This window comes from Ideonella sp. (assembly GCF_044358605.1).
Lineage (GTDB): Bacteria > Pseudomonadota > Gammaproteobacteria > Burkholderiales > Burkholderiaceae_C > Ideonella.
In genome coordinates this window covers 1-56,944 of the sequence record NZ_JBIKNQ010000025.1, presented here as the reverse complement: position 1 = coordinate 56,944, position 56,944 = coordinate 1, and the positions used below count along the sequence as shown (strand labels likewise).

Sequence of the window (56,944 nt, the reverse complement as noted above, 5' to 3'; positions counted from 1 at the left end):
GGTTCATCAGGCGTACAGCCTCATTCGGAGGCACGCCAGCACCGACGCCGCCCACCAACATGGGCCACATCAGCAGGCCCCCAGAAACCAGGGCCACGGCCACGAGCGACCAGTTTTCAAGCAAGAAGGAAAGCATGGGAAGGTGTGTCAGAGCGGAGAAAGGGCGGATTATAGAATTCGGCCCGGCGCCAAGGACCTCGCTTGGCACATCCCCCCTCTTCCACCTGCGACCCTTGGGTCCGCGCTTCCACCATGTACAAGCTTGTTCTGATCCGTCACGGCGAATCCACCTGGAACCTTGAAAACCGCTTCACCGGCTGGACCGATGTCGAACTGACCGAGACCGGCGTCGCCCAAGCCAAAGCCGCTGGCGCCTTGCTCAAGGCTGAAGGCTATGAATTCGATGTGGCCTACACCTCCGTGTTGAAGCGCGCCATCTGGACGCTCTGGCACTGCCTGGACGCCATGGACCGCACCTGGTTGCCGGTGGTCAAGGACTGGCATCTGAACGAGCGCCACTATGGTGCCTTGCAGGGCTTGAATAAAGCCGACATGGCCAAGCAATACGGCGAAGAGCAAGTGCTGGTCTGGCGCCGCAGCTACGACACCCCGCCGCCCGCACTCGAGGCCAGCGACAGCCGCAGCGAGCGGCGCGACCCGCGCTACGCTGCCCTGAACCCCAACGATGTGCCGCTGACCGAGTGCCTGAAAGACACGGTCGCGCGGGTGATCCCCTTCTGGAACGAGACCCTGGCCCCAGCCATCCGCTCGGGCCAGCGTTTGGTGATTGCCGCTCACGGCAACTCGATCCGCGCCTTGGTGAAGTATCTGGACGACATTGGTGATGCCGACATCGTGGGCGTGAACATCCCCAACGGCATTCCCATGGTCTATGAGTTGGACGCCAACCTCAAGCCCATCAAGCGCTACTACCTGGGTGATGCGGAAGCGGCGGCCAAAGCGGCAGCGGCTGTCGCGAGCCAAGGCAAGGCCTAAGGCTTAAGCACGATCCAACACCGCCTGCATCTCTTGCTGCAGGTGGGCGGCCAAGGCGCGGCGGTCTGCATGCGCCGTGGCTTGGGCGGGCAGCACCACCACCTCTACGCTCAGTCCGCGCGCACTGAGCACGCGCCAGACACTGGCCAGCAAGGTGGTGTCGCCAATGAACTGAGCCGCCGTCGCAAAGCGTTCGGTGGGGCTGTAGAAGCGAAGCACGGCGGACTGGATGGGCGCCTCGACCGCAATCGCCGCTTGCAGCAAATTGGCATGTACAGGCAGCATTTGCGGGCCGGGGCCGGTCGTGCCTTCTGGGAAGACGGCCACCGTGCCGCCTTGCTGCAGGGTCTCGGCCACGTGGTGGACCACCCGCATCGCATCGCGCTTGCGCTCCCGCTCGATGAACACCGTGCCAATGCTGCGAGCCAACCAGCCCAGCAAGGGCCAGCGCAGCATGTCGGCCTTGGCCACAAAGCGAGCCTCGGGGCAGGCTGCATGCAAGGCCGGAATATCCAGCCACGAGACATGGTTGGCGATCAACAAGGTGCCATGCCCTCGGGGCTGCCCTTGCACACTAAAGCCCAAACCCGCCACCCGCAGCGTGCCGAGGCTCCAGGCCCGCACATAGTCGGCACGCTGTTGCGCTGACCAAGCCGGGAAGCGCCACGCCACCACCGCCATGCCGGTGAACAAATGCAGAGTGAGGCGCAGGATGCGCCACAGCACACGAGCCAAGTTCAGCACGTTGTCAGCCCTGCCTTGAAACGCTGTTGAAAGCCCAAAGCGCTCATGCGGCCTGATAAGCCACCGAGCCCGCCACCAAGGTGGTGCGGACCTTGCCCGGCAAGGCGGTGCCCGTGACGCTGAAGTCAAACGGCGTGTGCTTGCCCTGGCTGCGCAGGGCGGCCGGCGTGACCTGCCAAATGGCGGCAGGGTCGAACACGCAGACATCCGCCACGCCGCCTTCGGTCAGGCGACCGGCGCTGCTGGCCAGTGAACCCAGCGCGTCGCCCAGCACCCGAACGGGCTCGCAGGTGATGCGCGCCAAAGTCTGCGCCGTGCTCAGGCCCGCGTCTTGGCCCCACTTCAGCGTCATGCTCAACAGCAATTCCAAGCCGGTGGCGCCAGGCTCGGCCTCACCAAAGGGCAAAGTCTTGGCGTCTTCGTCCACCGGGGTGTGGTCTGACACCAGCGCATCCAGCGTGCCGTCGGCCAGGGCCGCCCGCAAGGCATCGCGATCAGCGGCTTGGCGCAGCGGTGGGGTCAGGCGCATGGCCGATTGGAAGAAGCCGATGTCCACATCCGTCAGGTGCAGCGAGTTGATGCTGACGTCAGCGGTGATGGGCAGGCCTTCGGCTTTGGCACGGCGCACCAGCGCCACCCCGGCGGCGCTGGACAGGCGGCAGAGATGAACCCGCGCGCCAGTGATGCGCACCAGCTCCAGAATCGTGTGCAAGGCAATCGTCTCCGCCGCCACCGGCACGCCGGAGAGCCCCAAGCGCGTGGCCACCGAGCCACTCGCCGCCACGCCCTTACCCAGCCACGCATCCTGAGGCCGCAGCCACACGGTGTAGCCATGCGTGGCCGCGTACTGCAGCGCGCGCATCAGCACCACGGTGTCGCGCACCGGGGCTTCGGCTTGAGAAAAGCCCACGCAGCCCGATTCGGTCAGCTCGGCCATCTCGGTCAGGGCTTCACCGGCCAAGCCCTTGGTCAGCGCGCCCAGGGGGAAGAGGCGACACAGGCTGAGCTTGCGGGCCCGGAACTTCAGCATGTCCACCAAGCCCGGCTCGTCCAGCGTCGGGTCGGTGTCGGGCGGGCACACCAAGCTGGTCACTCCACCGGCGGCTGCCGCATTGAGCTCGCTCTCCAACATGCCTTCATGCTCGTGGCCCGGCTCACGCAGGCGGGCGGACAGGTCCACCAAGCCCGGGGCCACCACGCAGCCGCTGGCGTCAATGGTTTGGCTAGGCTTGAAATCGGGCGAGACGCGGCCGATGCTGAGGATGCGCCCGGCGGCGATGGCCACATCGGCCACTTCGTCGCGACCGGTCGCCGGATCGACCACACGGCCGTTCTGGATCAGGATTTTCATGGTCTTGTTCGCTCAAGCTTCGTTGCCGGCAATGATGGACATCACCGCCATGCGCACGGCGATGCCAAACGTCACCTGCGGCAGGATCACGCTGTGGCCACCATCGGCCACGGCCGAGGCAATCTCCACACCCCGGTTGATGGGGCCGGGGTGCATGACGATGGCATCCGGCTTGGCCAGCGCCAACTTGTCGTCGGTCAGGCCGTAGGTTTTGAAGAACTCACCGGCCGAGGGCAGCATGGCGCCGCTCATGCGCTCGTTTTGCAAGCGCAGCATGATGATCACGTCGGCGTCTTTGATGCCTTCGCGCATGTCGTGGCAAACGCGCACGCCCATCTCGCGCAGATCGCCTGGCACCAGCGTCTTGGGTCCGACGGCGCGGATATCCGGCACGCCCAGCGTGGTCAGCGCATGGATGTCCGAGCGGGCCACGCGCGAGTGCACGATGTCGCCCACGATGGCCACGCTGAGCTGGCTGAAGTCCTTCTTGAAGTGCCGGATGGTATACATGTCCAGCAGCCCTTGGGTGGGGTGGGCATGGCGGCCGTCGCCCGCGTTCACCACATGGACATGCGGTGCGCAATGCTGGGCGATCAGATAAGGCGCGCCGCTCTCGGAGTGCCGCACGACAAACATATCGGCGTGCATGGCGCTCAGGTTGGCAATCGTGTCCAGCAGGCTCTCGCCCTTGGCGGCACTGCTCTTGGCAATGTCCAGGTTGATCACGTCGGCGCTCAGGCGCTTGGCGGCAATCTCAAAGGTGGTGCGGGTGCGGGTGCTGTTCTCGAAGAACAGGTTGAACACGCTTTTGCCGCGCAGCAGCGGCACCTTCTTGACCTCACGGTCATTCACCGACAGAAAGGTGCCAGCGGTGTCGAGGATGTGGGTCAGCACGGCCTTGGGCAGGCCCTCGATGGACAGCAGGTGAATCAGCTCGCCGTGGCTGTTGAGTTGGGGGTGTCGTCGGGAGAGCATGGGCTCAGTGCTCCTCGTTAAGGTTGAAAGTCAGCGCGCCACCCTCAGCGCGGCTCAGTGACAGGCGCTGAGCGGCCGGCAATACCACTCGGGCAGCGGCCAAGGCCGCGGCAATCGGCAGCTCTCGCCCACCACGGTCCACCAGCACCGCCAACTGCACGCTGGCGGGGCGGCCGTAGTCATACAGCTCATTGAGCACCGCGCGGATGGTGCGGCCCGTGAACAGCACATCGTCCACCAAGAGGATGTGAGCGCCCTCAATGGCAAAGGGCAAGTGCGTGGCGTCGGTGCCCGAGGCCAGCCCACGCGCGCCAAAGTCATCGCGGTGCAGGGTGCTGCTGATCACGCCGGGCGTGCCGGCCAGGCCCAGGTCCGCCTGCAGGCGCTCGGCCAGCCAGGCGCCACCCGACCACACGCCCACCAAGACAGTTTCAGGGGTCATCAGCGGCCGCACGCCGCGCAGCAACTCAGCATAGAGGGCTTCGGCGTCCAGGGTTAGGGTACTCATAGTCCAAGCTCTCGGAAAAATTGATCGAGGATCAGCACCGCCGAGGCGGCATCGGCATCTTTGGCCCCCGCAGCCAGCGCCTCGGTGGTGGTGTAGCGCTCATCCACCTCAAACACGGGCAAGCCAAAGCGGCCAGTCAACTGGTTGACGAAGCGGCGGGCGCGGCGGGTATTGTCGTGCTCGGCGCCATCCGGGTGAAAGGGCACACCCACCACCAAGGCATCGGGCTGCCATTCTTTGATCAGGCTGGCAATGGCGGCAAAACGCGCATCACCTTGGGTGGCGATGGTGCGCAAGGCTTGGCCCTGCGCCAAAAAGCGCGAGCCTTGGGCCACGCCCACCCGCAGAGTGCCAAAGTCAAAAGCCAAAAAGGAAGCGGCGGAAGCAGGCACGGGGCGCTTTACAGCGCTCATGCATGCCCCCGGGCGCTGCGCGCCGCCCCCCGAGGGGGCCACTCGCCCTTGAGGCGGCTCTGCGGGCTCATGCATGCCCCACTTCTTGCGAGAGCATGCGCGGGTCGAAGCCCAGCAGGCCCAGGGCGCGTTCGTAGCGTTGGGCGATCGGCGTGTCGAAGATCACCTCAGGGGTGGCTTCGACGGTCAACCAGCCATTGCGGCCGATTTCTTCTTCCAACTGGCCGGCGGACCAGCCGCTGTAGCCCAGGGTCACCAGAACGCGCTTGGGGCCATCGCCTTTGGAGATGGCTTCCAGCACGTCTTTGCTGGTGGTCATGGCCAAGCCACCGGGTACTTGGAGCGTGGACATGAAGGCCGCACCGTCATGAGCCGGGGCGTCATGCAGCACAAAGCCGCGCTCGGTCTGCACCGGGCCGCCGTAGAAGACGGGCTGACTGATTAAGTCTGGGCGCTCCAGCGACAGGTCCACCTTGTCGAACAAGCCTTCCAGCGTGATGTCGGTGGGCTTGTTGATGACCAAGCCCAATGCGCCTTTGTCGCTGTGCTCGCAGAGATAAACCACAGAGCCGCTGAACTGTTCATCGGCCATGCCGGGCATGGCGATCAGAAACTGATTGGTGAGATTGATACCGTCGCTGGACATGGGGCTATTCTAAAGGCTGACCTTCTGCGCCACACTCCCCACCATGTCTTCACCCACTGCTTCCCTGCTGTCTCACGCCTTGGTCTGGCTGCGGCGCGACTTGCGCCTGGAAGACAACGCCGCACTGTTTGCCGCGCTCAAGGCTGCGCGACAGGTGCACTGCTGCTTTGTGTTCGACACGGACATTCTGGCGCCGCTGCCCAAGGCCGACCGGCGTGTCGAGTTCATCCATGCCAGCGTGCTGGCTCTGGACGCCGAGTTGCGCAGCGTGGCTGAGGGCCATGGTACGGCCGAGGCGGGCCTGATCGTGCGCTACGGCTCGGCTGTGGACGAGATCGTGCGGCTGGCGACGGCTCTGGGTGTCCAAGCCGTTTATGCCAGCCACGACGCCGAGCCTGCCGCTTTGGCTCGCGACGCCAGGGTACGCGGTGCGCTGGCCGACAAAGGCATCGTGCTGCACACCGTCAAAGACCATGTGATCTTTGAGCGCGACGAAGTGCTGACGCTGAGCGGCAACCCTTACAGCGTCTTCACGCCTTACAAGAATGCCTGGCTGAAGAAGATCAGCCCGTTCTATCTTTCCGCTTGGCCGGTGGAGCGCTACTTGGAGCGCCTCGCAGCCCTGCCGCCCTCGCTGCGCCAGCCCGTGCCAACGCTGGCCGATCTGGGCTTCGAGCCTGCGGGCCTGGCCCAATTGCGCTTGGGGCTAGGGGCTTCGGGCGGTCACGCCATGCTGGCTGAGTTTCTGGAGCGTATCGACCACTACGGCCAGGGACGCGATTTTCCGGCCATCAAGGCGCCCAGCTACCTGGGCGTGCATCTGCGCTTTGGCACCGTCTCCATCCGCCGCTGCGCGCGTGAGGCCTGGCAACGCACCCAGGCCGGCTCGCGTGGGGCGGAGGTGTGGCTGTCGGAACTGATCTGGCGCGATTTCTATCACCAGATCCTGCACCATCACCCTCGCGTGGTGGGCCATGCCTTCAAGCCCGAGTACGACGCCATCAAGTGGGAGCATGGCAAGCTGGCCGACGCCCGCTTTGCATCCTGGTGCGAGGGCCGCACCGGCTACCCGTTGGTGGATGCGGGCATGCTGCAGTTGCGCAAGACGGGCTATATGCACAACCGGCTGCGCATGGTGACGGCCTGTTTTTTGGTCAAGGACCTGGGGCTAGATTGGCGCCGAGGTGAAGCCTGGTTTGCGCAGCACTTGAACGACTTCGATCTTGCGGCTAACAACGGTGGCTGGCAATGGGCGGCCTCGACCGGCTGTGATGCGCAACCCTATTTCCGCATCTTCAACCCCGTGTCGCAAAGCGAAAAGTTTGACCCGGAGGGCAAGTTCATCAAGCGCTACTTGCCCCAACTCGCCGCCCTGCCCGCCCCGGCCATCCACGCGCCTTGGCGCGCCAAACCGATGGAATTGGTGGAAGCCGGTGTGGTGCTGGGTCAGGATTACCCCGAACCCATCGTCGACCATGACGAGGCGCGCAAACAAACGCTGGAACGATTTGGGGTGGCTAAGGCCAAGACCTAAGGGGCCTGCAGGGCTCGCCCCGACCCAGCCCGAGGTTCAGAAGAACTCGACGTCGCTGTCGCGGTTGTCTTGGGCCACCAAGCCCTCGGACACCAAGGCCGAGTGGCTGCAGACCTGGTCGCGGCCATGATGCTTGGCATGGTAGACCGCCTTGTCCGCTCGCTCCACGGCTGAGCTCGGCGTGTCGCCGGGGCGCAAGTCGGTAAAGCCCACGCTGATGGTGACGTGGTTGACCTGCGGGAATTTGTACTCCCGCACGGCAATGCGGAAACGCTCCATGGCTGCATGGGCATCTTCCTCGGTGGGGCAGCGTAGCAGCACCACAAACTCCTCGCCACCGAAGCGGTAGAGACGGTCACTGTGGCGGAAGCAGCCGCGCATCACCCGCGACAGCAGCAGCAAGACTTCATCACCGATCAGATGGCCAAAGGTATCGTTGACCAGTTTGAAGTGGTCAATGTCCATCACACCCAGCCAATAGCGCACCGGCACTGCCATGCGACGCTCAGGGTCAGCAACGTCCACTTGTTGGGCCGCCTGCATGCCCAAAGCCACCATCTTGTAGAAGGTTTCGTCAAAGCTCTTGCGGTTGAGCAAGCCTGTCAGGGTGTCGCGTTCGCTGTAGTCCAGCAGCGCATGGACATTGCGATAAATGCGCAGTACCCCGTTGACCAGCCGAACCATGTCTTCGTGGAGTGGCTGTTGGGTATGTACCTCCACCACGCCCGATGCACCGGACTCTGCGGGCATCGCAAACAAGGTGATGCTGGGGCTTCCCGCAACACACACTGTATGGTTATTGAGCAGGCATTCCTGCCAAGCAGGCTGTTCACCCAGCGCAGGCAGCGAGCCATTGTCGAAGTAGGTGGTGTCGGCAGTGGCCGTCACATCCGTCGGCGCTAGCCGAGCCCGGGTTTGCCAACGCTCGTCACCCAATTCGCCCACCACTCGGTGGACAGCCACCAATTCCGGAGCCAGTAAGTCGCGCAGTGCCAGCGCCAAGCTGACATCCAAGGTGTCGCGGTCCCGCAGGCCGGTCAACTCGGCCAGTTGATCAATGATTTCGGGCATCTGCGCCAGACTCCGTCAAACCCTTCTCGCCGAGGCCGTGCGCGGCATCCACAAATCCACGCACCAAATTCAGCAGGGCCTGCTCATCATACGGCTTTCCGAGGTATTCGTTAGCGCCCAATGTCATGGCGAGGTCATGGTGCCGCTGAGCGATGCGCGAGGTGATCATCACCACCGGCAGGTCGCGCAAGCGAGCATCAGCGCGCAAATTGCGCAGCAGGTCAAACCCGTCCATGCGCGGCATTTCAATGTCACTGAGCACCACGGCGGGTTTTTCACTGCCCAGCAACTCCAAGGCTTCAAGACCATCTTTGGCCAGTTGCACGCGGTAACCCTCACGCTGTAGCAAGCGCTGGGTGACGCGACGCACCGTGAGCGAGTCGTCCACCACCATCACCAAGGTGGCCAGCGGCATGGCCATTTCGCGCCCTTCGGCCGCGGCGGCTTCCACCGTCATGGCATCAGACTGACGCATGCGATCCCGCGCCTGTGCGCCGTAAATCGCCGCCAAGGCCACCGGGTTGTAGATCAGCACGGTCTGGCCGTCAGGCAGCATGGACAAGCCGGAGAGGGCCGGCAAGCGCGCCAACTGCGGGCCCAAGTTCTTGACCACGACTTCCTGGTTGCCCAAGACTTGACCCACATGCAGGGCGACACGCTGGGAGGCGCTGCGCGCCACGACGATGGAGGCCGTCTTGCCCTCCAGGGCACCACGCCCGCCATGCTCCAGCAGCCCGCCCATCCAGAAGAAGGGCAAGGTGTCTTCGCCAATGCGCATCACGCCATCCCGATAAGCGGCTTCCACCTCTTGCACCGGCGTGCGCATCACCCGCTCGACCAGATTGGATGGCACCGCCACCACCAAGTCATCGCAATTCAGCACCACCACCTGGGTGACGGCCGTGGTCAGCGGCAGCACCAGTTGGAAGGCCGTACCACGGCCTGTCGCGCTGGCGGTGTCGATACGGCCGCCCAAAGAGGTGACCTCGGCGCGCACCACATCCATGCCCACACCGCGACCGGCCAACTCCGTCACCTCTTCGGAGGTGGTGAAGCCCGAGCGGAAGATCATGCCGGCCAATTCAGCCTCGGTCGGCTTGGCTTCGGCGGAGAGCACGCCGGTACGACGCGCACGCTCGGCGATCCGCACCAAGTCCAAACCGGCGCCGTCGTCTCGTACTTCGATTTGCACTTCATTGCCCACCTGGCGCAGGCGCAAGTCGATGGTGCCTACCGCGTCTTTGCCGGTGGCTTCACGCAGCGCGGTCGGCTCGATGCCGTGAACCACTGCATTGCGCAGCAGGTGCTCAAACGCGGGGGCCATGCGGTCCAGCACGCCGCGATCCACCTCAGTGGTGCCACCCGCCAAGTTCAGGCGCACCTGCTTGCCCGTTTCTTTGGCGGCCTGACGCACCACGCGGTAGAGGCGCTCGGAGAGCGTGTCGAACTCCACCATGCGCGCGCGCAGCAAGTCGTCTTGCAGGTCGCGCGCCAGACGCGCCTGTTGCGCCAACTGGTCTTCTGCCACCTGGATAGATTGCTGCAAAGTGCGCTGAACCGTGCCCACGTCGTTGACCGACTCGGCCAACATGCGGGTCAACTCTTGCACCCGCGTGAAGCGGTCCATTTCCAGCGGGTCAAAGGTCTGCTGAGCCGCGCGGGCGGCTTCCATGCGCGAGGCCATTTGGGTCTCGGCTTGGATCTCCAAATCTCGCAACTGGCGACGCAAGCGATCCAAGTTTTCAGTCAGCTCTTTGAGGCCCTGACGCATCTGGCCTAACTCGCTGTCAATGCGGGCTCGCGCTGCACTCACCTCACCCGCATGGCTCACCATGCGGTCCAGCAGCGGCACTCGGACGCGCACTGTCCCCACAGCCGCTGCAGGCTCTGCACGCTGGCCAGCCACAGGTTCGGGGCCGCGCAAGGCCTCTTCGCCCAAGAAGCGGCTCCAATCCGGCGCCGCCTGTGCGGTGGCCAGAACCGGTACGACCTCTGCTGCAGGCGCGGCTGCCGCCTGGGCAGGCTTGGTCGGTTCGTCAACAGCTGCGGCTGCCGGTTCGGCCGACGCAGGCGCAAGTGAAGGCACTGCTTGCACTGAAGGCGGCACCGGTGAAGGAGCGGGGCCAGCCGCGCGTGCTGACAAGGTCTGGAAATGCTCGTCCAGACGGTCTACACCCAGCGCAAGCGCCGAGAGCCCTTCTGCCGATGCGGGCAGGTGGGCCAGCACATGCTCAAAAGAGGACTCCAAGCGGTGCGCCAACTCACCCAAGGCCATGGCGCCCGCCAAGCGAGCCCCTCCCTTGAAGGTGTGCAAGGCGCGCATGGCGGCCAGAGGCGCAGCACGCTCTGCCGGAGCAGCCTCCCAGTGGCGCAACTCCTGCGCCAACACCGGCAGCAGTTCTTCACCTTCCTCGGCAAACACCGGCCACAGCACCGGATCTAGGTCGTCCTGCGACTCCAGAACATCACTCAGTGCGGCCAGGCCACCGGGCTCGGCATGGGCTGAGGTGGGATCCGGCTTGTGCGGCACCAATTCGGTCGGGTCGTCAGTGAGCGCGGCATAGCGCATCTCACCCAGCGCAATTGTCGGCACCACCGGTGCCGCTGCGGGCGCGGCCGCATGCGGCAGCTTGGCCTCATGCGCTTCATGCGCCTCCAAGCGCTGCAACAACTCGGGCGACGCAGCACGCAAAAAGCCTGCCGCAAACTGATGCAACAAGCGTCGGATTTCATCGCCGACGTCGACAAACAGTTGGGCTTCAGCTTCGCTGCCCCGCCCCCGCGTGCGGGAGCGCTGGAGCGCATGCTCCAAGCGTCGCGCCAAGGCCGACAAATCGCTGTAACCCACAGTGGCCGAGTTGCCCGCCAAGGAGTGCGCCAAGGCTTCCGAAGACTCTGGCACCGGCTGATGATGCTCCAAGGACCATTCAGCCAACTCGACGCCCAAGCGGCGAGACTGCTCGTCCGCCTCGTTCAAGAAGACATTGAACAGGCCAATCGGAACCCGCAAATGGCCCACGATCTTGAAGCGATCTGCGTCGTCTTCTGGCAGTGGCGTGTGCGCCTCAGTGTCATCGGGGGGCGGCCTAGGCGCTTCCACCAGCGTCAGGGTGGGCGGCACGTGCACAGGCGGTTGGGCAACAGGCTCGACCAACGCCGTTTGAGCGGCCTCGGGCTCTTCGGCAGCCACCTCAGGCAGAGAAAAGTCCAACTCGAGATCAACGCCCGCGTCGGCAGCCGCCAGCCCCTGAACAGCCTCAGCCTGTGGCTCAGACCGGGGTTCACCCTCCAGAGCCCCTGGCTGGGTGTCGCTGACATGGTCCAAGGCCTGAGGCGCCGTCGTGGGCGCAGGCGGGGGCTCACCGTCATGACTGAGGTCGAGATCCAGCGCCAGCAGTGACGAGGGCAAGACCATGGATGCCGCTGCCGCTGGCGAGGGGCCGACGTCCAGCTCTGCATAGTGGGTGACTTCGTCTTCGGACAGGTCCTCATCAATGGAGCTGGTGAGCACCGGCGGTTGCGGCGCAGCGCGGGCTTCGTCAGACACTTGCCCGGCCGTATCGCGCAGCAGATGGGCCTCGGCAATCAAGGCGGACGCATCCCAGGCGGCTTGCGGCGACAGCGCAATGGCATCGACCCACCCCGACAAGTCGGCCACGGCGCGCGCGGCAAACTCGCGCATCACGGCATCGGCCTCGATCACGGCCTCAGCCAAACGCGCACTCAGCAGTTGCTCATAGGCCCAAGCGGCTTCGCCCAGATCGCCCAAGGCCACCATGCGGGCGCTGCCTTTGAGGGTGTGGAAGGTGCGGCGCAAGGACGTCATGGCGCCCAGGTCTCGGGGCTGCGCCGACAGGGTCTGCAGAGACTCGCCCGCCAGCGCCAACACTTCACGCGCTTCTTCAATGAAGACCTCACGCATGTCGGCGTCGACCAAGGGGGCCGAAACTACCGTGTTGGCCACCGGGGCGCTTTGTGCCGTGGCGATCTGGCCGATGGATTCGCCAATGGAGGCCCGCGCCGCCTCTTTGCCAGCGCCTTCATGGGCATCGGCCAGCGCCTCGTGGGCGCGGGTGACGGCCTGGGCCAGCGCCGGCGCATCAGCTGCCATGGCCTGCTGGGCGACGCCTTCCAGGGAGCGGGCCAAGTCGTCGTGCGTGGTTTGGCCCCACAGGGCCTCCTCCGCCACCGAGGCCAAGCTGGCCTGCAGCGTCGGGTCCACGGCGCCGGAGGCCACAGGCGTGGCCACGGTGGCGCGGCCCATCAAGGCAGTGAAGCTGCCGGTGTCGGCATCAAAGCGGAACAGTGACTTGGCCAACTGCGGCTGCACGGCCAGCATGTCGATCAGGAAAGACAGGCCGCCCAGGTTGTCGGCCAAACGGGCGTCAATGGTGACTTGATGTTCAGGCGAGGCGGCAATGCGGTCGACGTCGTCGCGCATGTGTTGCACAGCCTGTGCCGCATGATCCAAGCCCAGCACCGACAGCACCCCGCGCATGGAGGCCAGCTGACCCGGCACCATGAACAGCGGGTCGCGATCTTGCGGCTGGCGGTGGAAGCGGTCGAGCTGCTGCTCCACCTCGGCCAGTGAGGCGCGCAGCTCTTGAACAACACTGCCCATGGTTTGGCGGTCGGACACCTCACGGTAAAGCGTCTCCATCCACGGCTCAATGGGCGCGGGTTCTTTGCCCGAGGCCACTTGGTCAAGACGCGCTGCCAAACGCTTGACGCGTTGACCCAGCTGCGGCTCATCCAAATCCATTTCGTCCAGCGAGGAGTCCACGCACAGCAGGGCCGTCGCAACCTCCATCGCCACCTCGGGGCGCGGGCCGCCTTGCGGCCGGCTGGGTGAGGCCACGGCAGCGCGCAAAGCCTGAGCCAACTGCTCACCATCGGGATAGAGCTGGCGCACCGACTCGGCCACCAAGGCCGCTTGCTCATTGACCTGCCCTGCAGTGCTGGCGTCGCCAGACGACAGCGCCGACCAAGACTCCCGGAAGGCCGCCACACGCCGTTTGGCCAGCGGCAGCAGCGCGGGGTCAAAGCGCCCCAGCGGGCTCTGGGCGTAATCCAGCTGCGACAACTCCGGCAGTGACAAGGCCTGCCGCACCTGACTCAGGCGCGGTGCGGTACCCTGGCCGTCCGACGCAGCCCGGGCGCAGAAAAAGCGCAGGTCCTGGATCAGCGTGTCGGGGGTGTCGGTCACACCGCGCTCAGAGGCACGGAGCTGGGCCAACAAACGCGAGGCCATGCGACGGCTGAAGTCATCTGCCGCCAAACGCCCGGAGGCTTGCGCTTCAAAAAAGGCCGAGGCCAAGTGCCAGACCTCGGCCAGTCGGCCCTGAGCACCAGCGGCCAAGCTGGCGCACAGATCACTCATGCGCTGCAAGGGCGCCATGCCGTTGCGGCCGCGCAAGCTGGCCAGCAGCTCACGCTCCATGATGGCGCGAGCATCCACGCCCGCCGTCAAGGGGGCTGCGGTAGGCGCTAGCTCAGCAGGCTCTGCGGTGTTGACCACCACCGTGCACAGGTCTGCCGGGTGGGCCCGTTGCACACCCGCCAGCGTCATCACTTGCTGGTACGAGGGAAAGAGGGCCAAGGGGGAGATGTCCTGCCCCGCCAGTTGGCGACGCAGATAGTCCATCACCACATAGCCCGCACGTTCCAGCGTGGCCAGGGCATCGGTGTCGAAGCTGTTGGGCAACTGGGCCAGCCGCTGCACGGCCATTTCATAGCCGTGCACAAAACGCGCGGCGGCCGGCAGGCCGATCATCTCCAGTGCGCCGACCACTTGGTGCAACTGCACCCGGGCCTGCAGCATCAAAGGCGCTTGCCCGTCGGCACCTGGGCTCAGGCTGGCCGCGCGGCTGGTGGACTCGCGCAGCGCGCGACGCAAAGTCTTCTGGGCACCTTCCAGGGTGCGCCGGAGTTCATCATGCACCCAGGCCAGGGCGCTCAGGTCGCCGACTGGCGCCGACGCTTGGCCAGCGGTGCTGGCGGCATCAGGGGTGGTGTGATCCAGGGACATTCAAAACCATCCGCGCGATCAAGCGATCTTGAAACGATCAACCGAGCGACGCAATTCGTCGGCGGTACGAGCCAGCTCATGCACCATTTGCGCGGTCGAGCGGGTACCGTCTCCGGTTTGCTCCGTCACCGCAAAGATGTGCTGGATGTTGGCAGCCACCACGTTAGCAGACTCGGCCTCACGCCGCGCCTCGCTGGAAATCTGCTCAATCAGCTCTGAGAGGCGCCGCGTCACGCGGTCAATGTCGCCCAGCGCGCTGCCAGCCGCATCGCTCAGCTTGGCGTTCTGCACCACCCCTTGCGTGGATTGCTCCATGGCGGCCACCGCGTCTTGGGTGTCGGTCTGAATGGTCTTGACCAGTGCAGCAATCTGCCGGGTCGCATCGCCCGAGCGTTCCGCCAGGCGCTGCACTTCTTCCGCCACCACCGAGAAGCCTCGGCCGGCTTCACCGGCAGACGCGGCCTGAATGGCGGCGTTCAGCGCCAGCACGTTGGTCTGCTCAGTAATGTCTGAAATCAGCTCGGTGATTTCGCCAATCTCTTGCGAGGACTCGCCCAGGCGCTTGATGCGCTTGGCGGTTTCTTGGATGTGCTCGCGCAACTGGTTCATGCCATCGATGGTATCGCTCACCGCCTTGCGGCCTGTGTCCGACACTGCCAAGGATTGCCGCGCCACCTGCGCTGTTTGCTGGGCTTGGGCCGACACCTCGTTGATTCGCGAGGCCATCTTCAGCACTGACTCACCGGTTTCCAGAATCTCACGCAGTTGTTCAGAGGATGCCGCCAGCAGCTCGGTGGACGTCGCTTCCACCTGCGTTGTGGTGTCGGTCACCCGCGCCACCGCGTTCTGCACCTGGGCCACCAGGGTTCGCAGCTCTTCCACGGTGTAGTTCACCGAGTCGGCAATCGCGCCCGTGATGTCCTCGGTCACCGTGGCTTGGTGGGTCAAATCGCCTTCGGCCACGGTCTGCAACTCGTTCATCAAGCGCAAAATCGCAGCCTGGTTGGCGTCATTGACGCGCTTGGCGTCACGCTCTTGGGCCTCGGCCTTGTTGGCCACCTCCTCCGCTTGACGGGCACGCAAGGCCTGGTTGAAGACATACAGCCTCAACAAGCCCAAGCCGCCGGCGACTGCCAAGACTGCAGCCAACAGCAGCGCCACACCCCGCAACACGCCTAGGCCGCTGGCCGACTGCAGGTCTTCCTGCACCTGCTCTAGGCCTTTGCGCAGCGGTTCGCTGTCGGCCACGATGCCGGACTGGGCTTCACGTGCAGCGGCCAAGCCCTGCAAGCTACCCAAGATGGTGCTGGCCTGCTTGCGAGTCTGCTCGTACAAGGTAGAGAGCTGCTCCAGCCGCTCGCGGGTGGCGGCGTCACGGGTGCCCGGCAGGCGCAAGTCGGCATTGCCCTTGAGCAGGCCGTCGGTGATCTCCCGGAAGGTGTTCAAGTCTTTGCCCAACAAGAACACCGCCTCGGGGCTCACGCCTTCCAGGGTCAGGAACTCGTTTGCGCTCTTGCCGATACGCTGGGTCAACATCACCAACTGGCCGACGGCAGACAACTCGGCCGCCGACGCGCCGCTTTGCAGCTTCAGCGAAGACACCGTCTCAGCAACTTCGAGCAAGTCAGACGATTGACGGTTGATCTGGCGCAGCGCCTGACCCACATTGGTCAGGGTGTCCTGTTGGCTGAGCACGTCGGCCGAGCGCTTCTCAGCACGCTCCAGCATGGGCAGCAAACCCGTGAGCGCATCACGCGCGCTGCCAGAAATAGAGGCAATGCCATCACCGCCCGCATCCAGGCCCTTGATGTTGCGCACCAGCACCGAGCTGCTGTCTTTGACTTCCGGGAAGGCCGCGGGGTTGCCCACCAAGGCCTGAGACACCGACTTGGCCAAGCGTTGTGACTGCATCAAGGCTTGGCCGGTGGCCGTCAATTGGCCTGCTTGCTGGCTGCTGGCAGAAAGCGCCATAGCGCCAATCGCCACCACCCCCACTACACCCGCCACCACCAAGGCCAGCAGCACTCGTTGGTGCTGGGCCACGGGCCGGTGTCCCAGCAAAGGCAAGGTCACTGCGTCATCCAAGGCGCCGCTCGCCGTCGCTGCTGCTGCAGCAGCAGCGGCACCCGGTTTGGCTGTGGCCGCATCCAACTCTTCGTCGGTGACAAAGCGCGAGACGATCATGTCGCTCTCTGCCAAGTCAGAATCGCCCTGCTCGGTCGCATGACCCAGACGCTCGTCGATTTGGCTCAGCAGGAGGTCTACCTCGGGATCAGCTCCGTCTGGCTTCAGGGCTGTTGGCAGCGGTGCAGCGGCTTTGGAGCCGGCATCGGCCTGGGGACGCTGGGCGCCTCGGAATCGGTCAATCAGACTCATGTCATCCTCTTACTGCTTGATCGTGGACGCCTGGGGCCGGTGAGCCACGTCCAAGAAGGCGGGGTCGTTGGCCATCTGGGCCAGGTCCAAGGCCTGCCACAGCCGGCCTTGGGCATCGCGCCAGCCTGCCGACACAAAGCCGGGACGGGGAGCGTCGCTGTGCTCCACCGTCATGTGCTCGGGATCGCGCAAGCCCACCAATCGGTCGACCCGCAGTGCGGCATTCAAATTCAAGGAGGCATTCAGGGCCACCAACTGACCTTGAGTGGGGCCTGGATTCCTCCCCCCCTCTTGCAAACCCAAAAACAGGGGCAAATCCACGACGGCATACAGTTCGCCCCGCAAATTCGCGACGCCAGCCAACCAAGGCTTGGCATGGGGCACGGCGGTGATGCGGCCCACGGGGTGGATTTCACCCGCCTGGGCCAGCGGCATCAGCAAACCATTGCCGCCGCACTCCACCGCCAACCAGCCCACCTGGCGCGGTTGCTCACGGGCTTCGCGCAGCCGGTTGGCCAAGCGAACTTGCAGGTCTCTGAGAGCGTCCTTATTGGCCATGGTGCGGAACAGTCGGGTTCAAAGTTGAAGCGTCAGCCCAGCGCATTGATTTTGGAGACCAAATCTTCGGCCTGGACAGGCTTGACCACATAGTCCCGTGCACCTTGACGCAAGCCCCAGACGCGGTCGGTCTCTTGAGACTTGCTGGTGCACATGATCACCGGCACATCGGCGTAGCGCGGGTCCCGGGTGATAGAGCGCGTCAGCTGAAAACCATTCTTGCCAGGCATCACCACGTCCATCAGGATCAGGTCCGGCTTGGCCTCAGACAACAAACGCATGGCTTCATCGCCAGTCTCGGCCGTGCGCACAGCATAGCCATGCTGAGTGAGCAGGCCACTGAGGTAATGCAACTCGGTCTTGGAATCGTCAACCAACAGGATGTTGCGGATGGTCATGGCTAAATCCTCGGAGATACCGGGGGTATCGCGAAATACAGGGAATCAAACAAGCCCAAGGGCCTACGGCTCAAGCAGCCACAGCGCCAAACTGGGTCACCACGCGCAGCAACTGTTCCTTGGTAAAGGGCTTGGTGAGGTAATCGTCCGAGCCCACCATGCGGCCGCGCGCCTTGTCAAACACGCCGTCTTTGGAGGACAGCATGATGACGGGCACCTGGGCAAAGCGCGGGTTGCGCTTGATGATGGCGCAGGTTTGATAGCCGTCGAGGCGCGGCATCAGGATGTCGCAAAAAATCAGTTGCGGCTGATGATCGTTGACCTTGGCCAGGGCATCAAAGCCATCGTCAGCCAAGATCACTTCATGGCCAGCCTGGCGCAAGAAGATCTCCGCGCTGCGGCGGATGGTGTTGCTGTCGTCGATCACCAGCACCCGAATAGGGGACGAGAGATCCGAAGGATGGGGTTCACTCACTTCAACCTTCCCAACGGTGGCGGTGCATCGTGTTTTGTTTTAATGGGGTTTGAAAGCAGGCTTGGGGCTAGATTTCAACCATTTCGAAGTCTTCCTTGCGGGCGCCGCACTCAGGGCAGGTCCAATTCATAGGCACATCCGCCCAGGCCGTACCCGCTGCTATGCCATGCTCGGGGTCGCCCGCAGCCTCGTCGTAGATCCATCCACAAATCAGGCACATCCAGGTTCGAGATTCGCTCACGGTCGGTTTCACCAGGTCACTACAATCGTCGTTGATTGTAGCCACGGCCCAGGGCGCACTGCCAAGGGTTTATAGGAACAGATGCTACAAACTACGACTGCTTAGCCCGTTCCGGCCGGCTCATTGCCTCGACTCGACGACACCTTCCTCCAACCGGCCCTTCTCTCATGACCACAGCCCCCATCCCCAGCGCCGATGGCGCCCAGGAGCTGATCCAAGATCAAGCACCGCCCGCCTGCGTGATGAGCTTCAATGCCAGCGACCCGTCTGGCGCGAGCGGCCTGAGCGGTGACATCTCCACCATCTCTGCCATGGGCGCCCACCCCTTGCCGGTGGTCACCAGTGTTTTGATGCGCGACACCGCCGAGGTCTTTGACCAGCATGTCATCGACGCCGACGCCATCGTCGAGCAAGCCCGCAGCGTCTTGGAGGACGTGACGGCCTCGGGCTTCAAGGTGGGTTTCTTGGGCTCGGCTGAGAACGTCAGCGCCGTGGCCGAGGTGTTGTCGGACTATGCCGAGCTGCCCCTGGTGTCTTACCTGCCCAATCTTTCTTGGATGGAAGACGATGAGCAGCAGAGCTATCTGGACGCCTTCAGAGAACTGATCTTGCCCGCCAGCGCCGTGCTGGTCGGTAACCACAAGACCCTGACCGACTTTCTGCTGCCCGACTGGGACGCTGACCGCCCGGCCTCGCCGCGCGAGCTGGCGGTGGCCGCCGCCGAACACGGCGCGCCCTTTGTGCTGGTGACCGGCGTGATGCTGCCCAATAAGTCGGTCAACAAAGGCCAGAACCAGTTCATCGACAACGTGCTGGCCTCGGCCCAAGGCGCTTTGACGGGCGAAAAATTCGAGCTGTTCGAGGTCAGCTTCATCGGTGCGGGCGACACCTTGTCGTCGGCCCTGGCCTCGCTGCTGGCCGTCGGCAGTGAGCTACAAGCCGCTGTGGGCGAAGCCCTGCAGTTCTTGGACCAAAGCCTGGACGCCGGCTTCAGGCCCGGCATGGGCAATGTGGTGCCCGATCGCTTTTTCTGGGCCCTGCCACCGGAGGACGAAGAGCTGATGCTCGGCCCCGATGGCCTGCCCTTGCCTGATGACGATGCCGCCCCCGAAGGCGGTGAACTTGCCAATCTTCCCCCTGGAGGCCCTCGCCGTGTCCACTAATGTGCAGTTGTTTGAGCGGGCACAGCAGTCCATCCCTGGCGGCGTTAATTCGCCCGTGCGTGCGTTCCGTGCCGTCGGCGGCACCCCCCGCTTTATCGCGCGGGCCGAAGGCCCCTATATGTGGGATGCCGAGGGCCAGCGTTACATCGACTACATCGGCTCCTGGGGCCCGATGATCCTGGGCCACGGCCACCCCGCCGTGTTGGAGGCGGTGCAGGCCGCCGCCCGCGAAGGCTTCAGCTTTGGCGCCCCCACCGAGCGCGAGGTCGAGCTGGCCGAGGCCATCATCGCCCAAGTCCCCAGCATCGAGCAGGTGCGCTTGGTCAGCTCCGGCACCGAAGCCGGCATGACCGCCATCCGCCTGGCGCGTGGCGCCACTGGCCGCAGCAAGATCATCAAGTTTGAAGGCTGCTATCACGGCCATGCCGACGCCCTGCTGGTCAAGGCGGGTTCGGGCCTGGCCACCTTCGGCCACCCCACCAGCGCAGGTGTGCCGCCTGAAGTGGTGCAGCACACCCTGGTGCTCGAGTACAACAATATTGAGCAGATCGAAGCCGCCTTCCAAACCCAGGGCAGCGAGATTGCCTGCGTGATGATCGAGCCCATCGCGGGCAATATGAACTTTGTGCGCGCCAGTGTGCCCTTTGTGAAACGCATCCGCGAGTTGTGCGATCAGTACGGTGCGCTCTTCGTCTTCGACGAGGTGATGACCGGCTTCCGCGTGGCGTTGGGCTCGGCCCAGAGCGTTTACGCGCGCGCCCTGCCCGGCTTTGCGCCGGACATCTCGGTCTTCGGCAAAGTCATCGGCGGCGGCATGCCGCTGGCGGCCTTTGGCAGCTCACGCAAGATCATGCAGAACCTGGCGCCACTGGGCGGTGTCTACCAAGCTGGCACTTTGTCGGGCAACCCCGTGGCCACAGCCTGTGGCTTGGCCACGCTGCGCGAGATCACCAAGCCTGGCTTTTTTGAAGGCCTGTCCGCCAAGACCCAAACCCTGCGTCAAGGCTTGGACGCTGCCGCCAAAGACGCCGGCGTGGCCTGGAGCAGTGATAGCGAAGGCGGCATGTTCGGCTTCTTCTTCACCGACAGCCTGCCGCAGAACTACGCCACCGTGATGGCCACCGACAAAGAACGCTTCAACCGCTTTTTCCACGCCATGCTGGATCGCGGGGTCTACTTGGCCCCCGCCCTGTATGAAGCTGGCTTTGTTTCGGCCGCCCACAGCGACGCTGACATTGCAGCCACCTTGGCCGCTGCGCGCGAGTCTTTTGCCAGCCTGTGAGCACGCTCAAGTCCAGGCCTGACCGGGTTCACCGGTCAGGCGGATCGGCCTTTTTTGATGACCCCCATGTCTGACCTCAAGCTTGTCGATTTCCAAGGCCAAGAGGCCCTGCGCCTGCGCGCACCCGATGGCTCCACCGCGATTGTTCTGCTGCATGGCGGGCACTTGGTGTCGTGGGTGCCGCTGGGCCAAGGTGAGCAGCTTTACCTCTCGCCCACCGCCCGCTATGGCGCCGGAGCCTCGGTGCGGGGCGGCATGCCGGTGATCTTTCCGCAGTTCAATGAGCGCGGCCCCTTGCCGCGCCATGGCTTGGTCCGCACACGGGCTTGGACGCCCGTGGAGTCGGTGGTGCGCGGTGGCCATGCCTTGGGCGTGCTGCGCTTTGACAGCACCGAAGAAACCTTGGCCATCTGGCCGCAGCCCTTCTCGCTGGAGCTGACTTTCTCAGTGGTCGCCAACACGCTGGAGATTGAGCTGGCGGTGACCAACACGGGCGACACCCCGCTGGATTTCACTGCGGCCTTGCACACCTATTTGCGCTGCAATGACGTGCTCAAGGCCCAGTTGGAAGGCCTGCAAACCTGCCACTACGAAGATTGCCTCAAGGGTGAGTTTCACCAGCAGTGGGGTGATGTGGTGAGCGTGATCGGCCCCATCGACCGCATCTACCGCCACCAGGGCCAGCCCTTGGTGCTGCGCGAGCTGGGTCGTCGTGTCGATCTGCAACTCAGTGGCTTTGAAGACGTGGTGGTCTGGAACCCCGGCGCTGAAGGCGCGGCCGCACTGTCGGACATGCCTGATGCTGATTGGACGCAGATGTTGTGCGTTGAAGCCGCCTGTGTGCGCGAGCCCGTCACCGTGATGCCCGGCGACGAATGGGTGGGCATGCAGACCCTGAGCTGCTGAACGTTTTTGCAGGGACACCATGCACATTCATATCCTCGGAATCTGCGGCACCTTCATGGGCGGCCTGGCCGCTCTGGCCCGCGAAGCCGGCCACCGTGTGACCGGCTGCGATGCCAACGTCTACCCACCGATGAGCGATCAGCTCAGAGCCTTGGGCATTGACCTCATCGAGGGCTACGGGGCTGAGCAGACCGCGCTGCAGCCAGACCTCTACGTCATTGGCAATGTGGTCACACGGGGCAACCCGCTGATGGAAGCCGTGCTCAATGCCGGTCTGCCTTACATCAGCGGCCCGCAGTGGCTGGCCGAGCATGTGCTGCAAGGCCGCCATGTCTTGGCGGTGGCGGGCACGCATGGCAAGACCACGACCACCTCCATGCTGGCCTGGATCTTGGAACACGCGGGCCTGAAGCCGGGCTTCCTTGTAGGCGGCGTGCCGCAGAACTTCCAGGTGTCGGCCCGCTTGGGCGAAGGCTCAAGCTTTGTGATTGAGGCCGACGAGTACGACACCGCGTTTTTCGACAAGCGCTCCAAGTTTGTGCACTACCGCCCGCGCACGGCGATCCTGAACAACCTGGAGTTCGACCACGCCGACATCTTTGCCGACCTGGCCGCCATCGAAACCCAGTTCCACCATTTGGTGCGCGCCGTGCCCGCCCAAGGCCGCTTGGTGGTCAACGCGCGTGAAGAGAGTTTGCAGCGCGTGCTGCAACGCGGCTGCTGGAGCGAAGTGGTGCGCTTTGGCGCCCGCAAAGAAGAGCCCGGCACCCTGCGCGCCCGCGGTGAGCCGCATGCCTTTGACGTGCTGCGCGGCGCCATGAAGATTGCCCGCGTGGAATGGGAGATGCTGGGCGAACACAACCAACTCAATGCCCTGGCAGCCATCGCAGCGGCCGAGCATGTGGGCGTCAGCCCAGAGCAAAGCGCCGCCGCTTTGGCCACATTCCAGAACGTGCGCCGCCGCCTTGAGCAGCGCGGTGAGGCCGGTGGCGTCACCGTCTACGACGACTTTGCCCACCACCCCACCGCCATCCGCACCACCGTCAACGGCCTGCGCCGTAAAGTGGGCCATGCCCGCATCCTGGCGGTGTTTGAGCCGCGCTCCAACACCATGAAGCTGGGCCAAATGAAGGCCCAACTACCGTGGTCTTTGGAAGAGGCGGACCTGGCGTTTTGCCACAGCGCCAACCTGGGCTGGGACGCCGCCCAAGCCCTCAGCCCCATGGGGCCACAGGCCGTGGTTTGCGACACGCTGGACAAACTCATCGCCGCCGTCGTCAAGGCCGCCCGACCTGGCGACCATGTGCTGTGCATGAGCAATGGCGGCTTTGGCGGCATCCACGACAAGCTGCTGGCTGCCTTGGCTCACACCCCCACCTAAGCAAGGGTCAGGAGGCCGCGCACCGCAGCCTCCCTGCCCTTTCAAGCGCTCAACTGCGCTGCATGGTGGCGCGCAGGCTTTCGGTCAGGCGGCCCAGGCTTTCTTGCAGGTGGGCTCGGGTGTCCACCGACAAGCCTGGTTTGCCCAAGGCGCCGCGCAGATCGCTTTGCAAGCGCTCGGCATGCCAGCGCACCAGACTGACGGCGTCGGCCGGCATGCTGGCGTCGGTGCGGGTCAACAGGCCTTGCACGCGCTTCAGGTGCTCACGCTGCAAGTTGCGGCGCATGCGGTCCACCTCGCCACTGCCCTTAAGCTCAGCCCACACCGCGCTTTGCACCGTGCCATAGACCTCGGCCAAACCCAGTGCACTCTTGCGTTGTGCTTCAGGCAGATAAGCGGTTTGGTCCAGCACACGGCGCGCGGTACCTGCAGCCATCAGCCGGTCCAGCGTACGCGTCTGCAATTGCAGTACGGTATCCGGAATGCTGATCGGGCCGGAGCGGTCCCATTCGACGTAATCTGGGCCGGCTTGGGCCAGGAACTCTGGGCGGAAGCTGAAGCTGTCGACCTTGAAGAAGGCGTCCGTGATGAACTTCAGCGCTTCACGCTGGCGCGCGGTTTCTACAGGCTTGTAAATGGACTGGCTCGGCCCAGGCAACTCGCGCACGATGTAGAGTCCGCCCACGTATTTGCTGACCAAGTCGGGCATGACCATCAACTGCCGGAAGCCGCTGCTCAGCACGCGACGCGTCCGCAGTGGGTCATCACCCACCTTGGGGGTACGCGCCTGCACACGCTGCCACAGCTCGCGCGAGAGACTCAGGCGGCGTTGGTACCAAGCCAGCGGGTCATCCCCCAAGTCAAAGCGGTTGACCGTCGGGTCCACACCGGCCGGGCCATCCGCATCGGCATCGTCGGCAAATGCCAGGGCGGGTTCGGTGCTGCGAGCGGCAATGCGCGCCAACTCGGCCGCTTCATTCTGCGCATCCACCGGCTTGTAGGCGTACTCAATGGCCCAGTAATCGTAGGGGCCTAAGGTGGTGTTGTTCAGTGTGGAGGGGGCTTCACCGCGCAGCGAGAGGTTGTAGGCGTTGTAATCCATCACCGAGCCGGAGATACCCCGAGCCTCAGTGAAGGACTTGCTGCGCAATTGCTCTCGCGTGATGGTGGTGGAGGCCTTGAAGTTGTGCTTCAGGCCCAGGGTGTGACCTACCTCATGCATGATGGTGTCTTTGATGACCTGCTGCACGATGGCTTCGGCCTCAGGGCTGTCAGGAGCTACGTCGCCACGGGCTTCCAGCAAATCAAGAGCCATCTGCAATTCGCCTGCAGCCTCGTGGGCATAGGTACAGGTTTGGCCCTCGCGATGTTGGTTCATCAGGTTCGCCAAGCGCTGATCGCTGGTAGAGGCCAAGTCCTCGACCACCAATCGGCGCGAGCCTCGGGCAAAGACATCGCTCATGCCAATGTCGGCATCCAAAATCTCGCCCGAGCGTGGGTCTGCCTTAGAGGGGCCAATGGCAAAGCCCACATCGGCGCCCACAAACCAGCGGATAGAGGCATGGCTGGCGTCCAGGGTGTCAAAGTCCGCATCGTCGGGCTGTTGCTTCGCCACCAGCGCATTCTTGAAGCCGATTTTTTCAAAGGCCTTGTTCCACTCCAGTACACCCGCCTCCACAGAGGCGCGGTATCGGACTGGGATGTTGCGATCGAGCCAGAACGTGATGGGCTTGACAGGCTCTGACACCGCTGCCTTGGGGTCTTTCTTTTCCATGCGCCAGCGGGTGATGTAGTGCACCCGCTGATTGGGCTTCATGTCACCACTGAAATCCGTGAAGGCTTCGGTGAAATGGCCCAACCGAGGGTCCGCGAGGCGGGGCGCCATGGCCACTTTGGGCAGGGGTGCAAAGCTGTAGACCACACCCACAAAAAAGCTGCGCGCATCGGGGGTGGTTTTGGGCGGCGGCGGCATGGGCACAGGGCTGGGCGTCATCGGCGGTGCAGGCAGCTTCGGCGTCGCAAAGTGCATGCGCACATTGAGGGTGGTGAGCTCAGCATCGGCCCGCGCCTTTTCGATGTTCGAGTTGCTGCGGTCAAAGCCATAGGGCAGGCGGAACGCATATTCAATGCGTGTGCTGTAGCCCATGATGTCGGAAAGCAAAAAGCTGGCATCGACCAGCACCGACTTGCGCTCAGGATGCGGCGCACTGGCCACAGGTGCCGCCGCCAAGAGGCTGTCCGAGAACGCCTGTTGCACCGAGGCCTTGGTGGCGGCATCTTCCCCGGCTCGGTAGGCCATATTGCGGGCCACCAATTGCAGGGCATTGCCCACACGTCGGAACTGAACCACCCAGTCCGGTCCCATCTGGCTGGCGTAGAGACCGCGCTCCCCGATCGATTGACTGACGTTGGCCGTGAACATCAAGTCCTGGCCCATCACCGCCTCGGGGATCTCCAGCCAAACCTTGTCATCCTTGCGCCACACCGGCAAATAACCGTCCTGCTGTTTGGCGTCTTTGATCACGTCCGCAAAGGGCTTGGGGGCGGTGGGGTCGGCCGGGGGCCTAGCGGCAGGCGCTGCCGCCCCCGACGCCGCTGCGGCTGGGGGCGCAGGCGGCTTTTGCGCCCAAGCGCTGCTGGCGGCGGCCCACATCAAAGAAGCGGCCAAGGCCGTCAACGCAAACGAGCGGGGGCGAGACAAGGAGTGTTGTGGCATGACTTAAAAATGCTGGGACAAACAACAAACCCGCCAGATCCGTGGCGGGTTCAAACCAGACAGGGCACTGGATGAGCGCCACTGGGCGAAGTCTTTGGGGGGACAACGCACTGCCCAGACTGTGCGTCAGCCCCTGCGCGGCGTCAATCCGGAATCCCTCCCGTAAACTGAGCGCATGGCTTTAACCCATTTGCTGTACCTGCACGGATTTCGCTCTTCACCCCGCTCTGCCAAAGCCCAAATCGTGGCGAGATGGCTGGCGCAACACCACCCTGACCTGACCTTGTGGCTGCCTCAGTTGCCGCCCTCTCCGGCCCAGGCCATGGCATTGATTCGCCACGGTGTGGCGGCCTGGCCCACGGCCAGCATGGCTGTCATGGGCAGCTCGCTGGGCGGCTTTTATGCCACGGTCTTGGCCGAGCAGCGCGGCTGCCAGGCTGTGGTGCTGAACCCTGCCATCCACCCCGAGCGCGATTTGGCCCAGCACATTGGCCACCACACTCACTGGCACGACCCGGCCACCGCCTTCGATTTCTTGCCCCAGCATGTGGACGAGTTAATCGCCATGCAAGCCCCTGCGCTGGCTGAGCCTGGGCGTTATGCGGCCGTCATCGCCAAGGGCGACGAGTTGCTAGATTGGCGCGAAATGAGCGCCCGCTATCAAGGCGCCCAGATTCGCCTGCTCGAGGGCGGCGACCACGCCCTCTCCGACTTTGAAGACCATCTGCCCTTTGTCATGAACTTTCTGGAACTGACACCATGAGACTCGCCCACAAGATTGCCATCGTCACCGGGGCCGCCCAAGGCATTGGCCTGGCCACCGCTTTGAAGTTTTCCCGCGAGGGCGCCGTGGTCATCGTCTGCGACCGCCAAGCCGAAGCCGTGGCCGCCGCCGTGGCGCAATGCCGCGCCTTAGGCGCCCAAGCCGAAGGCCATACCGTTGATGTCACCCAGCGCGACCAGGTGGACGCCATGGTGGCGGCCGTCAAGGCGTTGCACGGCCGCATTGATGTGCTGGTCAACAACGCCGGCATCACCCGCGACGCCCGCTTGCAAAAGATGACCCTGGAGCAGTTTGATGCCGTCATTGATGTCAACCTACGCGGCGTGTTTCACTGCGCCCAAGCCGTGGCCGACACCATGGTCCTGCAAGGCAGCGGCGTGATCTTGAACGCCTCCAGTGTGGTGGGCATTTACGGCAACTTTGGCCAGACCAACTATGCCGCCGCTAAATTCGGCGTCATCGGCTTCACCAAGACCTGGAGCCGCGAATTGGGTCCCAAGGGTGTGCGGGTCAATGCCGTCGCCCCGGGCTTCGTGGAGACACCCATCCTGTCGACCATCCCCGACAAAGTGCTACAGGAAATGTGCGCCGAAGTGCCCCTGCGCCGCCTGGGCCAGCCGGAGGAGATCGCCAATGTCTATGCCTTTTTGGCCAGTGACGAAGCCAGCTATGTCAATGGGGCGGTGATTGAGGTGTCTGGCGGACTCACCGTTTGAAACAACTCCCCCGATAAGCGCGCTAGTCCAAGCCTAGGAACTGGGGCATGATTCATACGTGCAATTTGCACATTTATGAATCGGAGACTCCATGTCCCACCCCATCACGCCCGCTTTGACCCGCTTAGCTTATGGCTTGAGCTTGTTCTGGTGTGCCAGCGCAGCCAGCGCCCAAACCCTGGTGCTGGACTTGGTGGACGCCAACGCCTCGCCCATCAGCGTGAATGCCCAGGGGCACATCCTGGGCTATCAGCAAACCTGGCCCTGCGGTAACCCCACGCAGTGTGCGCCCGAAACCCTGCCCGCAGTATGGCGTGACGGCCAGTCCTTGCGCCTGCCCACGCAAGCCAGCCTGTACGCCGCCCCGGCGGCTCTCTCACCCAGCGGCATGGTGGTGGGCTTGCTGACCGACTATGGCTCCAATGCCAAAGCCGTGGTCTGGCAATGGACCGGCACAAGCTATGCACTCCAAGAGCTCGGCCTGCTGGGGCTGGCCCAATCGGCCGCGACCGGCGTCGATGCCCAGGAACGGGTGATCGGCTATGCCCTCACCCCTTTTGTCAGTACCAAGCCCTTTGTGTGGACGGCCGCCAGCGGCCTGACAGACTTGAGCGTCCAGGGCTATCCGGCCAGCCGCCCCTGGCGCATCAGCCCGCAAGGCTGGGTGGTGGCCGATGAGCACCGCTACCGCTTGGGTGACCCCAGTACCGTCTCCAGCCTGCCAGCGCCACCTACCGGCTACCGCGCCCCCACCGGGCAGTCCTTGCGCATCAACGACAGCGGCGACCTGGCAGGCGTGCTCTTGACCACCGCCTCTTCCAGCAGCCTGGGGGGGATGCACCGCTGGCTGGAAGCCAGCCAGCAATGGCAAGCCCTGGGAGCAGCGCTGCCCCTGCACAACCTCGGGGTCAGCAGCCTGGAAGCCGACGCCACGGTGTTGGGCTCTGGGCTGGGTGGCGCCATCTTGGCGCAAGGCCCCAGCGGCCAACCTCAAGCACTGCAGGGGCAGCTCTCACCGGCTTACAGCTCGGTGGGTCTGCTCTCGACAGCAGGGCGAGATGCCCAAGGCCGTCATGTGGTGGCCGTCACGCTGGGCACGGTGACTCGACTGGCCCGTGCGGTTGACGCTGCCCCTTGCACCGGCGCCTGCTTGCGGGTCGGCCCCTTGAGCATCAGCAGCACCTTCATCAGTGACCCCGCAGCGCCAGGCTCCTGCACCCCCAAAGCGCGCCAGAAAGTCCAGACCGTCGCCACGGTGACGGATGCGGCGGGTAACCCTCAGGCCGCGGTCACCGTCAAAGGCCGCTATCTGGACAGCTATGGTCTGAACCAAACCGTGACGGGCAAGACCAATACCCAGGGCAAAGTCACCCTCAGCCACAGCGGCCCGGCGTGTCGCGGCACCGTCACGCTGCTGGTGGAGGCGGCGACCAAAAAGCAATGGCGCTTCGACCGCACCGTCGGCTCGCTCAATGCCAGTGTCATCCCCCTGCCCTGAGCGGTGATGCATCACACCCTGTTTCACGAATGAGGGACCCCAATCGGCGACAATCCGCCGGTGATGTATGCCCTCTACGATGACGCTGGCAAATTCCTGGCCGGCCGTGTGATGTCTGAAGCCGACAGCTCGATGCAGATCGAGCTGGATTCCGGCAAGCGCGTCAAAGTCAAAACCGCGAACGTGCTGCTGCGCTTTGACAAGCCCGCACCCGCGGCGCTGATCAGCGCTGCGCAGTCGCTGGCGCCAGAGATCGACCTGGACTTGGCCTGGGAGTTTGCCCCCGAAGGCGAGTTCGGCTTTGCCGACCTGGCGCGTGAGTATTTCTCTGCGCAAGCCACGGTCGAGCAGCAAGCTGCCGCACTGTTCCGTCTGTTCGAGGCGCCGCATTACTTCCGCCGCGCTGGTAAAGGCCAGTTCAAGAAGGCGCCGGAAGACATCGTCAAAGCCGCTCTGCTGGCCATTGAGCGCAAGCAGCAGCAAGCCCTGGAGATTGAAGCCTGGGCGCAAGCGCTGGTGGAGGGCCGCTGCCCGCCCGCCGTCGCCGAGCAGCTCTACAAGATTTTGTTCAAGCCCGACAAGAACGGCCCCGAGTACAAGGCCGTGGTCGAGGCGGCCCGCCGCAGCCAGCGCGCGCCGCTCGATCTGCTGAAAGACGCCGGTGCCATCACCAGCCCCTACCAGTTCCACTGGCGGCGCTTCTTGTTCGAGGTTTTCCCCAAAGGCCACCGCTTTGCAGCTTGGGAGGCCCCGCCCATCACCGACGAGCTGCCCCTGGCCGCTGTGCAGGCCTTCTCGATCGACGATTCGCAAACCACCGAGATTGACGACGCCTTGTCCGTCACCGGTTTGGGCAGCGGCACCATCACTTTTGGCGTGCACATTGCGGCCCCGGGCCTGGCCTTGTTGCCCGACTCGCCGCTGGACAAAGTGGCGCGCGAACGGCTCTCCACGGTTTATATGCCGGGCGGCAAGATCACCATGCTGCCCGACGCCGTGGTGCAAGCCTACACCCTGGTTGAGGGACGTGACTGCCCGGCCGTCAGCCTGTATGTCCGCATGGACGAAGCCACGCTGGCCATTCGAAGCAGCGAGACCCGCTTGGAGCGCGTGCCCATCGCCGCCAACTTGCGTCACGACAAGCTGGATGCCTTTGTCACCGAAGCCTCGCTCAGCGGTGAAGCCCCGGCCGACTACCCGTTTGCCACCGAGTTGGCGTTTTGCCACCGCCTGGCCAAGCATTTGAAGGCCGCGCGCGAAGTGGTGCGCGGCAAGCCTGAGCTGTTTAACCGCCCGGACTACAGCTTCAAGCTGGAGCGGGCCGACGGCAGCAGCCCCGACGAGCCGCAAGGTGACGAGACCGTGCGCATCAGCGAGCGGCGCCGTGGCGCACCGCTGGACTTGATCGTCTCCGAAGCCATGATCCTGGCCAACAGCACCTGGGGTGGCTGGCTGGGCGAGCTGGGCGTGCCCGGCATCTACCGCAGCCAAGCCAGCCTGGCGCCGGGCGTGAAGGTGCGCATGGGCGTCAAGCCCGCGCCCCATGCCGGCATGGGCGTGTCGCAATACACCTGGGCCACCTCACCGCTGCGTCGCTATGTCGATTTGGTGAACCAGTGGCAGATCATTGCCTGCGCCCGCCATGGCAAGACGGCGGCGCTGGCCGCGCCCTTCAAGCCCAAGGACGCGATGCTGTTTTCCATCATTTCGGGCTTTGATGGCGCTTACTCGGCCTACAACAGCTTCCAGTCTGGCATTGAGCGTTATTGGACGATGCGCTGGCTGGAACAAAACGGCGTGACCGAGCTGGATGCCGCCGTGATGAAGGAAGGCCTGGTGCGGGCCGACACCCTGCCCTTGGTCTTCAGAGCCCTGGGCTGCGAGCCGCTGCCGCGAAACACCCGCGTGCGGGTGCGCATCACGGGCTTGGACTTGCTGACCTTGGAGGTCCACGCCAGCTTGGTCACGGCATTGGAGGACACCTCGTCTGCGTCGCCAGAGGGCAGCGAGGACGAAGGCGACGACGAGGCCGCACCCGAAGGCTTGGCCTTGGCCATTGCGGTGGACGAGCCCGCAGTCGACGCCGAGGCTGCGCCGCCCGCCAACACCCCTTGAGAGACCGCACCTGACCATGTCTCGCCTTCGTGCTGCCTTCTCGAACGTGACGCCCATGTCCGTGGCGGTGGTGTTGTCTGCGCTCGTTCACGTCGCCTTGTTGACCGTGCGCTTTGTCGACCCCGAGCGCTTCAACCGCATCTTCCAGGACACGCCCATGGAGGTGATTCTGGTCAATGCCCGCAGCGAAGAAGCGCTCAACAGCAAGGCGCAGGCGATTGCCCAGGCCACGCTGGCGGGCGGCGGAGAGGCCGACCAAGGTCGGGCGACGTCGCCCCTGCCGCCCTCCATGGTCGAGCAGTTTGGCGATGCGGCCGAAGACACCCACCAGCGCCAGATCGACCAGATGCAGGACGTGCAGCAGCAACTGCTGGCCCAGATTCGGCGCGAAGTAGCCCTGCTGCCGCCGCCCGACCCGATGCGGCCTATTCCCTCGCCTGAGGAAAGCCAGCGCGAGGAGCGCCGCCGCCAGATGCTGCGCATGCTGGCCGAGATCGAAAAGCGCATCAACGAAGAAAACGCCCGGCCCAAGAAGCGCTACATCAGCCCCGCCACGCGTGAAGAGGTCTACGCCGTCTATTACGACAATCTGCGCCGCAAGATTGAAGACCGAGGCACACGCGACTTCCCCACTTACCAGGGCCAAAAGCTCTATGGCGAATTGACGATGAACATCACCATCAATGCGGTGGGCGATGTCATCGAGGCCGAGATCATCCGCCCGGCCAAGTCCAAGCATCTCAATCGCCATGCCATGGCCATCGTCCATGCGGCGGGGCCTTTTGGCCCCTTCAGTGCTGCCATGCGCAATCAGGCGGATGAGATTGTGGTGACTTCGCGCTTTCGATTCACTGCCAACGATGGCCTGGAGACCTCGCTGAGTGCGGGTGGCTCGGGCCGCCCCGCCCCGTGAACGCTGATCAGACTGAGCCGATGGACCGCTACGCCGTGCTCGGCAACCCCGTTGCGCATAGCCGCTCCCCCTGGATTCATGCGGCCTTTGCTCAGGCCACGCAGCAGGTGCTGAGCTATGAGCGCGTGCTCGCCCCCATGGACGACTTTGTGGGCACGGTCAGGCGTTTCGCCGCCGAGGGCGGAGCGGGCTGCAACATCACCGTGCCCTTCAAGTTCGAGGCCTTTGCCTTGTGCCCGCGCCAGAGCGAGCGTGCGCAGATGGCCCAGGCCGCCAACACCTTGCGCTTTGATGCGGAAGGCTGGTGGGCCGACAACACCGATGGCGTCGGCTTGGTGCGCGACATCGAGCTGCACGGCCAACGCCCGCTGCAGGGAACGCGGGTGTTGTTGGTTGGCGCCGGGGGCGCCGCTGCGGGTGTGCTGGGGCCACTGATCGCCGCAAGGCCGTCGGCACTCCGCGTGGTGAACCGCAGCCCCGACAAAGCGCGGGCGCTGATCCACAGCCACCAGGCTTGGGGCGACCAGCATGGCGTGAGCCTGAGCCACGGTGGTTTGGCCGACGTAGAGGCCGCCTATGACGTGGTCATCAACGGCAGCGCCAGCAGCCTGAGCGGCGGTGCCATCCCCGTGCCCGACCGCGTGCTGGCCCCGGGCAGCTTGGCCGTGGACATGATGTACGGGCCTGCCGCCCAGCCTTTTTTGGACTGGGCACGCGCACAGGGCGCCCAAGCCCGTGACGGCCTGGGCATGCTGGTGGAGCAAGCCGCCGAGGCCTTCTGGGTGTGGCGGGGCGTGCGGCCCCAGACGACGCAGGTCCTGGCCGACTTGCGTGCCGCCGTGAGCGCCACCCCGCCGCAACCATGAGCAGCGCACGCCAAGCTCACCCGGTCTGGGCCCAGGTGGGCCGTTTGCTGGCACTGGTCTTGATCTGTGCCCTGAGCTTGCAACTCTGGTTCTTGCTGCGCGTCGCCGCCATGGCCGTCATCGACCCCGCCTCCACCAGCTTTCAGCGCAGCGAAGCGGTGCGGCTGCTGGGCGAAGAGGCTGAGTTTCGGTGGAGCCAGGAATGGGTGCCCGCTGATCAGCTCTCCAAGCACCTGCGCCGAGCCGTGATCGCCAGTGAAGACGCGGGCTTTGCCGACCACCCGGGTGTGGAGTGGGACGCGATTGAGGCCGCCCTCTCGCGCAATGAAAAGGCCGAGGCCCGCGCCGAGCGTCTGCAAGCCCAGCAAGCCAAACGTGCGGCGCAGGCCGCCGCCAAAGGGGGCGCCGCGCCTGCCAAAAAGATAGAGGCCAAGGTGGTGGGGGGCTCTACCATCACCCAGCAGTTGGCCAAGAATCTCTTTTTATCGAGTGAGCGCACCTTTGCCCGCAAAGGCCAAGAGATGCTCCTGGCCTTTATGTTGGAAGGCCTGCTCGACAAGCAGCGCATCCTGACCCTTTACTTGAACCATGTGGAGTTCGGCTCAGGCATCTTTGGTGCCGAGGCGGCCAGCCAGCATTACTACCGCAGCTCAGCGGCCAAGGTGTCGGCCGAGCAAGCCGCCCGCTTGGCGGTCATGCTGCCTGCGCCTAAGCGGCTCCAGCGCCAACCCTACTCCGCCTATATGAATGGCCGAACAGCGACCATCGTGGCCCGCATGTCCTCTGTGGAGTTGCCATGAGTGAACAAGCCACCTTCGAGATTGCAGCCCAGGCCGCCCGCCTGGTGGTGGAAGAAGGCATGGACTATGCCGCCGCCAAGCGCAAAGCCGCCCGCGACCTCGGCCGCCGCCAGGGCCGCAGCGCCGAATTGCCCAGCAACGAGGCCGTGGAAGATGAGGTCTGGGACTATCTGCGCCTGTTCTGTGCCGAGACTCAGCCCACCGAGCTGCGCCACCTGCGGGAGATGGCCGGGGTGTGGATGGAGCGCCTGGAGGCGTTTCGACCGCATCTGGGCGGTGCCGTCTGGCGAGGCACAGCCACCCGCCTGTCGGCGGTGCTGATTGATTTGTACGTGGACGACCCGAAATCGGCCGAGATAGCGTTTCTCAATGCCGGTGTCGATGTCGAAAGCCACGGCGGCGAGGCCGATGATGGCCTGGGCGTGTTAACCGTGGCCGAGTTCAGCCGTGCCCTGAACGACACCGTGACCCTGCATTTCATCGTCCACGACCATGATGAGCTGCGCGGTGCCCTCAAACCTGACAGCCGTGGCCGCAGTTGGCGGGGTGACCTGACCGCCCTGCGCCGCTTGTTGAGTAACCCGGAGAGCCTGTGATGACTGAAACCCCCACACCACCGCCCGAATCCCCCGCCGCCCGTCGAGGCGTGTTAGTCGGGGCGGGGTTGCTGGCCTTGCTGGCAGGGGCCGGCTTGGCATGGCGGCGCTATCAGCTTGAAGCAGCCTCCCCAGAGGCGACTGACCTGCTGTGGCGACAGGAAGTGCTAACACCCGGCGGCGCCAAGCTACCCTTGGTCAGCCTGCGCGGGCGCCCGCTGTTGGTGAACTTTTGGGCCACTTGGTGCCCGCCTTGTGTCAAAGAAATGCCGGAACTTGATGCCTTTGCCAAAGCACACAGCGCCGAGGGTTGGCAAGTGCTGGGGCTGGCCCTGGATCAGTTGGACGCCGTCAAACAGTTCTTGACTCAAACGCCGGTCAGCTTTCCCATCGGCATTGTGGGTGTCGAGGGATTGAACCTTGTGCGCGCTCTGGGCAACCCCAGCGGTGGCCTGCCCTTCTCGGTCTTGCTCAACGGCAGTGGTCAGATCGTGCAGCAAAAAATGGGAGCCACGACGGCCTCAGAATTATCCCAGTGGGCTGCCGCAATCCGCTGACCAGCCCCTCGTCCCCCGTCCAGCCCAGCAAGCCGCAGCCTGTTTCAGCGTCGATGCGCGCGCAAACCCTGATTTCTCACCTGGATGGGTTTTTTGAGAGCCCAAGTGGCCATCTTCTTCCAAAACGCGTAAAGTCCACCCCTTCCGAACCGAACAAGCACCAAAACCTTTTCTCCGCCCGCCGCAAGCAAAGTTGCAAGCACATACCAATGAGCCGGGGAAAAGATAGCATTTACCGCCTGAAGAGCGCAAAATGCGAAGTCTTGATCGCTAATTAACTGAAAGCATGCCCTGCCCCGATCTGTTCGGGCAGCCTCTTGCGCCCCCGGCCCTCACTGGCCACAAGGCGCCCTCACTTGCGAGCCCACTGGGGCGGGCTGGGTGACTCTGAGGCTAAAAGGGGCGCTTTACTCACCCTGGAGAAGTCAACGCCATGGATCTGCGTAAGCTCAAGACCCTCATCGACCTGGTCTCTGAATCCAATATCTCGGAACTCGAGATCACCGAGAACGAAGGCAAGGTTCGTATCGTGAAGTCGGCTGGCGCCCCCGTGCTGATGGCCGCACCGGCTGCTGTGGCGCCGGTGCCCGTTGCCGGCACCGCCACACCCGTGGCAGAGGCCGCCCCCGCAGCACCCGCTCCTGCTGCTGAGCCCACCGGCCATGTCGTGAAGTCGCCCATGGTTGGCACCTACTACACCGCCGCCACGCCGGGCGCGAAGCCCTTTGTCAGCGTGGGCAGCGCCGTCAAGGAAGGTGAGGCCCTGTGCATCATCGAAGCCATGAAGATCATGAACGAGATCGAGGCCGATTGCTCAGGCACCGTGACCAAGATCTTGGTCGAGAACGGTCAGGCCGTGGAATTCGGACAGCCGCTGTTCATCATCGAATAAGCAGTCCACGCCCATGTTTAAGAAAATTCTCATTGCGAATCGGGGGGAGATTGCCCTACGCATTCAGCGTGCCTGTAAAGAGATGGGCATCAAGGCGGTGGTGGTTTACTCCGAGGCCGACCGCGACGCCAAGTACGTGAAGCTGGCGGAAGAAGCCGTCTGTATTGGCCCGGCACCTTCGGCCTTAAGCTACCTCAATATGCCGGCCATCATCGCCACGGCAGAGGTCACAGACGCCGAAGCCATCCACCCCGGCTACGGCTTCTTGTCGGAGAACGCAGGCTTTGCCGAGCGCGTGCAGCAAAGCGGTTTCGTCTTCATTGGCCCGACCCCTGAGTCCATCCGACTGATGGGAGACAAGGTGTCGGCCAAGCAGGCCATGATCAAGTCGGGGGTGCCCTGCGTGCCGGGCTCTGAGGGCGCCTTGCCTGAGGACCCCAAGGAGATCATCAAGATCGCCCGCGCGGTGGGCTATCCCGTCATCATCAAGGCCGCTGGCGGCGGCGGTGGCCGGGGTATGCGGGTGGTTCACACCGAGGCTGCGCTGATCAATGCGGTGCAGATGACCCGCTCTGAGGCCGGCGCGGCCTTCGGCAACCCCCAGGTCTACATGGAGAAGTTCCTGGAGAACCCACGCCATGTGGAAATCCAGATCCTGGCTGACGAGCACCGCAATGCCGTCTGGCTGGGCGAGCGTGACTGCTCCATGCAGCGCCGCCACCAGAAGATCATCGAAGAGGCGCCAGCCCCCGGCATTCCTCGCCGCGTGATCGAGAAGATCGGCGACCGCTGCGCTGCGGCTTGCAAGAAGATTGGCTATCGCGGCGCGGGTACCTTCGAGTTCCTGTTTGAGAACGGCGAGTTCTACTTCATCGAGATGAACACCCGCGTGCAGGTGGAGCATCCGGTGACGGAGATGGTGACCGGCATCGACATCGTGCAGATGCAGATCCGCGTGGCCGCGGGCGAGAAGCTGCCCTTCAGCCAGCGCCAGATCGAGATGCGTGGCCATGCGATTGAGTGCCGCATCAACGCCGAAGACCCGTACAAGTTTGTGCCCTCGCCCGGCCGCATCACCACCTGGCATGCGCCGGGTGGCCCGGGGGTGCGCGTGGACTCTCACGCCTACACCAACTACTTCGTGCCGCCCAACTACGACAGCATGATCGGCAAGATCATTTGCCACGGCGACACCCGCGAGCAGGCCTTGGCCCGTATGCGCACCGCCTTGTCCGAAACGGTGGTGGAAGGCATTCAGACCAACATCCCGCTGCACCGCGAACTGATGGCCGATGCCAAGTTTGTGCTGGGCGGCACCAGCATCCACTACCTGGAAGGCTGGCTCAGCCAACACCGCCGCTGATGCCGCGCGCGACAAGCCTTTGGCCCACACGGGCGAAGGGCCTGTCGTGGCGTCGCCCCGAGCCCTTAGCCGAGAACTCGCCTGTGCCGATGTTTGAACTGCTGTTGACCGCTCCCCAAAGCTTGGTGGAGCCCGTCTCTGAAGCCCTGATGAACGAGTTGGAGGCGCTGTCTGTGTCGGTGGAAGACGCCGATGCCGACACCGAAGCCGAGCACGCCTTGTTTGGCGAGCCCGGCATGCCGCCCCCGCGTGCAGGCTGGGACCGCTCAACCTTGAAGGCCCTGTTCCAGACCGAGGCGCAAGCTGAAGAGGCCGCCACGCTGCTGCTGGCCCAAGATTGGGCTCAAGGCTTGGGCGTGCAGGCGCTCAGCGCGGTGGTGGAACAGGACTGGGTGCGCCTGACGCAATCTCAGTTCTCGCCGGTGGCCATCACGCCAGAGTTTTGGATCGTGCCCACCTGGCATGAGGTGCCCGAAGCGGCCCGCGCAGTCATCCGCTTAGACCCCGGCTTGGCCTTTGGCACCGGCACCCACCCCACCACGCGCATGTGCCTGAACTGGATCGCCCAGCAGGCGCCTGTGCTGTCGTCAAGCTGGAATCGCGTGCTGGACTACGGTTGTGGCTCAGGCATTCTGGCCATTGGAGCTGGCCTGCACGGCGGCCAACACATTGATGCCGTGGACATTGACCCGGCGGCGGTGGAATCTTCTGCCCTGAATGCTCAGGCCAACGGTGTGACGCTGAATGTCGGGCTGCCCGACTTGGCGCAAGGCGAGTACCCGTTGGTGCTGGCCAATATCCTGGCTATTCCCTTGAAGTTGCTGGCGCCTGTGCTCTGCGGCCATGTGGCAGAGGGCGGGCATTTGGTGTTGGCGGGGATCTTGGAGCGACAAGCGGCTGAATTGCAGCAAGCCTACGCGCCCTGGATCGCCTTGGAGGTGAGCAACACCGACGACGGTTGGATCCTGATGACGGGTCAACGCTTGGCGAAAGGCTGAGGAACGCCCGCTGCAAGGTGTTGTTACGCCTTCCATCGCCTCATTCGCTGCGACACCACCTCGGCATGGCATCATTCAGCGCATGAGTCTGGCCACGCGCTGCCCTGCTTGCAGCACCACATTCAAGGTCGTCCAAGACCAATTGAAAATTTCCGAAGGCTGGGTCCGCTGCGGCCACTGCCAGGAGGTCTTCAATGCGCTGCATTCTTTGTTTGACCTGCATCCGCCGGTCCCTGAGCAGCCCCCTGAAACGCCACTGCGCCAGCGCCCCGCACCGTTCACCGACGTTGACCTGACGGAGCCGACGGTGGTGATGAGCGCTGCGCCTGTCGCAGCCGCTGGTCCAGCAGACATCCCCTTGACCACAGGTGCCCCGCCCCAAACGGAAGTCACCTGGGACTTTGCGAGTGCGCGCCCCATTCCCACGGAAGAGCCTTTGCCAGTGCCTGAAGTCACTGTCGAGGATGAAGCTGAGACGCTGACCCCGCCGCTACAGTTTGCGGGTATTGCGCAGGAGCCACCCGCTCAAGGAGAGTTCGTTACCACTGACGAGCCGCTGGCTGCCCCTGCGGCAGTTGCAGCTACAGCTGCAGCTGCAGCCACGCTCCCCGAGAATGCGCGTTACGAAGATACGTCTCCCTCGATGTTTGCCGAGCAAGACGGGCAAGCCTCCTCCGAAGGCGACGTCCCCGCTGCACAAACCAAGCGGCGTCGAAGCAAGCGGCGTGAGCGCAGCCGCGCCGACGGTGCGACACCCCGCAACAGCACACTCAAGGACCCCGACGATCCTCGCACCCGGCGGCGCAAACGCCGTCGCAAGCCAGAGTTCATGCGCAGCGTCGAGCGCGCCGCTCATTGGGAACGCCCGGGCGTTCGTGCGGTACTGGGAACCGCTACAGCAGCACTGAGCCTGCTCTTGATGCTACAGGTCATGGTGCACTGGCGTGATGAGCTGTCTGCCAAATGGCCCTTCACCGCACCTGTGCTTCAGGCCTCTTGCCAGTTGCTCGGTTGCAAGATTTCGCCGCCCAGGGCCCTGGAGCGCATCGTGCTAGATCAAAGCCAGTTGACACGCACGGCCTATGCCGACACCTTGCGTTTCACCGCTGATCTGCACAATACCGCCAGCCACTCCGTGCGACTGCCTGCGCTGGAATTGCTGTTCAGCGACAGCAACGGCCAAACCTTGGTGCGCAAAGTGATCTTGCCCGAGGAGTTGAAGACGGCACCAACAGCCATCGGACCGGACGGCGTGTGGCGTGTAGACACCCTGCTGAAAGTCGGTTCGCTCAAGGTGGCGGGCTTTTCGACCGAGTTGTTTTACCCCTAACCCCAAGCGAGCGGCAATCGCCGACACACCATGGCCTGTCTTGTCTCTGGCTCTCTGGCTTTCGACACCATCACCAGCTTTCCCGGCCGCTTTGCCGACCAGATCCTGCCCGAGCAGGTCCATATCCTGAATGTCTCGTTCTTGGTGCCGACCTTGCGCCGAGAGTGGGGGGGCTGCGCAGGCAATATCGCCTACACCTTGCAGGCTCTGGGCGGGCAGGCCGTGGTGGCTGCAGCCTTGGGGAATGACGGTGCCGATTACTTGGCGCGCATGCGAGGCTTGGGCATCGACACCACGGCGGTGCTGGAAGTGGCCGAGAGCTACACCGCACAGGCCATGATCATCACCGACGCAGACAACAATCAGATCACGGCCTTTCATCCGGGGGCCATGCAATATGCCCACGAGATCAAGCTGCCCGCCCGCTCAGACATTCGTCTGGCCTTGATTGGGCCCGACGGCCGTGACGCCATGCTGCGTCGCGCACAAGACCTGTCGGCTGCGGGTATTCCTTTTGTCTTTGACCCCGGCCAAGGCCTGCCGATGTTCAACGGCGAGGAGTTGCGTCAGTTCATCGCCCTGGCCACTTGGGTGGCCGTCAATGACTACGAAGGCAAGATGCTGTGCGACCGCACCGGCCTGTCGCTAGAGGCGCTGTCCAACTCTCACCTTAAGGGGGTGCTGGTGACCTTGGGCGCCCAGGGCTGTGATGTGTGGGAACAGGGCCAACGCATGCATGTACCCGGCGTGGCGGCCGCCGACGTGCTGGATCCGACCGGCTGCGGCGATGCCTTCCGAGGTGCCCTGCTGTTCGGGCTGGAACAAGGGTGGCCTTTAGCGCGATGCGTGGCCTTGGGCAACCAATTGGGCGCATTGAAGATTGCCTGTCGTGGTGGCCAAAACCACGCCGTCGATCGCGCTGCATTGGGCCTCTGACAGGCCTGCCTGAGCGGCTACGTCAAGCCCAAGGCTAAGGTGCTCAACCATGCGTTGACCACGGCCTCAGGCGCATCAATCTGAATTTGCTTGCGCCGACTGGTGGGGCCCCGCAGCAGCTGCACGCCGCGCCTCGGCAAGCCCAGCGATTGGGCCAACCAGGCCACGATCTCGTCGTTGGCCTTGCCGTCCACAGGTGGGGCGGCCAAGCGCAGTCGCAGCGCGCCGTCGTGCAAGCCCACCACCTCGGTGCGCTTGGCACCCGGCACAGCACTGATGTCCAGCACGCAGGCGCTGCCACTGCTTCGCAGGCAAGGGAAAGAAGAGCTCACTGCACGGGCCCGCGTTGGGCAGAAAAAAGCCCGGCCGAAGCCGGGCGTTTCAAAGGCGCTTGCGCGCTTTAGGGCTTGTTGCCCGTCGGGAAGGGCCAAGCAGCAGCCGGGCTCAACGCGGTCTTGGCAGCCGATGCAGCAGGCGCAGGGGCAGGCTTGGAAGCGGCAGGCTTCTTAGCAGCAGCCTTCTTGGCAGGTGCTGCGGCCTTGGTGGCCTTCTTAGCAGGAGCCGCCTTAGCGACCTTGGCAGGAGCGGCCTTCTTAGGGGCAGCCTTAGCAGGAGCAGCCTTCTTGACCGGTGCAGCCTTCTTAGGGGCAGCCTTCGTAGGGGCAGCCTTGGCAGGAGCAGCCTTCTTGGCCGGTGCAGCCTTCTTAGCCGGTGCAGCCTTCTTGGCAGGAGCTGCCTTCTTGGGAGCCGCCTTAGCAGGAGCAGCCTTCTTCACAGCGGCAGCCTTCTTAGCCGGTGCAGCCTTCTTCGCAGGTGCAGCCTTCTTAGCCGGTGCAGCCTTCTTCACAGCGGCAGCCTTCTTTGCAGGTGCAGCCTTCTTGGCCGGAGCGGCCTTCTTCGCAGTTGCCATGTCAAAACTCCTTGATCAAGTTACGAAACACACCAGCCTGCTCGATACAGACCGGCGATCCACCGCACCTGGGTGTTCCCGGCAGGTTCACTCCTACTCGGGCGCCCCCGATGCGGTGAATGGGGGCTGGCCCGTGGCGCTGGTTCTGTTGCCAGCACTCGACTCGGGCCGAGGATCTTGATCTCTCACACTGAGAGGGAGGACATCTCGCTGTTCCGCGATTTGGCCGCCCGCCTTCAAGCTCATCGCCTGAAGGCCTTATGCCTTTGAGCCGCGCCGAAGCGCGCTGCTCTCGGGATCAATCCCAGCTCAATGCGCCACCAGATTGGTACTCGATGACGCGGGTCTCAAAAAAGTTACGTTCCTTCTTCAGGTCGATCATTTCACTCATCCAGGGGAACGGGTTTTCCTCGTTCGGGAAGAGTGGCTCCAAACCGATTTGGGTGGCACGACGATTAGCGATGTAGCGCAGATAGCCCTTGAACATGGAGGCGTTCAGGCCCAACACACCACGCGGCATGGTGTCTTCGGCGTAGCGATACTCCAGCTCCACAGCCTTCTCGAACAGCGCCTTGATCTCGGCCTTGAAGCTGGCCGTCCAAAGGTGCGGGTTCTCGAGCTTGATCTGGTTGATCAGGTCGATGCCGAAATTGCAGTGCATGGACTCGTCGCGCAAGATGTATTGGTATTGCTCGGCGGCACCGGTCATCTTGTTTTGGCGGCCCAGGGCCAAGATCTGCGTAAAGCCCACGTAGAAGAACAAGCCTTCCATCAGGCAGGCAAAGACGATCAAGGACTTCAACAGCGTCTGATCGGTCTCGGGCGTGCCGGTGGTGAAGTGCGGGTCCATGATCGCGTCGATGAACGGGATCAGGAACTCGTCCTTGTCACGGATGGACTGCACCTCGTGATAGGCGTTGAAGATCTCGCTTTCATCCAGGCCCAGAGACTCGACGATGTACTGGTAGGCGTGGGTGTGAATGGCCTCTTCAAAGGCTTGGCGCAACAGGAACTGCCGCGCTTCAGGGGCTGTGATGTGGCGATAAGTGCCCAGCACGATGTTGTTAGCCGCCAGCGAATCAGCCGTCACGAAGAAGCCGAGGTTGCGCTTGATGATGCGGCGCTCGTCTTCGCTCAAACCGTTGGGGTCCTTCCAGGTCGCGATGTCACGCGACATGTTCACCTCTTGAGGCATCCAATGGTTGGCACAGGTGGCGAGGTATTTCTCCCACGCCCACTTGTACTTGAACGGCACCAATTGATTGACGTCCGTCTGGCCGTTGATGATGCGCTTGTCGGCGGCATTGACACGGCGAGAACTGCCATCCACCACGGGCGCGGCAGCAGCCGACGCTGCGACCACAGGCGCCGTGGCTACGGATGCTGCAGGAGCGGCGTGAACGGATTGGAGAGTAGGTGCTGCGGTGGCGGCAGAAGGCGCCGACGGTGCCGCTGGCCGCGTGCTCAGGGGGGACCCGGTGACGGGTTCTGGCGCGCTGCGATGAACAGGTGTTGACGGGTTACGTGTGTCGTCTTCCCAGACCAGCATGTGCGTGTTTCCTATGGCTGTGAATTATCGGAGTGTTGTGTCGAAACACCAAGCACTTCTTGACTTTGAATCAATGTCGATGTTGCAGGCTTGCATCGCTTTAACCGCATTGCAAGCACTGCATCATCGAATCATCCGCACAATTTGTGCGTTAGCTGTTTACTGGCAGGCCTCGCAGTCGGGGTTGTGGCTGCGGCTCACATCGCTGCGCGATATGAGCCTGCGCCGCAACCCTGGGACGCCTATCTCACTGGCAGGCCTCGCAGTCAGGGTTGTCAATGCTGCAGAACTTGATGTCGGTGGCGGGGGCGGCGTCGGGAGCCGAGGCCGTTGCAGGCACCGAGCCTTCGGCAGAGACACCGCTCACACCGCCGCCAGAAGACACCGCATTCAGAGAGCCATTCGAGATGGTGGACTTCTCAGCATGAGTGGCTGCCATGGTGCGCAGGTAGTAGGTGGTCTTCAGGCCGCGCAGCCAAGCGAGCTTGTAGGTGTCGTCCAACTTCTTGCCCGACGCGCCAGAGATGTAGATGTTGAGCGACTGCGCTTGGTCGATCCACTTCTGACGACGTGACGCTGCTTCCACCAGCCACACTGCATCCACTTCAAAAGCCGTGGCGTAGAGACGCTTGAGCTCTTCGGGCACGCGGTCAATGCGACGCAGCGAGCCGTCATAGTGCTTCAGGTCCATCACCATGACGCTGTCCCACAGCCCCAAGCGCTTCAGGTCACGCACCAGGTATTCGTTGACCACGGTGAACTCGCCCGACAAGTTGGACTTGACCGACAGGTTGCCGAAGGCCGGCTCGATGGAGGCATCTACGCCAATGATGTTGGAGATGGTGGCCGTGGGGGCGATCGCCACACAGTTGCTGTTGCGCATGCCATGCTGGGCAATCTGCTGGCGCAGTGCATCCCAGTTCAGAGTGCTGCTGCGATCCACTTCCAGATAACCGCCGCGGGCCTTGGCCAACAGGTCCAGCGAGTCTTGCGGCAGGATGCCACGGTGCCACAGCGAGCCCTCGTAGGTCGAGTAGGTGCCGCGCTCAGCCGCCAACTGGCTGGACGCCTGATACGCGTAGTAGCACACCGCTTCCATGGAGCGATCGGCAAACTCGACGGCTTCGGCGCTGGCGTAGGGCACGCGCAGTTGATAGAGCGCATCTTGGAAGCCCATGATGCCCAAGCCCACAGGACGATGGCGGAGGTTAGAGTCCTTGGCCTTCTTGACGGCGTAGTAGTTGATGTCGATGACGTTGTCGAGCATGCGCATGGCCGTGGCAATGGTCTTGCTGAGCTTGTCGTGGTCGATCGCACCATCCTTCAAGTGCTGGGACATGTTGACCGAGCCCAGATTGCACACGGCGATTTCTTCGTCGTTGGTGTTGAGGGTGATCTCGGTGCACAGGTTGGACGAGTGCACCACACCGACGTGCTGCTGAGGCGAGCGCACATTGCAAGCGTCCTTGAAGGTGATCCAAGGGTGGCCGGTTTCGAACAGCATGGACAGCATCTTGCGCCACAGGTCTTTGGCAGGCATGCGCTTGAACAGCTTGATCTCGCCACGGTCGGCCTTGGCCTCATAGGCGCAATAGGCTTGCTCGAACTCCGCGCCGATCAGATCGTGCAGATCAGGGCAGGTCGAGGGCGAGAACAAGGTCCAGTCCGCGCCTTCCATGACACGGCGCATGAACAGATCCGGGATCCAGTTCGCGGTGTTCATGTCGTGGGTGCGGCGGCGGTCATCGCCGGTGTTCTTGCGCAGCTCCAAGAACTCTTCAATGTCCAAGTGCCAGGTCTCCAGGTAGGCGCAAACGGCCCCCTTGCGCTTGCCGCCTTGGTTCACCGCCACGGCCGTGTCGTTCACCACCTTCAAGAAGGGCACCACACCTTGGCTCTTGCCATTGGTGCCCTTGATGTAGGAGCCCAGGGCGCGAACATTGGTCCAGTCATTCCCCAAGCCACCTGCGAACTTGGAGAGCAGCGCGTTCTCTTTCAGTGCCTCGTAGATGCCGTCCAGGTCGTCGGCCACGGTGGTCAGGTAGCAGCTTGAGAGCTGCGAGCGGCGCGTGCCGCTGTTGAACAGCGTGGGCGTGCTGGACATGAAGTCAAAGGTCGACAGCACGTTGTAGAACTCGATCGCCCGCGCTTCGCGGTTGGTCTCATTCAAGGCCAAGCCCATGGCCACGCGCATGAAGAAGGCCTGCGGCATCTCGATGCGGGTTTCTTCGATGTGCAAGAAGTAGCGATCAAACAGCGTCTGCAGACCCAGGTAATCAAACTGCAAGTCGCGGTCGGCTTGCAGCGCGGCACCCAGCTTGGCCAGGTCAAACTGCAACAGCTTTTCGTCCAGCAGTTCTGCATCCACACCCTTCTGGATGAACTGAGGGAAGTACTGGGCGTAGCGGATGTGCATCTCGCCGTGCAAGACCTCACCACCCAGAATCTCGCGGCGGATGGTGTGCATCAACAAGCGTGCCGTGGCACGGGTATAGGCCGGGTCGCGCTCAATGAGTGTGCGGGCGGCCAAGATGGCGGCCTTGTACACCTCGTCAATGGGCACGCCGTCATACAGATTGCGCAGCGTCTCGGCAATGATGGGATCGGGCTTCACGTCTTCGCCCAAGCCCGCGCAAGCGGACTCGATCAAGCCCTTGAGGTGGGCTTCATCGAGCACCACGCGCTGACCCTTGTCCAGCACATGCAAGGCATTCGAGGGCACGGCAGGTGCAGCACTGGCTTGGCGGGCACGCTCTTGGGTGCGGCGCTCACGGTACAACACGTAGGCACGCGCCACTTCATGGTGGCCGCCACGCATCAGGCCCAATTCGACCTGGTCTTGCACATCTTCAATGTGGAAGGTGCCACCGCCCGGACGCGAACGCATCAAGGCGCGCACCACGGTTTCGGTCAAGGCATCCACAGTTTCACGGACGCTGGCCGACGCGGCCCCTTGCGTGCCATGGACGGCCAAAAAAGCCTTCATCAGCGCGACAGCGATTTTGTCGGGCGCGAACGAGACCACAGCGCCATTGCGGCGGATGATTTGATAGCCCTGATAGGCCGTGACCGCGCCCGAGGTGGCGGCGGATGAAGGGACAGAACGGGCGGACGCCAAAGCGTCAGTCGTGCTGGACACAACAGCTTGCATGGATTTCCTCGGTTGGATAGATAGATAAAAGTTCAGTGGTTCTCAAAAGCCGTAGCGACGGACTTCTGACAAACCTCGCGCTCATGACAAACAGACACCGCAACCTCTTGCATGGTTCACGCCTCCCTGGCGTTCTTGAGCGAGTCCTTGGTTGACACTCAAACTCCCGTGGCACATGGGCTGGTAGCCCCCCGGTGCCGCCGACTTTTGCCGGTCTGCTGGGTGTTCTGCGGTTCAGACACCTGGGTGTATGAACGGCTTTTTCAACTCAATGATTAGCACGAGGGCACACTATATCTGGGGGGAGGAGGCCTTTCAAGCACTACAGATAGCGTGATCGCATCAATTTGCAAGTGCAGAACTCACAGCCTGCCTCGACACCCCGGCGAGCAGCTGAGCGCCAGGCCGCATGAAAACTTGATCGCGTACGGCGAGCCCTGAAAAGACGGGCCTCTGCCAGCCCTTTTGCGCCGCCAAGCCTTGTCAATCAAGGCTTGGCGCCGACGAGTTCAGCGTTGGTCGGCCTCGCCCGCCGCAATGGTCACTTCGGGCCACGCCAAATGGTGGCGCAGCCATGCCCAATCAAAGCCTGGCCCGGGGTCCGCCTTGCGGCCTGGCGCCACATGCTCATGGCCCACCACCGCGTCCAAGGTGTGGATCTGCGCCACAGCCCGGAGCACTTTCACCAGGCTGTGCAGTTGAACGGACTCAAAGCGCCCACCTTCCAAGCCTTCCAACTCAATGCCCACCGAGTAATCGTTGCAGTTCTCACGCCCTGCCCAGCAGGACCGACCCGCATGCCAGGCCCGGTCATGGGTGGACACAAACTGCACACACTCGCCATCGCGACGAATGAAGAAATGCGCGGAGACCTCTAAGCCCCGAATACCCTGGAAGTAAGGATGGGCATCCCAATCCAGCTGATTGGTGAACAAGGCCTCGACCTCACCACCACCGAATACCCCTGGTGGCAGGCTGATGGAGTGGATCACCGCCAGCGAGACCGCCATCCCTTCTGGCCTGGGGCCAAAGTTGGGGCTATCCAGGCGCCGCGCCTTGGCCCACCAACCTTGATGCCACTCAGTGTGGTTCACGACTCAGGCGCCGTCAGATCCACGCCCCCATCACCCCCTTCAGTGATGCCCAGGCGCGCCATGCGATAGCGCATCTGCCGCAGCGTCAGACCCAGCCGGGCGCCTGCCGCCGTGCGATTGAAACCATGCGCCGCCAAGGCCCGCCGCAGAATGCTGCGCTCCAACTCGTCCAAATGCGCCGCTAAATCGTGAGGCAATACTTCTGCCTCAGACGGCAACACCACCTTGTTGGAGCCCAGGCTGCTGCCCAACGCTGCTTCAGCGGCCAACACATCGGCCTCGGCCACGGTGTCACCAAAGGCCGCATCGGGCAGGCCCAAGTCATCCACGCTGATGACCTCGCTGGCCGACATGGCCACCGCACGGTGCAAGAGATTTTCCAGCTCGCGCACATTGCCGGGGAAGTCATAGGCCGCCAGACGTTGGCGCGCAGAGGCACTGAGGCTGGGCGCAGGCACCAAGCCCGCGTCTTTGGCAATGCGCACCAACAGCGCCGCCGTGATGTCGTCCAAGTCATCCAGACGATCACGCAGCGGCGGCACGTCGATGCGAATGACGTTCAAGCGATAAAACAAGTCTTGGCGAAAGCGTCCCGCCGTCACTTCTTGCGCCAGGTCGCGGTGGGTGGCGCTGACGATGCGAACATTCACAGACGCCTCAGCAGTCGCGCCAATCGGGCGCACCGCCCGCTCTTGGATCACGCGCAGCAGCTTGCTTTGCATGGCAGCGGGCAAATCGCCGATTTCATCCAAGAACAAGGTGCCGCCGTGTGCGGCCTGAAAGAAGCCATCGCGGTCTTCATTGGCGCCGGTGAATGAGCCTTTACGGTAGCCAAAGAACTCGGCTTCCAGCAGGTTCTCCGGGATGGCGCCGCAGTTCACCGCCACAAAGGGTTGGCCTGCGCGCGGGCTGGCATCGTGAATGGCCCTGGCCACCAATTCCTTGCCCGTGCCCGACTCACCATGCACCAGGGCGGGCGCCATGCTGCGTGCCACCTTCTCGACCAACTCGCGCACTTTGTGCATGGCGCCAGAGCGGCCGACCAAGCGCGCCAAGGGCGCCAGCGGCCCAGCCACCGCCGAGCGCAACGGCGTGGCGGCCTGCCCCATGGCCCCAGCCACCACGGTGCGAAACTGCTTCAAGTCCACCGGCTTGGTCAGGTAGTCGAAGGCGCCCACCTTCAAGGCCTCCACCGCGTTCTCGGTGGAGCCATAAGCGGTGATCACAATCGTGCGCTCAGGCCGCCGCGCAGCTTCCAAGCGCTTCAGCAAATCCATGCCCGTGCCGTCGGGCAAGCGCATGTCGGTGATGACCAGCTTGTAGACCTTGCCTTGCAGTGCTTCCCATGCCTCGGCCACCGTGGAGGCGGTCTCCACCTCATGGCCTTCACGCAGCAGGGTCAGCTCATAAAGCGTCAACAAATCGGGTTCATCGTCCACCACCAGCACGCCGGTGCCAGATGCTGCGCTGTTCATACGTAGAGTCTTCCTTCTGAGGCCACAGAGTCCCGCCGCAGCACAACTTGGAACACATTCGGGTGACGCGCTCCGGGTCGCCGCATGTAGTCAATGCTGGCCCCATGGCGCTCGCAAAGCTGTCGGCAAATGTAGAGGCCCAAGCCCGTGCCGCGACTGCGGGTGGAGTGGAAGGGCTCAAACAAATGCGCCTCGACCTCGGGGCCAATCGGGTCACCGTCACTGGCCACCGACAAGCGCACATAAGGCCCGTCCAGCAACTCGATGGACAGCAGCACCGAGCCGGCCATGTCCCGCGAGTGCCGCAGGGCGTTTTCCAATAAGTTGACCAAGACACGGCGCAGGTGGTCGGCATCAAAGACCGCGCCCGTGGGCTCCAGCGGAATCTGCACCCGCAGGCGGCACTCGTGCCCCAAGACCAAGCCCACCGTGCGGGCGAACTCGCCGCAGATGGTGCTGACCTCTTGGTTCAAGTCCAACGTTCTGGAAGGCGCTTGCCCGCCTGGGGCTGCCTCCATCACGTCATCCACGATGCGCTTGAGCCGCTCCACGTTGTCCGCCACGATGCGCAGCAAGCGCTCTTGGTCCGGCCGCAAAGCGTCCTCGCGCAGCAGCGCATTGGCCTGAGCCACGGCCGCCAAGGGGTTGCGAATCTCGTGCGCAATGCCGGCCGAGATGCGGCCCATGGCGACCAGCCGCTCTTGACGTTGCCGCGCCAAGACATCACGCAGCTTTTCCACAAACAGCACGGCCAAGACTTCACCACCGCCCTCGGTGGCCAACACCGTGCCCCGCTGACCGCGAGTGAAGCGGGCCCGCACCCGCACCGAATGCGGTGAAGCCCCGGCATATGACAGCGCTAAATCCACCCCGTCACGCGGCCAGTGGCCCGCTCGGTAGGCAGCGCTGACGGCCTCGGCCAAGCTGCGCCAGCCGTCTTCGCTTTGCAAAGAGAACGGTGGCACCGGGCACTGCCCTTGCTCGGCCAGCAGCTTGCGTGCCGCAGGGTTGGCGGAGCGAACGCGACATTGGCGATCCACCACCAGCACGCCATCGCTCATTTCATCGATCACGAGGCGGTTCAGTTCCGCCTGTTGACGTGCCAACTCCAAGCTGCCCCGTGCGGTGCGCTCTTCGCGGGCCAAACGGCTGGCCATCTGCCCTGACACCAGCACGATCACAAACATGCCAATGCCGGCCATGCCCGCCTGAGACAGCAAGGTCAGCAGATCGCCACCGCCCCCCGCAATGCCCCGCTGCCAGGCCGCTGCCAAGAGCATCAAGGCCACGGCTGAAGCCGTTGCCAGTGCGGGCAGGCGGGGGCTCAACACGCCAGCCATCAAAACCGGCAGCACCAACAAAGCGGCATGATTCAGACTAGAGCCAGGATCCAGCCAATGCAAGACGCCAAAGGCCGCCACATCCACGCCGATGGTGGCCCACCAATGCAGGCGACGCAAGGAGCGCTGACGACCGTCCCCCACATAGGCCCAACGCCACCACGCCAAGCCGGCCTGCAAGGCGTAAGCCCCGGCTACCATGGGCAGCCACGACAGTTCGCGTCCAGACAGCCACATCAGCACCAACTGGGTGGCGAGCAAAGCAAGCCCCAGGACGGCACGCGCAGTCAGGTAGGTGCGATACACACGTCGCTGCGCAGAATCATCTGCGCGCACCAGTCGCCGAGCTTGACGCGACAAAAACGTGCTGTCTTCGGGGCCTTCGCCGGTGTCGGCCCAATCCGGCGTCATCAGCGAGGGTTCGTCATCCCCGCCGGCGACACCGGCGGGCATGCCCAAGTCAGCAAACCAAGACTCACCCTCGCTGCCAGGGCGAGCCCGAGACGAGCCGGCCTCCGGCCGCGACCTGCTCAAGGTTTCTCCACAGGGCCTGGCCCCAAGAGGCGGTGCTCTTCAGAGCAGTACCACACCCCTGCGGCGGCATCAGACAGCGCATCCGCTTGCGGCAAGTGGACCCCACAGTGGGCGCAGGACACCATCTGGCGTGCCCCAGCAGGGTCGACCGGGGCCTTCTTGGCCGGATCTTCCGAGCGCACCGCCTTGCGACGGCTGCTGAGCCACCACCAGACCAAGGCCACAGCGGCCAGCAGCAATATGAAGCGACCCATGCCATTACCCCGGTGTTTTGTGCAACAGCACTTCCAGCACAAAGCGCGAGCCCATATAGGCCAGCAGCATCAGCAAAGTGCCTGCGTAGAGCCAGCGCGTGGCTTGACGGCCCCGCCAACCCCGCCACACACGCCCGATGATCAGGGCCGCGAAAGTGGCCCAGCCCAGCAGCGACAGCACTGTCTTGTGCTCTAGCCAGCGCCAGTTCGGAGAGGCCATGCCCACCGCCAGCGCCAGCGTTAGTACCACAAAGCCTGCCTCGACGAAGCGGAAGGTCATGCGCTCCAGCTTGAGCAGCGGCATGCCATACACCGTCGAGACGATGGCCCGCTTGTCTCGCATGCGCTGATCGGCTGCATCCAGCAGCAAGGCATGCAAGACCGCTGCGCCAAACAAGCCATAAGACGTCAGGCCCAGCACCCAGTGCAGCGGCGCCCAGCGCGAATGGGCCACCGCCCGAACCTCGCCGGGGAACAAGACCGCCAACACCATCAAGGCCATCGCGGTCAGGGCCAAGACCCTGCGCACGCCGGGCACCGGGACCAAGCGGCTTTCAATACCGTAGACCGCCACTACCAGCCAGACGGTGAAGGACAAGGCCGGCGCAAAGCCAATCATCAAGCCTTCATAGCGCCCCAAGCCCAGGCCTGCCAGCAAGGCCAAACCGTGCACGCCCCAAGCCGCCACCAGGGCCTGAGCAGGCCAGCGGCGCTCGATGGGTGCGGGCAGGGCCGCCACCAGATAGGCCAAGGCGCCCACCACCGTGAGCCCGAAACCGGGTGCTTGAAGTGGGTCAACGGATAAAATCATGAGCACAGTTTACCGGCGCCCTTGCCGTCAGAGCTGCTGCCCGGCACACCAAGGAGCGCTTTTCTCATATGGCCACCACCCTCACCGATCGCCTGTCACACCTGGTCAAGACCATGCGTGGCCAGGCCCGCATCACCGAAACCAATGTGCAAGACATGCTGCGCGAAGTGCGCATGGCCTTGCTGGAGGCCGATGTGGCCCTGCCCGTGGTGCGCGATTTCATCGCCCGCGTGAAGGAAAAGGCCCTGGGCCAAGAGGTGGTCGGCTCACTCAACCCAGGCCAGGTGCTGGTCTCGGTGGTGCACAAAGAGCTGGCCGCCACCATGGGCGAGGGCATCTCCGACATCAACCTGGCCGCCCAACCCCCCGCCATCATCCTGATGGCCGGTCTGCAAGGTGCGGGTAAAACCACCACCACCGCCAAGCTCGCCAAGCACCTGATCGAGAAGCGCAAGAAAAAGGTGCTGACCGTCTCGGCCGACGTCTACCGCCCCGCCGCCATCGAGCAGCTCAAGACCGTCACCAAGCAAGCCGGGGCGGAATGGTTCCCCTCCGAGCCCAACCAAAGGCCCAAAGACATTGCGCTGGCCGCGCTGGACTGGGCCAAGCGCCATTACTTTGATGTGCTGCTGGTGGACACGGCTGGCCGCTTGGCCATTGACGAAGCATTGATGGCCGAGATCCGCGAGCTGCATGCCACGCTGAACCCGGTCGAAACCTTGTTCGTGGTCGACGCCATGCAGGGCCAAGACGCCATCAACACCGCCAAGGCTTTTAAAGAAGCCCTGCCGCTGACCGGCATTGTCCTCACCAAGCTCGACGGCGACTCACGCGGCGGTGCGGCGCTTTCGGTGCGCCAGATCACCGGTGCGCCCATCAAGTTTGCCGGTGTCTCTGAAAAGATCGACGGCCTGGAGGTGTTTGACGCCGAGCGCCACGCCGGGCGCGTGCTGGGCATGGGCGACATCGTGGCCCTGGTGGAAGAAGTCACCAAGGGCGTGGACATGGCTGCCGCCACCAAGATGGCGGAGAAGCTCAAGTCCGGCGGTGGCTTTGACCTGAACGATTTTCTGTCGCAAATCAGCCAGATGAAGAAGATGGGCGGCCTCTCCAGCCTGATGGACAAGCTGCCCGCGCAGATGGCGGCCAAGGCGGGTCAAGGCGACATGGACAAGGCCGAGAAAGACATGCGCCGCATGGAAGGCATTTTGAGCGCCATGACGGCCAAAGAGCGCCGCCAACCCGCGCTGCTGCTAGAGGGCAAGAGCAAAGCCAGCCGCAAGCGCCGCATCGCCTCCGGTGCCGGCGTGCAAATTCAAGACGTGAACCGCATGCTCACCCAGTTTGAGCAGATGCGCGACATGATGAAGAAGATGCAGGGCGGCGGCCTGATGAAAATGATGAAGAAAATGGGCGGCATGAAGGGCATGAAAGGGATGATGCCGCCGGGGTTTGGGGGGGGCTGAGCCCAGGTCAGCGGCTCAGACGTACCAGCAGGTCGGCAACCCGTCGTCCCAGATGTGCTGCCGTGAGCAGATCACTCTCTGGCACCACACCCGCATTCCCCTGCGAGGCCAAGCCGAGCTGTGTGCCCAATCGGTTCAAACCTGAGGGATTGTGGCCACAAGCTAGGTCCAAGTTGCACCAAAGCATCCCATGCTGTGCCGCCAAGACTGAAAAGTAGTTCAGCGTGTAGCTCTGGTCACCATTGGGGCAGGAGCCAGAAGTGAATCCGGCCGCCACTTTGTTGCGCCAAGCTTGCGTACTCCACCGATCACTGGTGGCATCCGCAAAGGCCTTGAATTCCGCCGCAGGGCCGCCCATAAAGGTGGGGGAACCGAAGACCACACCGGCGGCGGCGTCAATCATGTCGAGAGCTTTGTCGCAGCGGAAGCGTCCGTTCACGATGTCTGTACCGACGATGCGGTGCGGCTCAACGGTGACCTGAGCAGAGGCCGCCGAGCGAATGGCCTCGGCCAACTGTGCAGTGTGGCCTGTGCCAGAGAAGTAAATGATGGCGAGCGTGGGTGTCATTTGAGTCGAGAACGTCGAGTGCAACGATGACCGGGCAGGTTACAGGCTCGCGCTCGGACTACTGCATCCAGTGATCCTCATTCAGTTAAGCCAGCGTTGCCCCAGCTCAATCCAACAGCGCCTTCGCAAACTCCCGCGCCTTGAAGGTCTGCAGGTCTTCGAGTTTTTCGCCCACGCCGATGAAGTAGACCGGCAGGGGCCGCTCGCGGGCGATGGCGGCCAGCACGCCGCCTTTGGCGGTGCCGTCGAGTTTGGTCACGATCAGGCCGGTCAGGCCCAGGGCGTCGTCAAAAGCCTTCACCTGCGTCAACGCGTTTTGGCCGGTGTTGCCGTCCACCACCAACAGCACTTGGTGCGGCGCGGTAGTGTCGGCCTTGCCGATCACGCGCTTGATCTTCTTCAGCTCTTCCATCAGGTGCAGCTGCGTGGGCAGGCGCCCGGCGGTGTCGGCAATCACCACGTCGCTGCCTCGCGCCTTGCCAGCGGTCACCGCATCAAAGGTCACGGCTGCCGGGTCACCGCCTTCTTGGCTGATGATCTCCACGCGGTTGCGGTCGGCCCACACGCCCAGTTGCTCGCGCGCGGCCGCGCGGAAGGTGTCGGCCGCGGCCAGCAAGACCTTGCAGTCGCTCTCGGCCAAGTGCTTGGTCAGCTTGCCGATGCTGGTGGTTTTGCCCGCGCCGTTCACGCCCACCACCATCATCACGGTGGGGTGGTGTTCACCCACCACCAGCGCCTTTTCCAGCGGGGCCAAGAGCTCGGTGATGGCGTCGGCCAACAGGGCTTTGACGGCGGCCGGGTCGGTGGCCTTGGCCTCTTTGACCCGGCGTTTTAAGTCTTCCAGCAAGTGCTCGGTGGCTTTGACGCCGGTGTCGGCCATCAGCAGCGCAGCTTCCAGCTCTTCATAGAGCTCGTCGGTGATCTTGGTGCCGGTGAAGACCTGGGCAATGCTGGAGCCGGTGCGTGCCAAGCCCTTGCGCAGGCGGCTGAGCCAGCCTTCTCGCGCAGCGGGCTCCGGCTTGGCCGTGGGCTCGGGCGCATGGGTGAAGGCGTGAGGGTCCGCCACGGCAGGTGCCACAGCGATAGGGGCTGGCGTGGGCGCAGGCGTCTGGGGCTCGAGCGCCGGAGACTGCGACACGGAGGCTACAGCCTCAGACGGTGCACCACCTGCCGCAGGCGCTGCCGGTGGCGCGGACGGAGCATCCACCGCCGCAGGTGCAGGTGCGGCTGCAGCTTCGGGTGCGGGCGGCGGCGCCGACCCAAATTTTTTGCGAAAGAAACTGAACATGGCGCTATTGTCGCGGGTCTTTGCGCAGGCAGGCTGACAGCGGCGCTTCGGGGCATGCTGGCAAGCTTGGACACTGCAATACTTTGAAGGAGGCTCCGCATGAAAGCAGCGTATTTGACCGGCCACGGCGGCAATGAGGTGGTCACCGTGGGTGAAGGCCCCCTGCCCCCTTTGCACGATGCCCAAGGCCAGCCTCTGGTGCGCGTGCGCCTGCTGGCCTCCACGCTCAATCAGGTGGACCTGTACATGCGCAACAGCGGTGCCGGCATCACCCACAGCCTGCCTCAGATCATGGGCCTGGACGGCGCCGGGGTGGTCGACGCGGTGGCGCCTGGGGCGGGCCCGTGGCAGCCCGGCGACGCGGTGGTGCTGCACCCCGGCGTGAGCTGCGGCCACTGCGCCTACTGCCTGGGCGGCGAAGACGTGCTCTGCACGCAGATCCGCTATCTGGGTGAGCACCGAGACGGCACACTGGCCGAGTTTGTGTCGCTGCCCGCACGCAATGTCTTTGCCCGCCCCCCGCATCTGAGCCCCGTGCAGGCCGCAGCGCTGGGCGTGAACCACCTCACCGCTTGGCGCATGCTGTTTACCAAGGCACAACTCAAGCCCTGGGAGACGGTGCTGATCTTCGGCATCGGCGGTGGCGTCTCGCTGGCTGGGCTGCAACTGGCCAAGAGCGTGGGCGCCCGCGTGATTGCCTGCTCGCGCGACGCCCACAAGTTGGAGAAGGCCCGCGCCTTGGGCGCTGATGCCACCGTGCAGTTGGGCAGCGGCCAGGAGGCCAAAGAGGTACTGGCCCTGACCCAAGGCCAGGGCGTGGAGGTGGTGTTTGAAAACGTCGGTGCCGCCGTCTGGCCCATCGCCATGAAGGCCCTGGCCCGCGGCGGCCGCCTGGTGACCTGCGGCGCCACCACGGGCGACCAGCCCGGCGCTGACCTGCGCCGCCTGTTCATCCGCCAGTTGCAGGTGATGGGCTCCACCCTGGGCACGCTGAGCGAGTTCCGCACCTTGTTGGACTGGGTGCAGCACCACGCCTTGGTGCCGGTGATCGACAGCCACTACCTGCTGGACGAGGTGCATGCGGCGCTGGACAGGCTCAGCAGCGGGGCTCAGTTCGGCAAAGTTGCGCTACACAGCGGCGCTTGATCGACGAAATAACCATATCTTGAACACACGCCCCATCTTCATCAAGCAGATTGGCTCAGTCCAATTGAACGAGCTTGGTCGAAGGAGCCTCCTCTTGCTGCGAACACTACGCTGCCTGCTGATTTGCTTCATTGTCCAGACGTCTTCGACCTGTTTCGGGGCGGGTGGTGTCACGGCGTTCGAATCGGATCTGCCATTTACAAGCCCTGAGGAGGCATGGCAGAGCAGGGCAGGCTTTCGTGAAGTGACCCAAGCCCCAGAGTTTTTGGGGTGGGCCAAAGGCCCGCGCTGGGTGTGGCTGCAAGCACGGACAGCGGTGTGCGTCCAGGCGTCAAATTGTCTTGTTTATTTCGGAGCCCCACCCGTTGTCCGATACGAGGCTTGGTCCATCGATGCCCAGACGGGTTCAGCAACACACCTGACATCTGGTGGTGCAGCGGCGCCGAGGGTTGAAGGAAGTAGCACTCATTCACCAAGAGTCGTCATTCCCTGGCCGCATGCAACGGACTCCGTGCTTGTTCGCTTCGAGCCTATCGCCACCGCTGTGATTGACCCGCAGTTGATAGATGCCGTTGCTCTCAACCGACTGGCCAGACTAGAAGGATGGATCGCGGGAACTATCTTCTGCCTGTTGTTCATTGCATTCACATTCCATGCCTACAGCATCTATGCGAGACGATCGCGCTCCGATATGGAGAGAGTCGGCATCATATTGACCGCTTGCATCTGGATATTGGTTTTCAATTTATTTGTAGACGAATCACTGCGAGGATGGAGTGGAATTTATATAAATAGATTTATTTCAACCCTTCTTGCAACAATTCTAATTCTCATCAATTTCCAAATTATTGATCTATTCAACATTCATGAGGAGCCCCGCTGGATAGAAAATGGGCTGCGAATAGTTGGTTTCAGCGTCATTCCTTCTTGCGTCCTCGGAGAAATCATCTATGGATCCAGCCTTCAAGGATTGATGACAAACGCAGGAATTCAAGCATTAATATTTTTAGCAGCGGCTTATAGGCGATATATCAAGGGAGATCCCGATGCGAGGAGACTCATCTGGCTAGGTGTCAAGCCCCGGGAGATCATTCACACGTTTTGTGAAGAGCTTGGGGTGTGAGGCGTGCCATTTTTTCAGGGCCTCGATGGGGGTCTAGTGGTTGAGGGCGCGTTGAGGAATTCGATGGTTGTAGGTGTCGACGTAGTTGGTGAGAGTGGCCTCAAGCTGT

The 56,944-nt window shown here is 63.6% G+C and carries 49 protein-coding genes (1 of these 49 cut by a window edge); 23 read left to right on the top strand and 26 right to left on the bottom strand.

Annotated elements, in window-relative coordinates:
* On the bottom strand, nt 1-136 hold the 5' end (the start) of the coding sequence (locus ACIQ3Q_RS10800) for a rhodanese-like domain-containing protein (protein WP_396269080.1). 278 nt of this gene lie to the left of the window's left edge; 136 of the gene's 414 nt are visible here — the first part of the coding sequence; its start codon is at nt 134-136; the stop codon falls past the left edge of the window.
* A 116-nt stretch (nt 137-252) separates the two neighbouring features.
* Between ACIQ3Q_RS10800 and gpmA the strand changes: the two genes are divergently transcribed.
* Entirely contained in the window at nt 253-996 is a 744-nt protein-coding gene (gene gpmA, locus ACIQ3Q_RS10795; RefSeq protein WP_396269079.1) for a 2,3-diphosphoglycerate-dependent phosphoglycerate mutase, read from the top strand.
* 3 nt (nt 997-999) lie between these two features.
* Here the strand turns inward: gpmA and ACIQ3Q_RS10790 are convergent, their stop codons facing one another.
* The 6 genes from ACIQ3Q_RS10790 to ACIQ3Q_RS10765 all read right to left on the bottom strand — a co-directional run bounded on the left by ACIQ3Q_RS10790 (nt 1,000) and on the right by ACIQ3Q_RS10765 (nt 5,633).
* A complete protein-coding gene (locus tag ACIQ3Q_RS10790) occupies nt 1,000-1,740 on the bottom strand; it encodes a lysophospholipid acyltransferase family protein (RefSeq protein ID WP_396269078.1) in 741 nt (246 codons plus the stop codon).
* Nucleotides 1,741-1,783: 43 nt separating this feature from the next.
* Entirely contained in the window at nt 1,784-3,091 is a 1,308-nt protein-coding gene (locus tag ACIQ3Q_RS10785) for a dihydroorotase (RefSeq protein ID WP_396269077.1), read from the bottom strand.
* Between the two features lie 12 nt (nt 3,092-3,103).
* Nucleotides 3,104-4,066, bottom strand: a complete 963-nt coding sequence (locus ACIQ3Q_RS10780; protein ID WP_396269076.1) for an aspartate carbamoyltransferase catalytic subunit — start codon at nt 4,064-4,066, stop codon at nt 3,104-3,106.
* Nucleotides 4,067-4,070: 4 nt separating this feature from the next.
* Nucleotides 4,071-4,574 carry a bifunctional pyr operon transcriptional regulator/uracil phosphoribosyltransferase PyrR gene (gene pyrR, locus ACIQ3Q_RS10775; RefSeq protein ID WP_396269075.1) on the bottom strand — a complete coding sequence of 168 codons (504 nt, stop codon included), beginning with the start codon at nt 4,572-4,574 and terminating at the stop codon, nt 4,071-4,073.
* Nucleotides 4,571-4,987 (bottom strand): Holliday junction resolvase RuvX, encoded by a 417-nt coding sequence (ruvX, locus tag ACIQ3Q_RS10770; RefSeq protein WP_396269074.1) that lies wholly within the window; start codon nt 4,985-4,987, stop codon nt 4,571-4,573. Before ruvX ends, pyrR begins: the two co-directional genes overlap by 4 nt.
* A 67-nt stretch (nt 4,988-5,054) precedes the next feature.
* Nucleotides 5,055-5,633, bottom strand: a complete 579-nt coding sequence (locus ACIQ3Q_RS10765) for a YqgE/AlgH family protein (RefSeq protein ID WP_396269073.1) — start codon at nt 5,631-5,633, stop codon at nt 5,055-5,057.
* A 43-nt stretch (nt 5,634-5,676) separates the two neighbouring features.
* Here ACIQ3Q_RS10765 and ACIQ3Q_RS10760 point away from each other — a divergent pair, with 43 nt between their 5' ends.
* Nucleotides 5,677-7,167, top strand: a complete 1,491-nt coding sequence (locus ACIQ3Q_RS10760) for a cryptochrome/photolyase family protein (protein ID WP_396269072.1) — start codon at nt 5,677-5,679, stop codon at nt 7,165-7,167.
* Nucleotides 7,168-7,203: 36 nt separating this feature from the next.
* On the opposite strand, the gene ACIQ3Q_RS10755 is transcribed toward ACIQ3Q_RS10760, so the two are convergent.
* From ACIQ3Q_RS10755 to ACIQ3Q_RS10725, 7 genes are all read right to left on the bottom strand, one after another.
* On the bottom strand, nt 7,204-8,238 hold the full coding sequence (locus ACIQ3Q_RS10755) for a GGDEF domain-containing protein (RefSeq protein ID WP_396269071.1): 1,035 nt from the start codon (nt 8,236-8,238) through the stop codon (nt 7,204-7,206).
* The gene (locus tag ACIQ3Q_RS10750) at nt 8,222-14,266 is read right to left on the bottom strand and encodes an Hpt domain-containing protein (protein WP_396269070.1); all 6,045 of its coding nucleotides are present in this window, start codon (nt 14,264-14,266) and stop codon (nt 8,222-8,224) included. The genes ACIQ3Q_RS10755 and ACIQ3Q_RS10750 overlap by 17 nt, the downstream gene beginning before the upstream one ends.
* An 18-nt stretch (nt 14,267-14,284) precedes the next feature.
* On the bottom strand, nt 14,285-16,450 hold the full coding sequence (locus ACIQ3Q_RS10745) for a methyl-accepting chemotaxis protein (RefSeq protein WP_396269087.1): 2,166 nt from the start codon (nt 16,448-16,450) through the stop codon (nt 14,285-14,287).
* A 201-nt stretch (nt 16,451-16,651) separates the two neighbouring features.
* Nucleotides 16,652-17,200, bottom strand: a complete 549-nt coding sequence (locus tag ACIQ3Q_RS10740; RefSeq protein WP_396269068.1) for a chemotaxis protein CheW — start codon at nt 17,198-17,200, stop codon at nt 16,652-16,654.
* 32 nt (nt 17,201-17,232) lie between these two features.
* Nucleotides 17,233-17,598 carry a PleD family two-component system response regulator gene (locus ACIQ3Q_RS10735; RefSeq protein WP_396269067.1) on the bottom strand — a complete coding sequence of 122 codons (366 nt, stop codon included), beginning with the start codon at nt 17,596-17,598 and terminating at the stop codon, nt 17,233-17,235.
* Nucleotides 17,599-17,668: 70 nt separating this feature from the next.
* On the bottom strand, nt 17,669-18,073 hold the full coding sequence (locus ACIQ3Q_RS10730; RefSeq protein WP_396269066.1) for a PleD family two-component system response regulator: 405 nt from the start codon (nt 18,071-18,073) through the stop codon (nt 17,669-17,671).
* A 67-nt stretch (nt 18,074-18,140) separates the two neighbouring features.
* The gene (locus ACIQ3Q_RS10725) at nt 18,141-18,293 is read right to left on the bottom strand and encodes a rubredoxin (RefSeq protein WP_081467630.1); all 153 of its coding nucleotides are present in this window, start codon (nt 18,291-18,293) and stop codon (nt 18,141-18,143) included.
* A gap of 188 nt (nt 18,294-18,481) precedes the next feature.
* Here ACIQ3Q_RS10725 and ACIQ3Q_RS10720 point away from each other — a divergent pair, with 188 nt between their 5' ends.
* The 4 genes from ACIQ3Q_RS10720 (at nt 18,482) to mpl (ending at nt 23,046) form a co-directional block, all read left to right on the top strand.
* Complete coding sequence (locus ACIQ3Q_RS10720) at nt 18,482-19,477, top strand: hydroxymethylpyrimidine/phosphomethylpyrimidine kinase (protein ID WP_396269065.1); 996 nt, start codon at nt 18,482-18,484, stop codon at nt 19,475-19,477.
* Complete coding sequence (gene hemL, locus ACIQ3Q_RS10715) at nt 19,467-20,759, top strand: glutamate-1-semialdehyde 2,1-aminomutase (protein ID WP_396269064.1); 1,293 nt, start codon at nt 19,467-19,469, stop codon at nt 20,757-20,759. The genes ACIQ3Q_RS10720 and hemL overlap by 11 nt, the downstream gene beginning before the upstream one ends.
* 66 nt (nt 20,760-20,825) lie before the next feature.
* Nucleotides 20,826-21,665 carry a D-hexose-6-phosphate mutarotase gene (locus ACIQ3Q_RS10710; protein WP_396269063.1) on the top strand — a complete coding sequence of 280 codons (840 nt, stop codon included), beginning with the start codon at nt 20,826-20,828 and terminating at the stop codon, nt 21,663-21,665.
* A 19-nt stretch (nt 21,666-21,684) separates the two neighbouring features.
* Nucleotides 21,685-23,046, top strand: coding sequence for a UDP-N-acetylmuramate:L-alanyl-gamma-D-glutamyl-meso-diaminopimelate ligase (gene mpl, locus ACIQ3Q_RS10705; protein WP_396269062.1), 1,362 nt, complete (start codon nt 21,685-21,687; stop codon nt 23,044-23,046).
* 49 nt (nt 23,047-23,095) lie between these two features.
* Here mpl and ACIQ3Q_RS10700 read toward each other — a convergent pair whose 3' ends face one another.
* A complete protein-coding gene (locus ACIQ3Q_RS10700) occupies nt 23,096-25,762 on the bottom strand; it encodes a zinc-dependent metalloprotease (protein WP_396269061.1) in 2,667 nt (888 codons plus the stop codon).
* Between the two features lie 175 nt (nt 25,763-25,937).
* Between ACIQ3Q_RS10700 and ACIQ3Q_RS10695 the strand changes: the two genes are divergently transcribed.
* The 14 genes from ACIQ3Q_RS10695 to ACIQ3Q_RS10630 all read left to right on the top strand — a co-directional run bounded on the left by ACIQ3Q_RS10695 (nt 25,938) and on the right by ACIQ3Q_RS10630 (nt 40,126).
* Nucleotides 25,938-26,525: a YqiA/YcfP family alpha/beta fold hydrolase gene (locus ACIQ3Q_RS10695; RefSeq protein ID WP_396269060.1), complete on the top strand. Its 588-nt coding sequence runs from the start codon at nt 25,938-25,940 to the stop codon at nt 26,523-26,525.
* A complete protein-coding gene (fabG, locus tag ACIQ3Q_RS10690) occupies nt 26,522-27,262 on the top strand; it encodes a 3-oxoacyl-ACP reductase FabG (protein WP_396269059.1) in 741 nt (246 codons plus the stop codon). Before ACIQ3Q_RS10695 ends, fabG begins: the two co-directional genes overlap by 4 nt.
* Before the next feature lie 91 nt (nt 27,263-27,353).
* Nucleotides 27,354-28,760 (top strand): hypothetical protein, encoded by a 1,407-nt coding sequence (locus tag ACIQ3Q_RS10685; protein WP_396269058.1) that lies wholly within the window; start codon nt 27,354-27,356, stop codon nt 28,758-28,760.
* 63 nt (nt 28,761-28,823) lie between these two features.
* On the top strand, nt 28,824-30,875 hold the full coding sequence (locus ACIQ3Q_RS10680; protein WP_396269057.1) for a ribonuclease catalytic domain-containing protein: 2,052 nt from the start codon (nt 28,824-28,826) through the stop codon (nt 30,873-30,875).
* 16 nt (nt 30,876-30,891) lie between these two features.
* Entirely contained in the window at nt 30,892-31,788 is an 897-nt protein-coding gene (locus ACIQ3Q_RS10675) for an energy transducer TonB (RefSeq protein WP_396269056.1), read from the top strand.
* A gap of 20 nt (nt 31,789-31,808) precedes the next feature.
* On the top strand, nt 31,809-32,654 hold the full coding sequence (aroE, locus tag ACIQ3Q_RS10670; protein ID WP_396269086.1) for a shikimate dehydrogenase: 846 nt from the start codon (nt 31,809-31,811) through the stop codon (nt 32,652-32,654).
* Complete coding sequence (locus ACIQ3Q_RS10665) at nt 32,651-33,454, top strand: transglycosylase domain-containing protein (RefSeq protein WP_396269055.1); 804 nt, start codon at nt 32,651-32,653, stop codon at nt 33,452-33,454. The genes aroE and ACIQ3Q_RS10665 overlap by 4 nt, the downstream gene beginning before the upstream one ends.
* The gene (locus tag ACIQ3Q_RS10660; protein ID WP_396269054.1) at nt 33,451-34,050 is read left to right on the top strand and encodes a hypothetical protein; all 600 of its coding nucleotides are present in this window, start codon (nt 33,451-33,453) and stop codon (nt 34,048-34,050) included. The genes ACIQ3Q_RS10665 and ACIQ3Q_RS10660 overlap by 4 nt, the downstream gene beginning before the upstream one ends.
* Nucleotides 34,050-34,607, top strand: a complete 558-nt coding sequence (locus ACIQ3Q_RS10655) for a TlpA family protein disulfide reductase (protein ID WP_396269053.1) — start codon at nt 34,050-34,052, stop codon at nt 34,605-34,607. Before ACIQ3Q_RS10660 ends, ACIQ3Q_RS10655 begins: the two co-directional genes overlap by 1 nt.
* Before the next feature lie 433 nt (nt 34,608-35,040).
* Nucleotides 35,041-35,499: an acetyl-CoA carboxylase biotin carboxyl carrier protein gene (gene accB, locus ACIQ3Q_RS10650; RefSeq protein ID WP_396269052.1), complete on the top strand. Its 459-nt coding sequence runs from the start codon at nt 35,041-35,043 to the stop codon at nt 35,497-35,499.
* 13 nt (nt 35,500-35,512) lie between these two features.
* Nucleotides 35,513-36,862: an acetyl-CoA carboxylase biotin carboxylase subunit gene (gene accC, locus ACIQ3Q_RS10645; protein ID WP_396269051.1), complete on the top strand. Its 1,350-nt coding sequence runs from the start codon at nt 35,513-35,515 to the stop codon at nt 36,860-36,862.
* A gap of 89 nt (nt 36,863-36,951) precedes the next feature.
* Nucleotides 36,952-37,860: a 50S ribosomal protein L11 methyltransferase gene (prmA, locus tag ACIQ3Q_RS10640; protein WP_396269050.1), complete on the top strand. Its 909-nt coding sequence runs from the start codon at nt 36,952-36,954 to the stop codon at nt 37,858-37,860.
* Nucleotides 37,861-37,942: 82 nt separating this feature from the next.
* Nucleotides 37,943-39,190, top strand: coding sequence for a zinc-ribbon and DUF3426 domain-containing protein (locus ACIQ3Q_RS10635; protein WP_396269049.1), 1,248 nt, complete (start codon nt 37,943-37,945; stop codon nt 39,188-39,190).
* A 30-nt stretch (nt 39,191-39,220) separates the two neighbouring features.
* Nucleotides 39,221-40,126, top strand: coding sequence for a carbohydrate kinase family protein (locus ACIQ3Q_RS10630; RefSeq protein WP_396269048.1), 906 nt, complete (start codon nt 39,221-39,223; stop codon nt 40,124-40,126).
* 17 nt (nt 40,127-40,143) lie between these two features.
* On the opposite strand, the gene ACIQ3Q_RS10625 is transcribed toward ACIQ3Q_RS10630, so the two are convergent.
* The 9 genes from ACIQ3Q_RS10625 to ACIQ3Q_RS10585 all read right to left on the bottom strand — a co-directional run bounded on the left by ACIQ3Q_RS10625 (nt 40,144) and on the right by ACIQ3Q_RS10585 (nt 51,244).
* On the bottom strand, nt 40,144-40,458 hold the full coding sequence (locus ACIQ3Q_RS10625; protein ID WP_396269047.1) for a DUF167 domain-containing protein: 315 nt from the start codon (nt 40,456-40,458) through the stop codon (nt 40,144-40,146).
* A gap of 68 nt (nt 40,459-40,526) precedes the next feature.
* Nucleotides 40,527-41,036 carry a hypothetical protein gene (locus ACIQ3Q_RS10620; protein WP_396269046.1) on the bottom strand — a complete coding sequence of 170 codons (510 nt, stop codon included), beginning with the start codon at nt 41,034-41,036 and terminating at the stop codon, nt 40,527-40,529.
* A gap of 298 nt (nt 41,037-41,334) precedes the next feature.
* Nucleotides 41,335-42,585 carry a ribonucleotide-diphosphate reductase subunit beta gene (locus ACIQ3Q_RS10615; RefSeq protein ID WP_396269045.1) on the bottom strand — a complete coding sequence of 417 codons (1,251 nt, stop codon included), beginning with the start codon at nt 42,583-42,585 and terminating at the stop codon, nt 41,335-41,337.
* 247 nt (nt 42,586-42,832) lie between these two features.
* Nucleotides 42,833-45,736 carry a ribonucleoside-diphosphate reductase subunit alpha gene (locus ACIQ3Q_RS10610; protein WP_396269044.1) on the bottom strand — a complete coding sequence of 968 codons (2,904 nt, stop codon included), beginning with the start codon at nt 45,734-45,736 and terminating at the stop codon, nt 42,833-42,835.
* Between the two features lie 509 nt (nt 45,737-46,245).
* Nucleotides 46,246-46,830 (bottom strand): 1,6-anhydro-N-acetylmuramyl-L-alanine amidase AmpD, encoded by a 585-nt coding sequence (gene ampD, locus ACIQ3Q_RS10605; protein WP_396269043.1) that lies wholly within the window; start codon nt 46,828-46,830, stop codon nt 46,246-46,248.
* Entirely contained in the window at nt 46,827-48,305 is a 1,479-nt protein-coding gene (locus ACIQ3Q_RS10600) for a sigma-54-dependent transcriptional regulator (protein ID WP_396269042.1), read from the bottom strand. The genes ampD and ACIQ3Q_RS10600 overlap by 4 nt, the downstream gene beginning before the upstream one ends.
* Nucleotides 48,302-50,179 (bottom strand): ATP-binding protein, encoded by a 1,878-nt coding sequence (locus ACIQ3Q_RS10595; RefSeq protein WP_396269041.1) that lies wholly within the window; start codon nt 50,177-50,179, stop codon nt 48,302-48,304. Before ACIQ3Q_RS10595 ends, ACIQ3Q_RS10600 begins: the two co-directional genes overlap by 4 nt.
* Nucleotides 50,176-50,433 (bottom strand): PP0621 family protein, encoded by a 258-nt coding sequence (locus tag ACIQ3Q_RS10590; protein WP_396269040.1) that lies wholly within the window; start codon nt 50,431-50,433, stop codon nt 50,176-50,178. The genes ACIQ3Q_RS10595 and ACIQ3Q_RS10590 overlap by 4 nt, the downstream gene beginning before the upstream one ends.
* Nucleotides 50,434-50,437: 4 nt before the next feature.
* Nucleotides 50,438-51,244: an inner membrane protein YpjD gene (locus tag ACIQ3Q_RS10585; RefSeq protein WP_396269039.1), complete on the bottom strand. Its 807-nt coding sequence runs from the start codon at nt 51,242-51,244 to the stop codon at nt 50,438-50,440.
* Between the two features lie 68 nt (nt 51,245-51,312).
* Here ACIQ3Q_RS10585 and ffh point away from each other — a divergent pair, with 68 nt between their 5' ends.
* Nucleotides 51,313-52,710, top strand: coding sequence for a signal recognition particle protein (gene ffh / locus ACIQ3Q_RS10580; protein WP_396269038.1), 1,398 nt, complete (start codon nt 51,313-51,315; stop codon nt 52,708-52,710).
* 7 nt (nt 52,711-52,717) lie between these two features.
* On the opposite strand, the gene ACIQ3Q_RS10575 is transcribed toward ffh, so the two are convergent.
* Together ACIQ3Q_RS10575 and ftsY are read right to left on the bottom strand one after the other, a co-directional pair.
* Nucleotides 52,718-53,278, bottom strand: a complete 561-nt coding sequence (locus ACIQ3Q_RS10575; protein ID WP_396269037.1) for a flavodoxin family protein — start codon at nt 53,276-53,278, stop codon at nt 52,718-52,720.
* 106 nt (nt 53,279-53,384) lie between these two features.
* A complete protein-coding gene (gene ftsY, locus ACIQ3Q_RS10570; RefSeq protein WP_396269036.1) occupies nt 53,385-54,566 on the bottom strand; it encodes a signal recognition particle-docking protein FtsY in 1,182 nt (393 codons plus the stop codon).
* A gap of 99 nt (nt 54,567-54,665) precedes the next feature.
* Here ftsY and ACIQ3Q_RS10565 point away from each other — a divergent pair, with 99 nt between their 5' ends.
* Together ACIQ3Q_RS10565 and ACIQ3Q_RS10560 are read left to right on the top strand one after the other, a co-directional pair.
* Complete coding sequence (locus ACIQ3Q_RS10565; RefSeq protein WP_396269035.1) at nt 54,666-55,712, top strand: zinc-binding dehydrogenase; 1,047 nt, start codon at nt 54,666-54,668, stop codon at nt 55,710-55,712.
* A 19-nt stretch (nt 55,713-55,731) separates the two neighbouring features.
* Nucleotides 55,732-56,835 (top strand): hypothetical protein, encoded by a 1,104-nt coding sequence (locus ACIQ3Q_RS10560; protein ID WP_396269034.1) that lies wholly within the window; start codon nt 55,732-55,734, stop codon nt 56,833-56,835.
* The last annotated feature ends 109 nt before the right edge of the window (nt 56,836-56,944 follow it).

Excerpts from the sequence above, each read along its gene's own strand:
- ACIQ3Q_RS10755 (WP_396269071.1), bottom strand. The coding sequence starts at position 8,238 with ATGCCCGAAATCATTGATCAACTGGCCGAGTTGACCGGCCTGCGGGAC.
- pyrR (WP_396269075.1), bottom strand. The coding sequence starts at position 4,574 with ATGAGTACCCTAACCCTGGACGCCGAAGCCCTCTATGCTGAGTTGCTG.
- ACIQ3Q_RS10735 (WP_396269067.1), bottom strand. The coding sequence starts at position 17,598 with ATGACCATCCGCAACATCCTGTTGGTTGACGATTCCAAGACCGAGTTG.
- ACIQ3Q_RS10600 (WP_396269042.1), bottom strand. The coding sequence starts at position 48,305 with ATGAACAGCGCAGCATCTGGCACCGGCGTGCTGGTGGTGGACGATGAA.
- ACIQ3Q_RS10615 (WP_396269045.1), bottom strand. The coding sequence starts at position 42,585 with ATGCTGGTCTGGGAAGACGACACACGTAACCCGTCAACACCTGTTCAT.
- accC (WP_396269051.1), top strand. The coding sequence starts at position 35,513 with ATGTTTAAGAAAATTCTCATTGCGAATCGGGGGGAGATTGCCCTACGC.
- ACIQ3Q_RS10655 (WP_396269053.1), top strand. The coding sequence starts at position 34,050 with ATGACTGAAACCCCCACACCACCGCCCGAATCCCCCGCCGCCCGTCGA.
- ACIQ3Q_RS10630 (WP_396269048.1), top strand. The coding sequence starts at position 39,221 with ATGGCCTGTCTTGTCTCTGGCTCTCTGGCTTTCGACACCATCACCAGC.
- ruvX (WP_396269074.1), bottom strand. The coding sequence starts at position 4,987 with ATGAGCGCTGTAAAGCGCCCCGTGCCTGCTTCCGCCGCTTCCTTTTTG.
- ACIQ3Q_RS10785 (WP_396269077.1), bottom strand. The coding sequence starts at position 3,091 with ATGAAAATCCTGATCCAGAACGGCCGTGTGGTCGATCCGGCGACCGGT.
- ffh (WP_396269038.1), top strand. The coding sequence starts at position 51,313 with ATGGCCACCACCCTCACCGATCGCCTGTCACACCTGGTCAAGACCATG.
- ACIQ3Q_RS10700 (WP_396269061.1), bottom strand. The coding sequence starts at position 25,762 with ATGCCACAACACTCCTTGTCTCGCCCCCGCTCGTTTGCGTTGACGGCC.
- ACIQ3Q_RS10745 (WP_396269087.1), bottom strand. The coding sequence starts at position 16,450 with ATGATCGTCTCGCGCTTTGTCACCGACGAAGAGTTGGATGCGGCCACA.
- ACIQ3Q_RS10590 (WP_396269040.1), bottom strand. The coding sequence starts at position 50,433 with ATGGGTCGCTTCATATTGCTGCTGGCCGCTGTGGCCTTGGTCTGGTGG.
- ACIQ3Q_RS10695 (WP_396269060.1), top strand. The coding sequence starts at position 25,938 with ATGGCTTTAACCCATTTGCTGTACCTGCACGGATTTCGCTCTTCACCC.
- ACIQ3Q_RS10685 (WP_396269058.1), top strand. The coding sequence starts at position 27,354 with ATGTCCCACCCCATCACGCCCGCTTTGACCCGCTTAGCTTATGGCTTG.
- gpmA (WP_396269079.1), top strand. The coding sequence starts at position 253 with ATGTACAAGCTTGTTCTGATCCGTCACGGCGAATCCACCTGGAACCTT.
- ACIQ3Q_RS10575 (WP_396269037.1), bottom strand. The coding sequence starts at position 53,278 with ATGACACCCACGCTCGCCATCATTTACTTCTCTGGCACAGGCCACACT.
- ACIQ3Q_RS10635 (WP_396269049.1), top strand. The coding sequence starts at position 37,943 with ATGAGTCTGGCCACGCGCTGCCCTGCTTGCAGCACCACATTCAAGGTC.
- ftsY (WP_396269036.1), bottom strand. The coding sequence starts at position 54,566 with ATGTTCAGTTTCTTTCGCAAAAAATTTGGGTCGGCGCCGCCGCCCGCA.
- ACIQ3Q_RS10725 (WP_081467630.1), bottom strand. The coding sequence starts at position 18,293 with ATGTGCCTGATTTGTGGATGGATCTACGACGAGGCTGCGGGCGACCCC.
- ACIQ3Q_RS10740 (WP_396269068.1), bottom strand. The coding sequence starts at position 17,200 with ATGGCCAATAAGGACGCTCTCAGAGACCTGCAAGTTCGCTTGGCCAAC.
- ACIQ3Q_RS10675 (WP_396269056.1), top strand. The coding sequence starts at position 30,892 with ATGTCTCGCCTTCGTGCTGCCTTCTCGAACGTGACGCCCATGTCCGTG.
- ACIQ3Q_RS10780 (WP_396269076.1), bottom strand. The coding sequence starts at position 4,066 with ATGCTCTCCCGACGACACCCCCAACTCAACAGCCACGGCGAGCTGATT.
- ACIQ3Q_RS10660 (WP_396269054.1), top strand. The coding sequence starts at position 33,451 with ATGAGTGAACAAGCCACCTTCGAGATTGCAGCCCAGGCCGCCCGCCTG.
- accB (WP_396269052.1), top strand. The coding sequence starts at position 35,041 with ATGGATCTGCGTAAGCTCAAGACCCTCATCGACCTGGTCTCTGAATCC.
- ACIQ3Q_RS10665 (WP_396269055.1), top strand. The coding sequence starts at position 32,651 with ATGAGCAGCGCACGCCAAGCTCACCCGGTCTGGGCCCAGGTGGGCCGT.
- ACIQ3Q_RS10750 (WP_396269070.1), bottom strand. The coding sequence starts at position 14,266 with ATGTCCCTGGATCACACCACCCCTGATGCCGCCAGCACCGCTGGCCAA.
- aroE (WP_396269086.1), top strand. The coding sequence starts at position 31,809 with ATGGACCGCTACGCCGTGCTCGGCAACCCCGTTGCGCATAGCCGCTCC.
- ACIQ3Q_RS10610 (WP_396269044.1), bottom strand. The coding sequence starts at position 45,736 with ATGCAAGCTGTTGTGTCCAGCACGACTGACGCTTTGGCGTCCGCCCGT.
- ACIQ3Q_RS10620 (WP_396269046.1), bottom strand. The coding sequence starts at position 41,036 with ATGGCAACTGCGAAGAAGGCCGCTCCGGCCAAGAAGGCTGCACCTGCA.
- ACIQ3Q_RS10760 (WP_396269072.1), top strand. The coding sequence starts at position 5,677 with ATGTCTTCACCCACTGCTTCCCTGCTGTCTCACGCCTTGGTCTGGCTG.
- ACIQ3Q_RS10565 (WP_396269035.1), top strand. The coding sequence starts at position 54,666 with ATGAAAGCAGCGTATTTGACCGGCCACGGCGGCAATGAGGTGGTCACC.
- ACIQ3Q_RS10585 (WP_396269039.1), bottom strand. The coding sequence starts at position 51,244 with ATGATTTTATCCGTTGACCCACTTCAAGCACCCGGTTTCGGGCTCACG.
- ACIQ3Q_RS10710 (WP_396269063.1), top strand. The coding sequence starts at position 20,826 with ATGTCTGACCTCAAGCTTGTCGATTTCCAAGGCCAAGAGGCCCTGCGC.
- ACIQ3Q_RS10680 (WP_396269057.1), top strand. The coding sequence starts at position 28,824 with ATGTATGCCCTCTACGATGACGCTGGCAAATTCCTGGCCGGCCGTGTG.
- prmA (WP_396269050.1), top strand. The coding sequence starts at position 36,952 with ATGTTTGAACTGCTGTTGACCGCTCCCCAAAGCTTGGTGGAGCCCGTC.
- ACIQ3Q_RS10765 (WP_396269073.1), bottom strand. The coding sequence starts at position 5,633 with ATGTCCAGCGACGGTATCAATCTCACCAATCAGTTTCTGATCGCCATG.
- mpl (WP_396269062.1), top strand. The coding sequence starts at position 21,685 with ATGCACATTCATATCCTCGGAATCTGCGGCACCTTCATGGGCGGCCTG.
- ACIQ3Q_RS10720 (WP_396269065.1), top strand. The coding sequence starts at position 18,482 with ATGACCACAGCCCCCATCCCCAGCGCCGATGGCGCCCAGGAGCTGATC.
- fabG (WP_396269059.1), top strand. The coding sequence starts at position 26,522 with ATGAGACTCGCCCACAAGATTGCCATCGTCACCGGGGCCGCCCAAGGC.